This window comes from Geothermobacter ehrlichii (assembly GCF_008124615.1).
GTDB classification, from domain to species: Bacteria; Desulfobacterota; Desulfuromonadia; order Desulfuromonadales; family Geothermobacteraceae; genus Geothermobacter; species Geothermobacter ehrlichii.
In genome coordinates, this window is sequence record NZ_VNIB01000016.1 from 1 (window position 1) to 57,671 (window position 57,671).

General features: G+C 62.2%; 49 protein-coding genes, 2 pseudogenes and 1 riboswitch (1 of these 52 running past the window's edge). Of the genes and pseudogenes, 22 read left to right on the forward strand and 29 right to left on the reverse strand.

The genetic code is table 11. From position 1 onward, the window contains the following. Nucleotides 1-623 (reverse strand): annotated as a pseudogene (locus tag EDC39_RS13605) (electron transporter); the annotation flags it as partial. A gap of 254 nt (nucleotides 624-877) precedes the next feature. Here EDC39_RS13605 and EDC39_RS13610 point away from each other — a divergent pair. Further along, nucleotides 878-1,309, forward strand: coding sequence for a helix-turn-helix domain-containing protein (locus EDC39_RS13610; RefSeq protein WP_246140261.1), 432 nt, complete (start codon nucleotides 878-880; stop codon nucleotides 1,307-1,309). A gap of 2 nt (nucleotides 1,310-1,311) precedes the next feature. Next, complete coding sequence (locus tag EDC39_RS13615; protein ID WP_246140262.1) at nucleotides 1,312-1,716, forward strand: acyl-CoA thioesterase; 405 nt, start codon at nucleotides 1,312-1,314, stop codon at nucleotides 1,714-1,716. A 45-nt stretch (nucleotides 1,717-1,761) separates the two neighbouring features. Here EDC39_RS13615 and EDC39_RS13620 read toward each other — a convergent pair whose 3' ends face one another. The 9 genes from EDC39_RS13620 to fdnG form a co-directional block, all read right to left on the reverse strand. After that, complete coding sequence (locus tag EDC39_RS13620) at nucleotides 1,762-2,958, reverse strand: molybdopterin molybdotransferase MoeA (protein WP_148896946.1); 1,197 nt, start codon at nucleotides 2,956-2,958, stop codon at nucleotides 1,762-1,764. After that, nucleotides 2,925-3,656, reverse strand: a complete 732-nt coding sequence (locus EDC39_RS13625) for an ATP-binding cassette domain-containing protein (protein ID WP_148896947.1) — start codon at nucleotides 3,654-3,656, stop codon at nucleotides 2,925-2,927. Before EDC39_RS13625 ends, EDC39_RS13620 begins: the two co-directional genes overlap by 34 nt. Before the next feature lie 3 nt (nucleotides 3,657-3,659). Beyond that, nucleotides 3,660-4,346, reverse strand: coding sequence for an ABC transporter permease (locus EDC39_RS13630; protein WP_148896948.1), 687 nt, complete (start codon nucleotides 4,344-4,346; stop codon nucleotides 3,660-3,662). Nucleotides 4,347-4,358: 12 nt separating this feature from the next. After that, on the reverse strand, nucleotides 4,359-5,156 hold the full coding sequence (locus tag EDC39_RS13635; RefSeq protein WP_148896949.1) for a substrate-binding domain-containing protein: 798 nt from the start codon (nucleotides 5,154-5,156) through the stop codon (nucleotides 4,359-4,361). Nucleotides 5,157-5,253: 97 nt separating this feature from the next. After that, a riboswitch (molybdenum cofactor riboswitch) is annotated at nucleotides 5,254-5,376 on the reverse strand. A 307-nt stretch (nucleotides 5,377-5,683) separates the two neighbouring features. After that, on the reverse strand, nucleotides 5,684-6,316 hold the full coding sequence (gene mobA, locus EDC39_RS13640; protein ID WP_148896950.1) for a molybdenum cofactor guanylyltransferase: 633 nt from the start codon (nucleotides 6,314-6,316) through the stop codon (nucleotides 5,684-5,686). Nucleotides 6,317-6,328: 12 nt separating this feature from the next. After that, entirely contained in the window at nucleotides 6,329-7,183 is an 855-nt protein-coding gene (locus tag EDC39_RS13645) for a formate dehydrogenase accessory protein FdhE (protein ID WP_187426812.1), read from the reverse strand. A gap of 85 nt (nucleotides 7,184-7,268) precedes the next feature. Further along, nucleotides 7,269-7,883, reverse strand: coding sequence for a formate dehydrogenase subunit gamma (locus tag EDC39_RS13650; RefSeq protein WP_148896952.1), 615 nt, complete (start codon nucleotides 7,881-7,883; stop codon nucleotides 7,269-7,271). 3 nt (nucleotides 7,884-7,886) lie between these two features. Next, complete coding sequence (locus tag EDC39_RS13655) at nucleotides 7,887-8,657, reverse strand: 4Fe-4S dicluster domain-containing protein (protein WP_148896953.1); 771 nt, start codon at nucleotides 8,655-8,657, stop codon at nucleotides 7,887-7,889. Between the two features lie 13 nt (nucleotides 8,658-8,670). Next, nucleotides 8,671-11,721, reverse strand: coding sequence for a formate dehydrogenase-N subunit alpha (gene fdnG / locus EDC39_RS13660; RefSeq protein WP_148896954.1), 3,051 nt, complete (start codon nucleotides 11,719-11,721; stop codon nucleotides 8,671-8,673). 307 nt (nucleotides 11,722-12,028) lie between these two features. Here fdnG and EDC39_RS13665 point away from each other — a divergent pair, with 307 nt between their 5' ends. The 9 genes from EDC39_RS13665 to EDC39_RS13705 all read left to right on the forward strand — a co-directional run bounded on the left by EDC39_RS13665 (nucleotide 12,029) and on the right by EDC39_RS13705 (nucleotide 23,105). After that, nucleotides 12,029-13,396, forward strand: a complete 1,368-nt coding sequence (locus EDC39_RS13665) for a sigma-54-dependent transcriptional regulator (protein ID WP_148897002.1) — start codon at nucleotides 12,029-12,031, stop codon at nucleotides 13,394-13,396. Further along, nucleotides 13,393-14,607 carry an ABC transporter substrate-binding protein gene (locus tag EDC39_RS13670; protein WP_246140263.1) on the forward strand — a complete coding sequence of 405 codons (1,215 nt, stop codon included), beginning with the start codon at nucleotides 13,393-13,395 and terminating at the stop codon, nucleotides 14,605-14,607. The genes EDC39_RS13665 and EDC39_RS13670 overlap by 4 nt, the downstream gene beginning before the upstream one ends. Continuing rightward, a complete protein-coding gene (locus tag EDC39_RS13675) occupies nucleotides 14,604-16,967 on the forward strand; it encodes a two-component system sensor histidine kinase NtrB (protein ID WP_148896955.1) in 2,364 nt (787 codons plus the stop codon). Before EDC39_RS13670 ends, EDC39_RS13675 begins: the two co-directional genes overlap by 4 nt. Before the next feature lie 186 nt (nucleotides 16,968-17,153). Next, nucleotides 17,154-18,002, forward strand: a complete 849-nt coding sequence (locus EDC39_RS13680; protein WP_148896956.1) for an STAS domain-containing protein — start codon at nucleotides 17,154-17,156, stop codon at nucleotides 18,000-18,002. Between the two features lie 3 nt (nucleotides 18,003-18,005). Continuing rightward, nucleotides 18,006-18,416, forward strand: a complete 411-nt coding sequence (locus tag EDC39_RS13685; protein ID WP_148896957.1) for an STAS domain-containing protein — start codon at nucleotides 18,006-18,008, stop codon at nucleotides 18,414-18,416. After that, a complete protein-coding gene (locus EDC39_RS13690) occupies nucleotides 18,394-18,795 on the forward strand; it encodes an anti-sigma regulatory factor (protein WP_148896958.1) in 402 nt (133 codons plus the stop codon). The genes EDC39_RS13685 and EDC39_RS13690 overlap by 23 nt, the downstream gene beginning before the upstream one ends. Nucleotide 18,796: 1 nt before the next feature. Continuing rightward, the gene (locus EDC39_RS13695) at nucleotides 18,797-19,822 is read left to right on the forward strand and encodes an ATP-binding SpoIIE family protein phosphatase (protein ID WP_148896959.1); all 1,026 of its coding nucleotides are present in this window, start codon (nucleotides 18,797-18,799) and stop codon (nucleotides 19,820-19,822) included. Further along, nucleotides 19,804-21,165, forward strand: coding sequence for an ATP-binding protein (locus EDC39_RS13700; RefSeq protein WP_148896960.1), 1,362 nt, complete (start codon nucleotides 19,804-19,806; stop codon nucleotides 21,163-21,165). The genes EDC39_RS13695 and EDC39_RS13700 overlap by 19 nt, the downstream gene beginning before the upstream one ends. A gap of 5 nt (nucleotides 21,166-21,170) precedes the next feature. Further along, nucleotides 21,171-23,105: an ATP-binding response regulator gene (locus EDC39_RS13705; RefSeq protein ID WP_187426813.1), complete on the forward strand. Its 1,935-nt coding sequence runs from the start codon at nucleotides 21,171-21,173 to the stop codon at nucleotides 23,103-23,105. A 216-nt stretch (nucleotides 23,106-23,321) separates the two neighbouring features. On the opposite strand, the gene EDC39_RS13710 is transcribed toward EDC39_RS13705, so the two are convergent. The 12 genes and pseudogenes from EDC39_RS13710 to EDC39_RS13765 form a co-directional block, all read right to left on the reverse strand. After that, entirely contained in the window at nucleotides 23,322-24,497 is a 1,176-nt protein-coding gene (locus EDC39_RS13710; RefSeq protein WP_148896962.1) for an ATP-binding protein, read from the reverse strand. Nucleotides 24,498-24,508: 11 nt separating this feature from the next. After that, nucleotides 24,509-25,330 carry an MBL fold metallo-hydrolase gene (locus EDC39_RS13715; protein WP_148896963.1) on the reverse strand — a complete coding sequence of 274 codons (822 nt, stop codon included), beginning with the start codon at nucleotides 25,328-25,330 and terminating at the stop codon, nucleotides 24,509-24,511. Between the two features lie 12 nt (nucleotides 25,331-25,342). After that, nucleotides 25,343-25,525 (reverse strand): hypothetical protein, encoded by a 183-nt coding sequence (locus EDC39_RS13720; protein WP_148896964.1) that lies wholly within the window; start codon nucleotides 25,523-25,525, stop codon nucleotides 25,343-25,345. A gap of 193 nt (nucleotides 25,526-25,718) precedes the next feature. Next, a complete protein-coding gene (locus EDC39_RS13725) occupies nucleotides 25,719-26,270 on the reverse strand; it encodes a chalcone isomerase family protein (protein WP_148896965.1) in 552 nt (183 codons plus the stop codon). A 16-nt stretch (nucleotides 26,271-26,286) separates the two neighbouring features. Continuing rightward, the gene (locus tag EDC39_RS13730; protein ID WP_222862890.1) at nucleotides 26,287-26,652 is read right to left on the reverse strand and encodes a hotdog family protein; all 366 of its coding nucleotides are present in this window, start codon (nucleotides 26,650-26,652) and stop codon (nucleotides 26,287-26,289) included. A gap of 20 nt (nucleotides 26,653-26,672) precedes the next feature. Further along, nucleotides 26,673-27,194, reverse strand: a complete 522-nt coding sequence (locus EDC39_RS13735; RefSeq protein WP_148896966.1) for a DUF4442 domain-containing protein — start codon at nucleotides 27,192-27,194, stop codon at nucleotides 26,673-26,675. Further along, a complete protein-coding gene (locus tag EDC39_RS13740; protein ID WP_148896967.1) occupies nucleotides 27,191-29,185 on the reverse strand; it encodes an oxidoreductase in 1,995 nt (664 codons plus the stop codon). The genes EDC39_RS13735 and EDC39_RS13740 overlap by 4 nt, the downstream gene beginning before the upstream one ends. A gap of 23 nt (nucleotides 29,186-29,208) precedes the next feature. Then, entirely contained in the window at nucleotides 29,209-30,156 is a 948-nt protein-coding gene (locus EDC39_RS13745) for an MBL fold metallo-hydrolase (protein WP_148896968.1), read from the reverse strand. A 183-nt stretch (nucleotides 30,157-30,339) separates the two neighbouring features. After that, nucleotides 30,340-32,118, reverse strand: a complete 1,779-nt coding sequence (locus EDC39_RS13750; protein WP_148897004.1) for an acyl-CoA dehydrogenase family protein — start codon at nucleotides 32,116-32,118, stop codon at nucleotides 30,340-30,342. 171 nt (nucleotides 32,119-32,289) lie between these two features. Then, on the reverse strand, nucleotides 32,290-33,462 hold the full coding sequence (locus tag EDC39_RS13755) for a thiolase family protein (RefSeq protein WP_148896969.1): 1,173 nt from the start codon (nucleotides 33,460-33,462) through the stop codon (nucleotides 32,290-32,292). 151 nt (nucleotides 33,463-33,613) lie between these two features. Continuing rightward, nucleotides 33,614-36,025 (reverse strand): annotated as a pseudogene (locus EDC39_RS13760) (3-hydroxyacyl-CoA dehydrogenase/enoyl-CoA hydratase family protein); the annotation flags it as partial. Continuing rightward, a complete protein-coding gene (locus tag EDC39_RS13765; RefSeq protein WP_148896971.1) occupies nucleotides 36,001-37,863 on the reverse strand; it encodes an AMP-dependent synthetase/ligase in 1,863 nt (620 codons plus the stop codon). The gene EDC39_RS13765 and the pseudogene EDC39_RS13760, both read right to left, overlap by 25 nt. A 381-nt stretch (nucleotides 37,864-38,244) precedes the next feature. Between EDC39_RS13765 and hemL the strand changes: the two genes are divergently transcribed. The 6 genes from hemL (at nucleotide 38,245) to EDC39_RS13795 (ending at nucleotide 42,773) form a co-directional block, all read left to right on the forward strand. Continuing rightward, entirely contained in the window at nucleotides 38,245-39,528 is a 1,284-nt protein-coding gene (gene hemL / locus EDC39_RS13770; RefSeq protein WP_148896972.1) for a glutamate-1-semialdehyde 2,1-aminomutase, read from the forward strand. Between the two features lie 125 nt (nucleotides 39,529-39,653). Further along, complete coding sequence (locus EDC39_RS13775) at nucleotides 39,654-39,914, forward strand: AtpZ/AtpI family protein (protein ID WP_148896973.1); 261 nt, start codon at nucleotides 39,654-39,656, stop codon at nucleotides 39,912-39,914. Nucleotides 39,915-39,933: 19 nt separating this feature from the next. Beyond that, nucleotides 39,934-40,266, forward strand: a complete 333-nt coding sequence (locus EDC39_RS13780; RefSeq protein ID WP_187426814.1) for an ATP synthase subunit I — start codon at nucleotides 39,934-39,936, stop codon at nucleotides 40,264-40,266. A 20-nt stretch (nucleotides 40,267-40,286) separates the two neighbouring features. Beyond that, complete coding sequence (gene atpB, locus EDC39_RS13785; RefSeq protein ID WP_148896975.1) at nucleotides 40,287-40,961, forward strand: F0F1 ATP synthase subunit A; 675 nt, start codon at nucleotides 40,287-40,289, stop codon at nucleotides 40,959-40,961. A gap of 73 nt (nucleotides 40,962-41,034) precedes the next feature. Then, nucleotides 41,035-41,307 carry an ATP synthase F0 subunit C gene (gene atpE, locus EDC39_RS13790; RefSeq protein ID WP_148896976.1) on the forward strand — a complete coding sequence of 91 codons (273 nt, stop codon included), beginning with the start codon at nucleotides 41,035-41,037 and terminating at the stop codon, nucleotides 41,305-41,307. 305 nt (nucleotides 41,308-41,612) lie between these two features. Further along, nucleotides 41,613-42,773 (forward strand): NapC/NirT family cytochrome c, encoded by a 1,161-nt coding sequence (locus tag EDC39_RS13795; protein ID WP_148896977.1) that lies wholly within the window; start codon nucleotides 41,613-41,615, stop codon nucleotides 42,771-42,773. Nucleotides 42,774-42,848: 75 nt separating this feature from the next. Here EDC39_RS13795 and EDC39_RS13800 read toward each other — a convergent pair whose 3' ends face one another. Then, entirely contained in the window at nucleotides 42,849-44,660 is a 1,812-nt protein-coding gene (locus tag EDC39_RS13800; protein WP_187426815.1) for a hypothetical protein, read from the reverse strand. Between the two features lie 428 nt (nucleotides 44,661-45,088). Here EDC39_RS13800 and EDC39_RS13805 point away from each other — a divergent pair, with 428 nt between their 5' ends. Genes EDC39_RS13805 through nrfD form a run of 3 tightly spaced genes read left to right on the forward strand, consistent with a single transcriptional unit; the run spans nucleotide 45,089 to nucleotide 47,636 of the window. Beyond that, the gene (locus EDC39_RS13805; protein ID WP_148896979.1) at nucleotides 45,089-45,559 is read left to right on the forward strand and encodes a cytochrome c3 family protein; all 471 of its coding nucleotides are present in this window, start codon (nucleotides 45,089-45,091) and stop codon (nucleotides 45,557-45,559) included. Nucleotides 45,560-45,561: 2 nt separating this feature from the next. Further along, nucleotides 45,562-46,335, forward strand: coding sequence for a 4Fe-4S dicluster domain-containing protein (locus EDC39_RS13810; protein WP_148896980.1), 774 nt, complete (start codon nucleotides 45,562-45,564; stop codon nucleotides 46,333-46,335). 26 nt (nucleotides 46,336-46,361) lie between these two features. After that, nucleotides 46,362-47,636 (forward strand): NrfD/PsrC family molybdoenzyme membrane anchor subunit, encoded by a 1,275-nt coding sequence (nrfD, locus tag EDC39_RS13815; protein WP_148897005.1) that lies wholly within the window; start codon nucleotides 46,362-46,364, stop codon nucleotides 47,634-47,636. Nucleotides 47,637-47,835: 199 nt separating this feature from the next. Here nrfD and EDC39_RS13820 read toward each other — a convergent pair whose 3' ends face one another. From EDC39_RS13820 to EDC39_RS13845, 6 genes are all read right to left on the reverse strand, one after another. Next, entirely contained in the window at nucleotides 47,836-50,247 is a 2,412-nt protein-coding gene (locus EDC39_RS13820) for a mechanosensitive ion channel family protein (RefSeq protein WP_148896981.1), read from the reverse strand. Nucleotides 50,248-50,291: 44 nt separating this feature from the next. After that, nucleotides 50,292-51,524, reverse strand: coding sequence for a Na+/H+ antiporter NhaA (gene nhaA, locus EDC39_RS13825; RefSeq protein WP_148896982.1), 1,233 nt, complete (start codon nucleotides 51,522-51,524; stop codon nucleotides 50,292-50,294). A gap of 58 nt (nucleotides 51,525-51,582) precedes the next feature. Beyond that, nucleotides 51,583-52,050, reverse strand: a complete 468-nt coding sequence (locus tag EDC39_RS13830; protein ID WP_148896983.1) for an outer membrane lipoprotein — start codon at nucleotides 52,048-52,050, stop codon at nucleotides 51,583-51,585. Nucleotides 52,051-52,125: 75 nt separating this feature from the next. After that, entirely contained in the window at nucleotides 52,126-52,662 is a 537-nt protein-coding gene (locus EDC39_RS13835; protein WP_148896984.1) for a DUF4136 domain-containing protein, read from the reverse strand. A 19-nt stretch (nucleotides 52,663-52,681) separates the two neighbouring features. Beyond that, nucleotides 52,682-55,087, reverse strand: coding sequence for a glycoside hydrolase family 65 protein (locus EDC39_RS13840; RefSeq protein WP_148896985.1), 2,406 nt, complete (start codon nucleotides 55,085-55,087; stop codon nucleotides 52,682-52,684). Nucleotides 55,088-55,090: 3 nt separating this feature from the next. Next, on the reverse strand, nucleotides 55,091-55,873 hold the full coding sequence (locus EDC39_RS13845; protein ID WP_148896986.1) for an HAD family hydrolase: 783 nt from the start codon (nucleotides 55,871-55,873) through the stop codon (nucleotides 55,091-55,093). Between the two features lie 229 nt (nucleotides 55,874-56,102). Here EDC39_RS13845 and EDC39_RS13850 point away from each other — a divergent pair, with 229 nt between their 5' ends. Together EDC39_RS13850 and EDC39_RS13855 are read left to right on the forward strand one after the other, a co-directional pair. After that, nucleotides 56,103-56,951: an N-formylglutamate amidohydrolase gene (locus EDC39_RS13850; RefSeq protein ID WP_148896987.1), complete on the forward strand. Its 849-nt coding sequence runs from the start codon at nucleotides 56,103-56,105 to the stop codon at nucleotides 56,949-56,951. Further along, nucleotides 56,948-57,671 carry the 5' end (the start) of a cyclic nucleotide-binding domain-containing protein gene (locus EDC39_RS13855; protein ID WP_148896988.1) on the forward strand. The gene runs 2,987 nt beyond the window's last position, so the window shows 724 of its 3,711 coding nt (coding positions 1-724); it begins with the start codon at nucleotides 56,948-56,950; its stop codon lies off the right edge, out of view. Before EDC39_RS13850 ends, EDC39_RS13855 begins: the two co-directional genes overlap by 4 nt.

Genomic DNA, 57,671 nt, shown 5'->3' on the forward strand with positions numbered 1-57,671 from the left:
GACTCTTCCATGCCGGCGAAAAGCTGGGCGCACAGCAGACCGGCCGGCGACCACCAGGAGAGGGAGGTGCCGAGCTCGGTGGCGGCCATGCGCGCTCCTTCGAGCAGAAAGCCGGTCACGAAAATCAGCAGCAAAAGGATCAGCATCAGGGCGTTGTCGGCGACGGTGGGCAGATCCTTGGGCCGTACGAGATAACGTCGCACCGCCAGCCCGACCAGCATGACCAGGCCGACCAGTCCGGCCAGGTCGAGCACGACGGAAAAGAGCAGATAGAACCCGCCCTTGAGAAAGCGGACGCCGAACAACGGCTGCAGAATGTCGGCCTGCAGAAAGACCAGGGTGGTACCGATGGTCAGCAGCACGAATCCGAAGAAGAAGAGACCATGGGCCGTCCCCGCTCCCTTGACGCGCAGCACCCGGGCCTGCAGGAAGACATCGCGCAGCACGCCGGCAAACCGCTCTTCGCGCCGGTCGAACCGGTCGAGGGGCTGGCCGAGGCGGTAGGTGGCCAGCCGCTTGCGGATACCCCAGACCAGCACGCCGATGGCCGCCGCCACCAGCAGATACATGGGGATCAGTACCGAATGACCGACATTCCAGTAGATCTCACGGGTCAGTTCCATCAGCTCCATCCTTTCCGGGTTTTTACCCCTGCCGACCGCCGTCTCCACAACGCCCGGCAAAGGGCGAAAGGCGGCCGCCCATCCGGACGCAACCGGTTCGGGGGCACAGTATCATCATGTTTACGTAAAGGTCAAGCAGAAATATAACATCTTTTTACCCTTCCCGGCACAGGCGCAAAACCCTGTATTTATCCGGCCATTTCAGACGTTTTGCATTGACAACCGAGGGGCGCATCTGTTAACAGAAGTGCCAAATGTTACGTAAAGGTCATTCCGGCATGGACAAGATCACCTATCCCGTACAGATCGGCGAGCTGGCCAAGAGGCTCGGCATCACCACCCGCACCATCCGCTATTATGAAGAGATCGGCCTGATGGGTTCGACCGAGCGGCTGGGCGGCGGCACCCGCACCTACCAGAAAGAAGACGTACTGCGGCTCAAGTTCATCCTCAAGCTGAAGGAGCTCGGCATCACCCTGCGGGAGATGCAGGAGCTGGCCGACAACTTCGACACCAGCAACCGAGACTTCACCAAGATCACTCCCCGGCTGCTGGAGATCCTCGACCATCATATCGGCAAAGTCGACCAGAAAATCGCCAACCTCTCCTCCCTGCGCCAGGAGATCGTCGCCTACCGCCAGCGCATTCTCGACATTCTCAACGGCGATGCCCAGCCGGAGCAATGACCATGTCGCAGCTGAGCACCGAAATCGAAATCCGCTTCTCCGATCTCGACGCCTACGGGCACGTCAACAACGCCACCTTCTTCACCTACCTGGAAACGGCGCGGGTCAAGTTCTTCCGCGACCGTTTCGCCGAACTGATGCGCAGCGGCATCCTCTTTCTGGTCGCCGAAGCGACCTGCCGCTACCTGCAGCCAATCGGACTGGACGACCGGGTGCTGATCGACGTCTGGGCGGACAAGGTCGGACGCCGCAGCTTCACCCTCGGCTACCGGATGCACGACGGCAACGACAAGGTCTTCGCCAGAGCCGGCACGGTCATGGTCTGCTTCGACCAGAAGGCCGGCACGCCCACCGCCCTGCCGGACGACTTCCGCAACGCGCTGACGGCCCTGACTCCGCAGGACTGAACCTCCGGCAATCCCGGCGGCCCCTCCCTTTCGCCTTGCCGAGAATCAGATCTCATGCACCGGCACCTGCTCTCCCGCCTCGAACGCGCCGCGTTCGGCGGGCAGGATGGCGATGCCGTTGGCGCGCAGCAGGGTGCTGGTGATGCCGGTGTTCTGGTCGCCGGAACTCTCCGCCAGCAGCCGATCCCCTTCCTGCCGCAGCACGACCCGCAGCAGCAGGGTGCGCCCCGGCTTCTTTACCACCGGCCCGGCCAGGGTGGCATGCCGCATCGGCCGCATCGGCTGCGCATCTCCCTGCATGCGCCGCAGGGCCGGACGCACGAACTCCTCGAAGGTGAGCAGCGCCGAAACCGGGTTACCCGGCAGGGAAAAGACCGGCTTGCCGTCGCGCAAACCGAAGGCGGTCGGGCGTCCCGGCTTGACGTCGATCTTCCAGAACAGCTGACGCACCCCCAGCTCCTCGAGCACCACCCGCACCAGGTCCCGGTCGCCGGCGGAAACCCCGGCCGAGCTGATCAGCACATCGGCCTCCAGCCCCTCGGCCAGCCTCCGCCGCAAACTGTCACGATCGTCGGCAGCGATGCCGAGCAGCAGCGGCTCGCCACCGGCCTGCTGTACGGCTGCGGCCAGAGCCAGCCCGTTGCTGTTGACGATTTGCCCCGGACCGGGCACGGTTCCCGGCTCAACCAGCTCGTCGCCGGTGGAGACGATCGCCACCCGCGGCCGCCGGTGAACACGGACCCCGGTCAGACCCAGAGAGGCGAGAAGGTTGATTTCGGCCGGCCGCAGACAGGTGCCGGCGTGCAGCACCTCGCTGTCGGCCCGGATGTCCTCACCGCGCAGGCGGATATGGTCCCCGACTTGGGGCGGCTCGAGAATGCGCACCCGCTCCGGGGCGACCATTTCGGTCGCCTCGTAGGGGACCACGGCGTCGCAGCCGGCCGGAGTCGGCGCCCCGGTGAGAATCCGGACGGCGGTTCCCGGCCGGACCTCGACCCCGACGCCGCTGGCGCCGGCGGCAATGGTGGCAACAACCGGCAGTTCGGCGCCAGCCACGGCGTCGGCACAGCGAACGGCGAACCCGTCCATCGCCGAATTGTCCCACATCGGCAAATCCCAGGGGGCGCAAACCGGCTCGGCAAGAATACGCCCGACCGCTTCGGCAAGAGAAACCTGTTCGACCGGCAACGGCCGGACATTGTCGAGAATCAGCTCCCGTGCGCTTTCAAAGGAACGTGGCATCTTTTCTGCTCCGTTTCTGATTTCCTGGACAGAGCCGGAAACGGCCTGTCGACCTGGTGAAGAATTCCGCCGTCCATGACCAGGTGGCGCGCATCGAGCCGGCGCGGCGATTCCCGATCGTGACTGGAAAGAACCACCGTCACCCCCTCGGCGAGCAGCCGGGCGACCAGCCCCTCGAACAACGGCAACACCTCGGCATCGAGACTGGCAGTCGCCTCGTCGAGCAGCAGCAGCTTCGGCTCAAGAACCAGCGCCCGCGCCAGTGCCACCCGCTGGGCTTCGCCGCCGGAAAGGCTGTCGGTCCGCCGCTCCTCGAACCCCACCAGATCCACGGCCGCCAGCGCCCCGGTGACAAGCTGCCGCAGCCGACGGCCCCTAATTCCCCTGAGCCGCAGGCCGAACGCCAGGTTGTGGCCGACCGTGCCGGCGAAAAGAAACGGGGTCTGTTCCACCAGGGTGATCTGGCGGCGCAGCTGCTGGCGATCCCTTTCGCTGGCGACCAGTCGGCCCTGAAAACGGATCTCGCCCCGATCCGGAGTCAGCAGCTGAGCCAGCAGCCGCAACAGGGTGCTCTTGCCGGCGCCGTTGGGTCCGGTCAGCAGGTAGAGTCTTCCGCGCTGCAGCTCGAGCCGGTCGACACGCAGGATAAAATTCTCCCGGCTGAAGAGAAGGTCGCGGATCTCGACGAGCTGTTCCATCGCTCACCTCTGCTGCATCGTGTTGAGAAACAGGTTGACCACCAGGGCCACGCTCAGCAGCAGCAGTCCCAGGGCCAGGCCGAAAGCGAATTCTCCCTTGCTGGTCTCCAGGGCGATGGCGGTGGTCATGGTGCGGGTATAGCCGCGGATGTTGCCGCCCAGCATCATCGCCACGCCGACCTCGGCAACAACCCGGCCGAACCCGGCAACAACGGCCGCCATCACGCCGAAACGCACCTCCAGCAGCAGCTGCCAGACGCCGCGCAGCCGGCTCGCGCCCAGGGTCAGGGCGGTGGGTAGAATACGCGGATCGGCTCCGGCCACCGCCGACAGGGTGTAATTGGCCACGATCGGCGTCGCCAGGACCGTCTGCCCCATGATCATCGCCCAGGGGGTGAAGAGCAGCCCGAAGTCGCCCAGCGGTCCCTGGCGGCTCAGCAGCCCGAAGAGCAGCAGCCCGACCACCACCGTCGGCAGCGCCATCAGGGTGTTCAGCAGGGTCAGCACGGCCCGCCGGCCGGGAAAACGGCCCAGACCGACCGCCGCGCCGATCGGCACTCCCAAGGCCGTCGAGACCAGGGTGGCGACCAGGGACGTCGACAGCGACACCCTGACGGCGCCCAGAACCTCCCGGTCAAGCTGGACGATCAGACCGAAGGCGGTTCCCAGCGATTCGGACAGATAACCCAAGGGCGACTCCCGTCAGTCGGCGACGTAAAAGAGCTGTTCGCCGTTGCGCCGGTAGCCGGTGATCAGCTTCCGACCCTCGGCCGAGGTCAGAAAATCCATGAATTTCCGCGCCAGCTCGACCTTGACGTGCGGATGTCGGGCCGGGTTGACCATGATGACACCATAGGGATTGAACAGGCGCCGGTCCCCCTCGACCAGAACCGCAAGCTCGATCTTGCCCCGGTAGGCAAGGAAGGTGCCACGGTCGCTGAGCGTGTAGCCCTGCCGCTCATCGGCCATGGTGAGCACCTCACCCATGCCGCGACCGGCCTCCAGGTACCAGTCGCCCCTCGGCACGACACCGGCGGCCTGCCAGAGCTGCTTCTCCCGGGTATGGGTGCCGGAATCGTCGCCGCGCGAGACGAAGGTCGCCTTCGCCCGGGCGATCCGGCGCATGGCCATTGCGGCATCCGCGAGTCCGGCGATGCCGGCCGGATCGTCCTTCGGCCCGAGAATGACGAAATCGTTGTACATCACGTCGCGCCGGTCGACGCCGTAACCGGCGGCGACGAACTTGTCTTCCTTGCTGCGGGCATGCACCAGGACCACGTCGACATCCCCGGTCTCGCCAAGCTTGAGGGCCTTGCCGGTGCCGACGGCGATGACGTCGACCCGGCAGTTGTTGGCCTGCTCGAACGGTGGCAGCAAAACGGCCAGCAGACCGGAATTCTCGGTCGAAGTGGTGGTCGCCAGACGCAGATGCTCGACGGCAAAGGCGGGCACGGCCAGAAAAACAATCAGAAGCAGCATGGTCTGCAGCCAGATTTTCATCCCATCTCTCCTTTCGGCGGGTCGTGGCTTCAGGCATTCAGGCAGTAAAAAGACCCCAATCCGCATGGAAAGAGGCCCTCTTCCGCCGCGCCCAAAAGTCGCGCCGGCCAGCTCTCCTTTCCAAACGTGGGAGGCACGGCCGTTTCCCGCCGTACCCATTGGCCGTCCACCCTGGGGCCACAGACCCTTTAGGTGAAACGGCTCGGAGATTCACTTGGTTCTGTTTTCCGGGTCGGTGGCGTCCACCTTCATGACCGAACGAACCTCAGCCCCCAGTAAAACAGTATTTTGTTACCATAATAGCCTGTAGTTTTTCATTTTGCACCCTTTTTTCGTCACCCAGGTAGATATGGATTTCCATCGCTCCTCCGGTCCGCCATACCGAAGCTCCTGTCTGCCATCCCTCGCGACAGATGCTGCCCAGCCCTTCCGGGCTTTATCTTTCATGTGTGTTTGAAAAGGGAACAAGAAAGGAAGGAATCCGGGCCTGTCGCCCCTGAACCTGAATCAGGCTGAAGAAAAAAACCTCACTGGCCCACCATGCCGTCGTTGCCGGCAAGCACGGTCCGGCGCAGGGCAAAATAGTCCTGTGGCGTATTGACGTTGAGAAAGGAGAGCCCCTCCGGGTCATGGCGCCGCCAGACCGCGGGCGACATTTCCGCCACCCTGACCGCCGGAAAGAAATCGACGATGCGACGGCCGCCTTTTCGCAGAATCCTTTCCATGGCCGGCAGGCAGGCCTTGCGATAGCAGGCGTGCAGCGGCTCCAGTCCTGAAGCTGTTCGTGGAACGTGAACATCCCACCGGTTCGTCCGGCAGATATGGCGAATCAGTTCCGGCCGCAGAAAGGGCATGTCGCAGGCAACGACGAAAATCTGCGGGCTGCGGGCATGACGCAGACCGGCGTGAATTCCCGCCAGCGCCCCCCGGCCCCGGTAGACGTCAGGCACCTTGCGGCACGCAATGTCGGCATAGAGTTCGGGCGCATTGGTGACGATCAGGACCTCATCGAAAAGCTCCGCCATCAGCCGGAAGATGCGTTCGATGAAACGTTCGCCGTCCAGCGGCAGCAGTGACTTGTCGCTCCCCATGCGCCGGCTCTCGCCACCGGCCAGGACAATCCCGGTTGTCGCGGGAACGATGTCGCTCACGGCCATCATGCCGCACCTCCTTCAGCAACCCGTTGTTTCCTTCTTGCCGCGACTGAATCCTTCCCTGGCAGCCAGCACATCGAGCTGCAGCGTGGCGGCATCCTCGACTTCCAGTGGCAGCCCCTCACCCCTCTGGCGGCTGTCGACCACCTTCAGGTAACCGCTGCAGCTGCGACAGACATCGACCCTGCAGCCGGGCTCGCCGTCGACGGTGAAATAGGCGAGCGTCTCGTGGTCGGTGTTGCCGCAATGAATGCAGGTCAAACGATGAAACGACCACTGATGGCCGCAGAGACTGCATTGCAGCAGTTTTTTCCCTTCCTCGCCGCGCAGCTCGGCAATGGCCGGCAGACCGCCGCAAAACGGGCAATAGCCGTGCTCCCAGTCAGCGACAACCGCTTCCGCCAGCCCGGCCTGGCGGCACCGTTCCAGGGCGGCCCCCAGGGCAGTGGTCAGGCAGTACTCGAGCAGGGCCGGCGATACTCCGGCGTCCTCTGCAGCACGTGTGACCGGCTTGCGGTCCCGGTCGAAGGCCGCGCGCAACAGAACCGGCAGATTCAGCTTTTCGGCCTGCAGGGCGCCCTGCAGGACCTGCAGTTCGTCCCGTCCCTGTTCGCCGTGCTCGCACATCACCTGGAGCAGGGAGGCAAAAAAGGTTCGTGCCGTTTCGGCATCGATCTGCAGCATTTCGCCACGGAGCAGCGGAAAGCCCTGCCGCTGGCGCGGGGCGGCCGGTTCGGCATCGACCTCGACACGCAGAAAGGAATCCGCCTCTGAGAACAACCGGTAGAGACAGGAATAATACCGGCAGATATCGGCCAGTGCCGGTTTGCCGGCAGCCAGTTCTTCAAGCCGTCGAAGACGTTTTTCTAGCATCTGAATCTCCTGGGACCTGGCGTTCACCCCGATTCGAATCATGCGGGGCCGCCACGACCGCCCGCGAGCCGTGGCGGCAGTTTTTTCACCGGTTTCCGGCTACCTTCTGAAACCACTTGCTGGCGTGTTTCCTTGCCCAGGCCTTGCGCACCTGACCGTAGAGCATCCCTTCGAGCGTGCCGGGATTGCCGATGGTGGCGAGATAGACATGAACGATCATGCCGACCATCCAGAGAACAAAGAAGAGCCCGTGCAGCATCAGCGAGAACTGCGTCAGTTCCCGGCCGAATGCCGTCGGTTCCCAGATGACGTAGCCGGTTATTCCCATGACCAGAGCCGCAACGAAGGAAAAGATGCCGAACAGCTTCTGGCCGGCGTTGAATTTGCCTTGGGGAATGTCCTCATGCCTGCGGGAGAGGTAGCCTCCCATCTTGACGATCCAGCGCCGGTCGTCGGCATCGAAACGGCAGAGCTCACCCATATGACGCAGAAAGAGCAGCACCGAACAGACCAGGAAAACCACTCCCGCGATCTTGTGCGCCATAATTCCCTGTTGCGGTCCGCCAAACAGGCCAAAATAGCCAAAGAAGGTGTGAGCAAAGAGTCCAAGTCCCGAAAGCACCAGCAGAATGAAGGAAACGGCCAGCGTCCAGTGGACGATGCGGTCAAAGGCATCAAAACGGTCAACGTAGTTTGACATGATTCATTCACCTCCCTTGTGCTGCTGCTCATCCGGTGCATCGATCTTCTTCGGCCCGACGGTGACATAGTGCAGGGCGGCGGCGCCAAGGGCGCCCCAGAAACCGAGGATGCCGAGTGGTTTGACGACGTCCTTCCAGAAGAAGATCGACGCCGGAATGGCCGGATTCTTCGGCAGCCGGTAGGTTCCCGGCTCGTCATCGAGGACATAGAGCACCCCGAGTCCGCCGAGATCTTTCTCGCCGTAGAGTTTTTTGCCGGCGGCCCTGGCTTCGGCGATCAGCTGATCCCGGTCTCCGAACTGCAGGGTCTTGGTGGGACAGGCCTTGACGCAAGCCGGCAACAATCCGTTCTGCACCCGGTCGCTGCAGCCATGACACTTGGTCACCTTCCGTCTCGCATCGTAACGCGGCACATCGAAGGGACAGCCGTTGACGCAATAGTGGCACTCGATGCACTTGTCCCGATTGTAGGCGACCAGGCCCTCCCTGGTGTGATAGAGGGCGCCGGCAGAAGGACAGACCTTGACGCAGCCGGCATCGGCGCAGTGCAGGCAGCGCCGGTTGATGAACAGCCAGCGCAGATCTTCTCCCCTGTCCTGTTCGATGAAGTGAATCTGGTTGTAGAGCATCGGCGTCAGATCCGGCGGATTCTCATAGCTTCCCCGGTTGACCGTGGAATCGGCCTCGAGCTTGTTCCACTGCTTGCAGGCGACCTGGCAGCTGCGGCAGGCGGTGCAACGGGTGGTATCGACCAAAAAGGCTTTTCTTTTCATGATGTCCTCCCCCCTAGCCCAGCTTCTCGACGTTGACCATGAACGCCTTGGTTTCCGGGATCATGGTATTGGCGTCGCCGATCGTCGGCGTCAGCAGGTTGGCGCTGTCGCCTGCATTCGGCGTGCTCCAGCCGAAGCACCAGGGCAGACCGACCTGGTGGATGGTCTTCCCCCGGATCCTGAAGGGACGGAACCGCCTGGTGACGATGGCGATCGCCTCGACGCTGCCCCGCCCCGAGCTGACCCTGACCTTTTCACCATCTCCTATACCGCGTTCCCTGGCCAGCTCCGGACTCAATTCGACGAACAGCTGCGGTTGCATCTCCAGCAGCCAGGGGGTATTGCGGGACATGACCCCGGTCTGCCAGTGCTCGGTGACCCGGTAGGTGGTGGCAACGAAGGGATAGCGCTTGTCGGAAGTGTAAAAGACGTCTTCCGGCAGCCTGTCCTTCCCCTCGTGAAACAGTTTCATGGCCGGATTGTTCCTGGTACCGGACAGAGGGTTCGCTTCGATCGGACTCTCCAGCGGTTCATAGTGTTCGGGGAAGGGACCCTCCTTCATCTTGGCGCCGAAAATCGAGGCCACACCGTCCGGCAGCATGATGAATGACTTCTTCGAACCGGGCTGAGAGAGCGGTTTCCAGCCGCCATCGGGAACATCTCCCTCCCACCGGGTACCGGTCCACCAGATGACCGGCCGCTTTCTGTCCCACGGCACCCCGTCAGCATTGACCGAAGCCCGGTTGTAGAGAATACGCCGGTTGACCGGCCAGCACCAGGCCCACTCGGGGTAGAGGCCGATGCCACTCGGATCCCTGTGGCTGCGCCGGGCCATGTTGTTGCCGTTGCCGTTGTAGCTCTGGCAGTAGAGCCAGTTGCCCGACGAGGTGGAGCCGTCATCCTGCAGATAGGCGAAGGAGGGTACCAGGTCTCCCTTCTTGAAGGATTTGCCCTTGACCACCTTGTCGCGGAGGAAGTAGCCGTTGATCTCCCTGGCCACGGCATGGATGTCGATCTTGCGCACCCGGCCGTCCGGCATCCTGAAACCGTAATTCCAGCTCAGTTTCAGGATCGGGTCGGGAAAAGCGCCTCCTTCGGCGGCATAGCGCTGCCGGACCCGGAAATAGAGTTCGTTCATTATCTCCGAATCGTGACGGCTGTCGCCAAGGGGCTCCACCGCCTGGTAGCGCCATTGCGCCCAGCGACCCGAGTTGGTAACGCTGCCTTCCTTTTCGAACGACGCGGCAACCGGCAGGAAGAAGACCTCGGTGTCGATCCTGGCCGGGTCCATGCCCGGCCCCTTCCAGAAGGAGGCGGTCTCGTTGTCGAACAGGTTGACCACCACCATCCAGTCGAGCCTGGCCAGCGCCCGGCGCACCTTGTTGGCATTACTGCCAGAACAGGCCGGATTCTGCCCCCAGGCGAAAAAGCCCTTGATCTGACCGCGAATCATCCGGTCGAAAAGCATCAGCCAGGAGGCGTTCTGGCCGTCGTCCAGCTTCGGCAGCAGCTGGTAGCCGAACTCGTCCGCCGCCGTCAGGCTGGTATCGAAATGCGCCCGCAGCAGCGAGGTGATGTACTTGCCGCGGTTGCCCCACCAGTTGGCGCTTTGCGGATCGCCGGTGGTCGGCGTCGTTTTGGCGATGTAGGTGGCCAGGTCCTTCAGGCTCGCCTTCGGCGTCGGCAGGTATCCGGGAAGGATGTGAAACAGCAGGCAGTGGTCGGTCGACCCCTGCACGTTCGATTCGCCACGCAGGGCGTTGACCCCGCCGCCGGCGACACCGATATTGCCGAGCAGCAGCTGGATGATGGCCATGGTGCGGATGTTCTGGGTACCGACGGTGTGCTGGGTCCAGCCCATGGCGTACATGATGGTCGCCGCCCGTCCCGGCCTGCCGGTGGAGCCGTAGATCCTGTAGATCTGTTCGAGTTTTTTCACCGGGGTGCCGGTGATGTCGGAAACGACCTCGAGGGTGTAGCGCGAGAAATGCTTCTTCAGCAACTGGAAGACACAGTTCGGGTCCTCCATCTCCGGGTCGGTTCGGGGCACGCCGTTCTCGTCACGCTGGAAACCCCAGGTCGACTTGTCGTAGCTGCGGGTCTCGGCATTGTAACCGGAGAACAGGCCGTCCAGCTCCCCGGGCATCCTGAAACGCGGATCGACCAGGAAGGTCGCGTTGGTGTGCAGCCGCAGGTACTCCCGGTGATACAGCCCGTTTTCCAGGATGTAATTGATCATGCCGCCGAGAAAGGCGATGTCGGTGCCGCTGCGCAACGGCGCGTAGACATCGGCCCGGGCGCTGGTGCGGGTGAAGCGCGGATCGACGCTCAGAAGCTTGGCGCCGCGTTCCCTGGCCTCGAGAACGTAACGGAAGGAAATCGGATGATTTTCTGCAGCATTCGAGCCCATCACCAGGATGACATCCGAGTTGCGGATATCGATCCAGTGATTGGTCATGGCACCGCGACCGAACGAGGTTGCCAGACTGGCAACCGTGGCGGAGTGTCATATTCGAGCCTGGTGTTCGATGTAGACCAGTCCCCAGCTGCGCAGCAGCTTCTGCAGCAGATAACATTCCTCGTTGTCGAGGGCGGCACTGCCGACCGAGGCGATGGCGTCGGTACGGTTGACCACCTGCCCCCTGGTGTTTTTCTCCATGAAAGTCGCATCCCGGGTCGCCTTGATGCGGTCGGCGATCTGGTCGAGCGCCCAGTCCCAGGAAACCACTTTCCACTCCTTCGCTCCCCGGGCGCGGTACATCGGCACCGTGATGCGCTTCTCGTTGTGACGCAGCTGATAGATCGAAGCCCCCTTGCTGCACAGGGTACCGCGGTTGATCGGGTGATCGGGATCACCCTCGATGTTGATCACCTCGCCCCCACGGGCATGAACGATCAGGCCGCAGCCGACCGCGCAATAGGGACAGATGGTCGTCGTTTCCCTGGCATACTGGATCGCCAGGGGACGGGCTTCGGCTTCCGCCGCCTTCAGACCTACACCGAGCACCGAGCCGGCTATCGCTCCGCCTGAAAACTTCAGAAAGCTTCGTCTGTTCAGTTGCATGATCATTGACCTCCTCTACGCTGGACACATGCCCCGGAATCCGGCTCTCCGGAACCGGTCGGGACCAGGTTCAAAAACAATTACGGCAAAAAGCATGCAGAACTGACGAAGCGCAATTTATATACCAGTGTTTTTCTTCTGGCCGTGGTTTTCATCAATATCGGCAAGTTAGACCTCATTTCGTCAACATGGCGAAATTTAACGCCCCTTCTGAGGTTGTATATATTTTACCAATGCGGTACCGTTGATGGGTAAAAAGTATACAGGCACAAATCTCTTCCTCCCCTTTAAAACAATGGACCGAAACATGCACGGACGGATCTATATCTGCGACGACGAAGTCGGCATGCTGCGCTATCTGAAAAAGATGCTGGCGGGCTGGGGCGCCGAGGTAAAGACCTTTGAATGCCCGCTGACCATGCTCCAAGCGTTGCGGGGAAACGGCCCGGCCGCCGATCTGCTGCTGCTGGACATCAGGATGGCAGAAATGGACGGGCTGGAAACACTGCGCCAGGTTCGCAGCCTCCTTCCGGAGCTGCCGGTCATCATGATGACCGGACACGGCAGCATCGAGTCGGCGGTCGAGGCGATGAAACTCGGCGCCCAGAACTACCTGACCAAACCCTTTCCCCAGGAACAGCTGCGCGCCGTCATCGAACAGTCACTGCAGCGCAGGAAACTGCTGGAAGAAAACCGCAACCTGAAACAGAAGCTGAACCGGGAATCGGGACAGCAGGAAGTCGTTTTCAAAAGTGCCCTCTTCGCCGAAATCTACGATCTCGCCATGCGGGTCACCGGTGTCGATTCCCCGCTGCTGATCCTGGGGGAAAGCGGCTGCGGCAAGGAACTCGTCGCCAGGGACGTCCATCGGCACAGTCCGCGCAGCAACGCTCCCTTTCTCGCCATCAACTGCGCCGCCCTGACCGAACCCCTGCTCGAAAGCCAGCTCTTCGGCCATGTCAGGGGGGCCTTTACCGGCGCGCTGCAAAATCGGCAGGGTCTGCTGGCCGCGGCCGAGGGAGGCACCCTGTTTCTCGACGAAATAGGCGAACTGAGTCCGGCACTGCAAGCCAAGCTGCTGAGGGTACTGCAGCAGGGAGAGTATCTGCCGGTCGGCTCCACCCGACCCAGACACGCCGATGTCCGCTTCATGGCCGCCACCAACAGAAACCTGGAGGAGGAAGTCGCGGCCGGGCGTTTCCGTGAAGATCTCTATTACCGGCTCAACGTCATCACCCTCGAACTGCCTCCCCTGAGACGTCGCCCGGAAGACATACCTCCCCTGGTCGAACACTTTCTCGCCAAGGTCGCCGAACGGCTGGGGCAACCGCGCAAACGGGCCGACAGGGAGTTTCTCACCTGCCTGCACCGCTACGGCTGGCCCGGCAACGTCCGGGAGCTGGAAAACGTCATCGAACGCAGCGTCGTCCTGGCGCGCGGCGACACCCTGACTCCCGACCTGTTGCCGGCGAAAATCAGACACGCAGAGGTGCCTCCGGAAGCGCCCTTCCTCGAATCCTACACCCTGCGCGACGCTGAAAAACTCCAGATCAGCCGGGCGCTGGACAAGACCGGCTGGAACAAGAGCCGCGCCGCCGAACTGCTCGGCATCACCCGCAAGACCCTCGACAAGAAAATTCGCGACTTTCAGCTCGCCCCGGAGAAACCCCGTTGACAAGGAGGCAATTCGTTACAGGACTGCTGCTGGGTGGACTGCTGTTTGCCCGTCCGCTTTTGGCGGCGCCCCCCCAGGGAACGGCTGACGAGATCCTGCTCGGCATGTCCACCGTCCTGAGCGGGCCGGCCGCCGAACTCGGTGTGGAAATGCGACGCGGCGTTCTGGCCGGACTGGAACGGGCCAACCGCAACGGCGGCATTGACGGCCGGCGCCTCCGCCTGATCAGCATGGACGACGGTTATGAACCCGAGCGAACCGCCCCCAACATGCACAAATTGCTGGAGCAGGACAGGGTGCTGGCGATCATCGGCAACGTCGGCACCCCGACGGCTATTGCGGCGCTGCCCCTGATTCGAAAAAACCAGACGCTCTTTTTTGCTCCCTTCTCCGGCGCCGGCGTTCTGCGCCACACCCCTCCCGAGCGTTTCGTCATCAACCTGCGGGCCAGTTACGCCGAAGAAATCGATGCCATGGTCCAGGCCCTGGTCGAAAAAGGCGGTGTGCCCCCCGCCAGGATCGCCTTCTTCACCCAGCGCGACGGTTACGGCGATGCCGGCTATGTCGGCGGCTTCGCGTCTCTGCGCCGCTACGGACTGAAAGACGATCAGCAGGTGCTGCACGTCCGTTACCGTCGCAACACCCTGGCAGTCGAGAACGCTCTGGCCGATCTGCTGTTGGCCGAGCCGTCGCCTCGCGCCGTCATCCTCGTCGGCACCTACGCTCCCTGCGCCAAGTTCATCCGCCTCGCCCGCCAGGCGGGACTCGACGCCCTGTTTCTCAACGTTTCCTTCGTCGGCAGTGCCGCCCTGGCCCGCGAACTCGGCGAGGCCGGAAATGGCGTGGTCATAACCCAGGTCGTTCCCCATCCGCAGCAAAGCGCCCTCCCGCTGGTACAGGCCTATCGCGAAGACATCAGGAAAATCGAAGGAGCGTCTCCCAGCTTCGTCAGCCTGGAAGGTTACGCAGCCGCCCGGATTCTAGTGGCCGGACTGAAAAAGGCCGACCGTCCCCTGACCCGCTCTTCGGTCATCGACGGACTTGAACGACTCGGCCGCTTCGACATCGGACTGGGCATCCCCCTGCACATCAGCCCGACCGAACACCAGGCCAGTCACCGCGTATGGCCGACCCGGCTTGAAAACGGACGCATCGTCCCCGCCAGCTGGGAAGAGATCCTTCGCGACCTGCCCACGGAACGCCGACCATGAAACCTCTCAAACCGGGAAGAAAAATCATTCTGCTGGTCTGGGTGCTGGTCATGATCGGCCTGTTCGTCGGCGTCGTCACCAACGGACTGATCGGCTGGACCCTGCACGACCTCAACCAGGAGCGGTTGCGCCTGGTCGCCCAGGAGCGACGGCTGACCCGCGGCGCGGAACAGCTCCGGCGCCTCAGCCGCCAGGCACAGTCGGCCCTGGGAAGCCTTCTTCAGCTCGACCTCGGTCCCATCACCGTTCCCTTTCCGGACCGAGAGCTCGAACAGCTGCGCCAGGAGCTGGAAAAAACCTCCGGCGTTCCCGACATCGGCAAGGTCAACAACGAACTCGGCCAGCAGATCCACAGCCTGCGCCGCATCTGGCAACAGGCCGTTGCCTGGCGTGCCGACTACCGGCCGGTCTACCTCGACAGTCACGAGCGAAAAAGCCTGCGACAGGTCCGGCACCTGCTGCAGAAGCTGCGGGCCGACCTGGAAATCTTCGAGGGACGGCAACGCCTAGCCGAAGCCCGCAAGATCAGACGCTGGCGACAGGCCGACCCTGCAACAGCCGACCTCATCTCGAGAGAACTGCTCGGCTCCGGCAGCCAGACCTGGCGGCGCAGCCTTGATGCCGTCAATACCGAGCTGGTCGACCTGTCCCGCATGATCGAGATTCTGGCCGGTGAAGACCGGCTGGACCAGCTTGTCGACCTCAAGGACAACCAGCTCAAACCGAGCCTGGAACGACTCGACCGGGAACTTCGCCGGCTCCGTTCCATCGGCCTGACCGGCACCGGAGAACTGCCGGCCGACCCGGTCGACAGGATCAACGAGGCACTCTTCGGCAGGGGCTACACCATCTACCGGGAATACCAGACCATTCTCCCCGGCAAGGGTGGTCTCTACCAGCTGGTTTCCCGCCAGCTCGACCTTATGCAACAACGGGAACAGATCCAGCGGGAAGCAACCCGCGAGCTGCAGCGGCTGGAGTCACTCTACCCTCCCCTCGCCAGCCTGACCCAGAAGCGCAACCAGGAACTGGCCCGCCAGGCGGAACACAGCCTGGCCAACGGGGCCCTCAACCTGTTCATGCTCAGCCTGCTGACTCTGGGCGGCTTTCTCGGCCTCGGTTTCCTGATCGTCCGCATGACAAAGGACCAGATCGCTGCCATGACCAGCCTGCGCCGCCAGAACGAGCTGATCCTCACATCGGCTGGCGAGGGTGTTCTCGGAGTCAACAGCGAAGGACGGATCGTTTTCATCAACCCGTCGGCAGAACGCATGCTCGGGTGGAACAACCAGCGCCTGACGGGCCGTCACTACAGTGAAATCCTGCCCGGAAAATCCGGAAGGCAGGCAGCCGACCCGATCCGGAACACCCTGAAAAAGGGCGACAGCTACCGCGGTGACGAGACCGTCTTCCGTCGCCGGGACGACAGTCGCGTGCCGGTGGCCTGTGCCGTAACACCGATGCTCGACGAGAACCGGCAGATCGAGGGCGCCGTCATCACCTTCATGGACATCAGCGACCGCAAGGCCGCCGAACAGACCCTGCGCCGCTACTACGACCGCCTAGCCGAACAGGAGAAGGCTCTGGCGGAACTGAACCGGGATCTGGAACGGAAGGTGGTGGAACGAACCCTGGAACTTGAGGAGAAGAGCCGCCAGCTGATTGCGGCCAAGGAGGAGCTGGCCCACGCTGAAAAACTCGCCGCCATCGGTTCTCTCGCCGCCGGGGTCGCCCACGAGATCAACAATCCGACGGCCATCATTCGCGGCAATGTCGAAATCCTGCGGGCCCGGCTGTCGGGCGACAGGGAAACCCTGGACGAAACAGGAGAAATCCTCAGGCAGGTGGAAAGGATATCCCTCATCACAGGAAACCTGCTGGCCTTCGCCCGCAAACAGAATCTTGCGCTCAGCAACTTCGACCTTCCCTCCCTGCTTGCGGAGATCCTGGACCAGGTCAGCCACCAGGTCCCGACAGAAAACATCGACCTGCAGCTCTCTCCCGCCCCGGACCTTCCCCCCTGCCGGGGCGACAGGGAACGCCTGCGCCAGGTCTTCACCAACATCATCGTCAACGGCCTCCAGGCCATGCCCGGCGGCGGCCGCCTGACCATCACCTGCGAACATGACCACCGGGAAACACGGGTGCGGATCCTCGACACCGGGCCCGGCATCCCCGCCGAGATCCGGAAACAGATTTTCCATCCCTTCTTTACCACCAAGACCGATGGCACCGGTCTCGGGCTGTCCGTCTCCTACGGCATCGTCCAGGCCCACGGCGGCAGGATTGTCCTGCAAAGCGAACCGGGCCGGGGCAGCTGCTTTACCGTCAGTCTCCCCCGGCCAATCCGGGACAGCTGATCAGCCGGGCAACCCGTTTCACAACCGCTTCAGCAAATACTGACTTTGATCATCTCCGGCTTGATTTTTCAGTGTTTGGCATTAATTTTAGATTATTGTTTCGTCCCGTCATACCAGGAATGTCTGCCACAATCGCGGGACGGTCACTTGCCCTGCCGTATTTGAACTTATGAACAGGAGGTGTCCATGGCTGCATTGAAACGTCTGGCGTCACTGGTTCAGAAGCACAGAGGCCAGCTCATCAATGACTGGATCGCCCTGCAACAGGACGCCATCGCCAACCAGAAACATCTGATTTCGCAAAGCGACCTGCAACGCGACGCCGAAGATTTCTTCAACGTCTTCGAAGCCGATCTGGCCGCCGGAGAAGACGTCCCGTCCCTCGGCCAGACGCTCCTCTTTCTTGAGCGTCTGACCAACGACCGCATCGAGCGCGGCTTCTCCGCCGAGCAGATCACCGCCTCCATCTTTACCCTGAAAAAACCTCTGTTCAGGCTGCTGTCCGAACACCTGGAAGGCAGCCCCGCCGACATTCTCGACCTGATCCAGGCCAGCTCCGACCTTCTCGATCGGCTCGGCATGCACGCCGTCACCCGGCTGGTCGACATCAAGGAAAAGCTCATTCGTCAGCAACAGGCTGAAATGATGGAGCTTTCCACCCCGACAGTCAAAATCTGGGACGGCATCCTTGCCCTGCCTCTCATCGGCACCCTCGACAGCGCCCGCACCCAGAGCATCATGGAATCGTTGCTCGACATGATTGTCGCCACCTCCTCCACGGTGGCCATCCTCGACATCACCGGCGTGCCCACCGTCGATACCATGGTGGCCCAGCACATTCTCAAGACCGTCGCCGCGGCGCGCCTGATGGGAGCCGAATGCCTGATCAGCGGCATCCGACCGCAGATTGCCCAGACCATGGTCCATCTCGGAGTCGGCTTCCAGGACGTGACCACCAAGGCTACCCTGGCCGAAGCCCTTGCCCATGCCTTTGCCCTGCGCGGGCTGACCGTCCGCAAGCGCGAGCTGGAGTGAGGCATGGAAAAAATCCCCATCCTCAAGGTCGGCAACTGTCTGCTGGTCAGCATCCAGATCGACATGGCCGACCAGGTGGCCCTCGACCTTCAGGACGAGCTGAGCAGGCGCATTGTCGAAACCGGCGCCAGGGGGGTGCTGATCGACATCTCCTGCCTCGACGTGGTCGATTCCTTCATCGGCCGGGTTCTGGGAGAGATCGCCGCCACCGCCCGGCTGCTCGACGCGGTCACCGTCGTCGTCGGCATGCAGGCAGCCGTGGCGATCACCCTGGTGGAATTGGGCCTGCGGCTCGAAGGCGTTCTCACCGCTCTCAACGTCGAGATGGGCATGGACCTGCTGCAGAAACAGCTGGCCAACGTTCCGGGCCTCGAGCGAAAGACGCTGGGTCATGACCGGCCGCAAGACGATTGAACTGCGACAGGAAGCGGACCTGGTCCTGTTGCGCAAGACCTGCCGGGAAATGCTGATTCAGCTCGGCTTCCGCCTGGTCGCCCAAACCAAACTGGTGACCGCCGCCAGTGAACTGGGACGCAATGTGCTGATGCACGGCGGTGGCGGCCAGGTCCATCTCGACGTGCTGGAACGTTCCGGACGCCGGGGACTGAAGATGGAATTTGTCGATCAGGGTCCGGGCATCGCCGATATCAAGCAGGCCATGACCGACGGCTACACCACCGCGGGTGGCCTCGGCTTCGGTCTCGGCGCCGCCCGGCGACTGGCCAACGAGTTCATCATTCAGTCAATGCCCGGCCAGGGAACCCGTGTCACCATCATCGGCTGGACGGTTTGACATGCGCGACCAGATACTCTGCGACATTCGCCACGACGCCGACGTCGGCGAGCTGCGCCGCCGGGCGACGGCCTTCTGTCGGGCGGCCGGTTTCGACGAGGAATCTCTGGGACGGGTGGCGATCGTCTGCACCGAACTGGGAAGCAACATCGTCCGTCATGCTGGCAGCGGCGGGCAGGTGATCCTGCGGCAAATCGCCGAAGCGGCCATCCCCGGCATCGAAATTGTCGCCCTCGACCACGGCACCGGCATGAGCAATGTCGAACGCAGCCTGCAGGACGGATATTCCACCGCCGGCACCTGCGGCAACGGTCTCGGCGCGGTGCAACGGCTGTCCGACCTGTTCGACATCGATGCCCGGCCCTGTCGCGGCACCGCCGTCATCTGCCGCATCTGGAGCCGGCCGCGGCCAAATCAGGCAGTCTCCCCTTTTGCAACCGGCGCCTTCCGGCTGCCGGCCAGCAACGAGACGGTCTGTGGTGACATCTGGGTCATCGACCAGGGGAACGGGCGGCTCTGCAGCCTTCTCTGCGACGGTCTCGGCCACGGCGCCCGGGCCCTCGAGGCGGCGGAAACGGCGGCCGCCGCCTTCCTGCAGGCCCGGGACGAGCCGGTCGTCAGCCGGCTCGAACGTATTCACGAAGCCCTGCGACCGACCCGTGGCGGGGCGGTCGCCCTGATCGAGATCGATCCCGACCGCAACCGGCTGATACATGTCGGTCTCGGCAACATCGCCGTCCGCTACCGGCACCGGGGGCAGTGGCATCATCTGCTCTCCCGGCAGGGCATCGCCGGCCACATCCTCGCCGACCTGCGCCCCTGCGAAACCGCTTTCGAGGCCGGCGACCTGCTGATCATGCACAGCGACGGCCTGACGTCCCGTTGGGATCCGGCCGCCACGCCCGACCTGTTCGAACGGCATCCCCTGCTGACGGCGGCCGTCCTCTGCCGCGATTACCGCCGCGGCGCCGACGATGTCGCGGTTCTGGTGATCAGACGGAGCGAGCCATGCAGCAACACATTCTGACCCTGCGTATCGCCTACGAACAGGATGTGGTTCTGGCCCGACAGCGGGCGGTGGTCATCGCCGACGGCCTCGGATTCGACCGCCAGGACACCTCACGCATCGCCACGGCGGTGTCGGAATTGGCCCGCAACGCCTTCCGCCATGCCGGCGGCGGCAGCGTCCGCTTCGCCGCCGACCACCGCCATCTGCTGATCGAAGTCAACGACCAGGGGCCCGGCTTCAGCCGTTCGCCAGATGCACCACCTCCCCCAGCCGGCAATCCTCAAAGTAGAGGCCGGGGGCTGACAGGCGTCCGCCGCATCATGGACCTCTTCGAACTGACGACCGGCCGTGACGGAACCCGCATACTGGTCGGCAAGGCCCTGCCGGCCGGACAAAACGCTCCTGCACCCGGTCTCATCCAGGACCTGGTCCGCCGCCTGTGCCAGCAGCATCCGCAAAGCCCCTACGAAGAAATCCAGCGCCAGAACCAGGAACTTCTGACTGCGATGGCCAGCCTGCGGCAAAAACAGCAGGAGCTGGAGCAACTCAACCGCGAGCTGACCGACACCAACCGCGGCATTGTCGCCCTGAGCCGGGAGCTGGAAGAGAAGGCCGATCATCTGCAACAGGTCAACCGGCTGCAAGCCCAGTTCATCTCACACCTCAGCCATGAATTCCGCACCCCGCTCAACGCCATACTCGGCTTGGCGCAGCTGCTGCTCGACGGCGCCGACGGAGAACTGAACCATGAGCAGCGCAAACAGCTTGGCTACATCCATCTCGCCGCGAAAAACCTGGCCGATATGGTCAATGACCTGCTCGATCTGGCCCGGATCGAAGCCGGAAAAATGACGCTGCGGGTTACGCCCTGCAGTGCCGGGCAGCTGCTCAGCACCCTGCGCGGCATGCTCAAGCCGACTCTGAACGAAAAGCAGCGGCAGGTGGAATTGGTGGTGGAAGATGTCAGCGACGACTTTCCGCTGCTGGAAACGGACGGGGGCAAACTGGCGCAGATTCTGCGCAACCTGGTCTCCAACGCCCTCAAATTCACCGAACGAGGTGAAGTCAGAGTCAGGGCCACCTACGACCGGTGGTTGGACCAGGTCAGCTTTCAAGTTGTCGACACCGGTATCGGCATCGCGCTTGAGGACCGGGAACGGATTTTCGAAGAATACACCCAGATTGACCACCGGTTGCAAGAGCAGGTCAAGGGGACCGGCCTCGGGCTGCCGCTGTCACGCAAGCTCGCCCGCGCCCTCGGCGGCGATCTCACCGTTGAAAGCACTCCCGGCCGGGGCTCCTGCTTCACCCTGCACATTCCCCGACGGCTGCAGAAACTTTCCGACAGGGAGGCGCCATGACCTCAATGACTTCAACAGGCGCAAAACCAGCAAGGATTCTGCTGGTCGACGACAATGAATTCGGCCGCTACACCACCGCCAGACAATTGCAGCAGGGCGGTTATATCGTCGAAGAGGCAACCACCGGTCAGCAGGCCCTGGAACGTGCCATGAACGAGGAATTCGATCTTGTCGTCCTCGACGTCAAGCTTCCCGACATGGATGGACGATGGGTCTGCCAACAGCTGAAGAACCATCCACGAACCGCCGAATTGCCGGTGGTGCACTTGAGCGCCGCCGCCGTTGACGATCATGACCGGGTGAAAGGACTGGAGCTCGGGGCCGATGCCTATCTGGCCCAGCCGGTCGAACCGGCGGTGCTGCGGGCGACCATCCAGGCCCTGCTCAGAACAAAAGTTGCCATGCGCAAGGCCCGGGAGAACGAGGAGCGCTACCGCACCCTGTCGAACGAATTCCGCCAACTGCTCGACGCCCTGCCCGACATGCTCTGTTCCATCTCTCAGGAGTTTGTCATTTCCTGGGTCAACGGCGAAGTCGAAAAGCGGATGGACCTTGCCGCCGAACAACTGGTCGGCCGTCGTTGTTACCAGGTCTTTCCCGAGTGTAGCGCCGCCCACAACAAGTGCCCGGGACGAAAGACAATGCAGACCGGCCAGGAAGCGATGGAAATCCTTTCCGACAACCAGGGACGCATCTGGGAGCTGCGCTGCTTTCCAACCCGGGACGCCACTGGGAAGCTGACCGGAGTGATCGAAATGCGCCGTGACATCACCGAACAGCGGCTGCTGGAAGAACGGTTGCGTCAGACGGAAAAGCTGGAGGCGGTCGGCAAGCTTGCCGGTGGCGTCGCGCACGATTTCAACAACCTGCTCAGCGTCATCCTCTCCCTTTCCCAGCTCTGCTGCCAGCGGCTGGAGGCGGATCATCCGCTGATGCCGATCATGAAACAAATTCTGTTGGCGGCGGAACGTTCGGCGGAGATCACCCAGCAACTGCTCACCTTCGCCCGCCGCCATATCACCCGGCCGAAGCTGTTCGACCTGAACCAGAGGGTGGACAAGTCCCTGCTCATGCTCCGCCGGCTGGTCCGCGAAGACATCGAGCTGCGGTTCAGCCGCGACAGGAGCCTGCCACTTCTGCGCTTCGATCCCGCCCAGCTCGACCAGATTCTGCTCAACCTGGTTATCAACGCCCGTGACGCCATCCAGGAGAAGATGGCGCCGGGTTATCACGGCGTTATCGAGGTCGGCACGGCCTTTCGTCGGCAGGAGACCGACGGCGAGGACACCTCCGGCTGGCTGCTGCTGTCGGTGCGCGACAATGGCATTGGCATGGACGAAGCCACCCGCAAGAAGATTTTCGATCCTTTCTTCACCACCAAGGAAGGCGGCCGCGGCTCGGGACTGGGACTGGCGACGGTCTACGGCATCGTCCGGCAAAACCGGGGAAGCATCGAGGTCGAGAGCGAACCGGGTCGGGGAAGCTGCTTCACCATCTGTCTGCCTGCCGTTTCCCACGAAGCCGACAGTCCCCTGCAGGATCATCCGGCGCCCGAAGATCTGCGCGGCAACGAAACCCTGCTGGTGGTCGACGACGAGCTGCAGGTTCTGACCGCCGCACGGCTGCTGCTGGAAGAGGCGGGCTATCGGGTTCTGACCGCCAATTCGCCTGCGGAGGCGGAAATCCTGGCTGCCGGAAACAGGGAGCTCTCACTACTGTTGACCGATGTGGTCATGCCGAAAATGACCGGCCCGGAACTGGCCGGTCGGCTGGTGGCCGATCATCCCGGGCTGAAGGTGATCCTGATGTCCGGTTACGCCGACCAGGAAGTTTTCGAGCAGATGGCCGTCGCCTACGACGAACTGCTGCTCAAACCCTTTACCCGCGAACGCCTGCTGCGCCAAATCCGCGCCGTTCTCGACCAGCCGCGAATGCGCTGAGGCCTGCGCCGTCCGAAAGATGTTTCCGGCTGCGACCGCTGTAAGAAATCGGCCCGACCTGAAGGTTAATGTTGCTGTCGGGCCAGGTCGTCCCAGACAACGTCCAGCGCGTGAGGTCGACTGGAACCAGTTGCGGGCCAAACCGTTCATCCGGGAGCGCTTGCTGCACAAGGTGCGCCTCGGTCTCGATGCCACCGAGTCCGGAAACGCTGCAGACTATCGGCCCGGCAGAATCTTCTTCACCTTCCGCTTCACCCCGTCGATGACATAGGGCGTCAGACGCTTCTTCTCCTTCAGAATCCGTTTCATCAGGTCGCGCTTCTTCTCCGGAATCTCCGGGGCCGCCACCGGCACCATGCCCAGCGCCCCGTGCGGGCAGGCCGGGACACAGGCGCCGCAGCCAAGACAGGCGGCGGTATCGATCGCAAGTTGGCGCGGCCTTGCCTCCCCAGCGTCGACAAGCTCGAGGGCGGCCACATTGCAGACCCGAACGCAGAGTCCGCAGCCGACGCACTTTGCAGTATCGACCGCCACCAGCAGCCCGGTCTTGCCGACCCCCTCGGTATAGCCCGCCTGGACCCCGGCCAGCAGTTCGCAGCAGCACCGGCAGCAATTGCAGATGAAACTCGGCTTGTGGCGGATGTTATCGGTGATATGGGTCAGGTTGTGTGCCCGCGCCCGGTCGATGACCGCCAGCAGTTCGTCGACGCTCTTCTCCTCGGCAAAGCCGCGCCGCACCATGAAGCGGGCGGCATTGCCGAGAGAGATGCAGATCCCCTTCACCGGCGCCCCCTTGGCACAGCTCTGGCCGAGATGCTCCTTCTTGTGCCGGCAGTAGCACATTCCCACTGCGCCATAGCCGGCCTGGCGGATGATCTGTCGCGCCCCGTCGTAGCTGGTCACGGCGGAGCTGACCGGCACGACCTCCTCGTAAGCGAGGGAGCGGGTCAGAGGCGTCCTGCTGCCGAAGAACTCCCTGGCCTGGCCGTTCTGCGGGTCGGCATAAAGATAGTCGCTCATCAGCTTCGCCAGCTCGGCCAGCGGCAGGTCGGCGCGCTGTTTCATGAAGCTGAATTCGAAAAAGCCGATCAGGCCGGGCAACAGCAGGTAGTAGGTCGTCCCCTGGTGCGGCATATCGAGCACCAGTCCCTTGTCGGCCATGCGGTCCAGGACCTGCTCGAGGTGGTCGGCCGGACAACCGGTGCGCTGCACCAGTTCCTCCAGGGTCGCCTCGTGCAGGGGAAACCGGCTGGCGACAAAGGCTTCTTCCTCACTGAAGAGAATCGCCAGAATCCGGCGCAGTTTCTCGTTGTCAACCAGACCGATGGGATACTTGTTGAGCCGGTCGATGAGTGGAACGATGCTGTCCTTGCTGGTGGTATGATGGCCCATGGAACATCCTTTCAGAGAAAATCGCTCTGGTCGACGCACTGCAGGCAGGCCCTGACCAGGTTGCCCTTGGTGAACTGAAAGCCGGTCACCAGGCTGACCACATCTTCCCGGCCGAGCAGACGGCGGGTGATCGCCTTCGCCGGCACTCCCTGACGGGACAGCTCCCGCACCTTGGCACAGAGCTCCTCCAGATACGCGAGCTTGGCCGCCAGGGCCCTTTTGCCATCGGTGATGACGCCCCGGTGGCCACAGAAGATGGTCTGGAAGTCGTAACGGAGAACCTTTTTCAGACTTTGCAACAGCAAAGCCAGATCCTCGTCCCGGCGCAGATACCGGGTCTTTTCGGCGATGAACAGATCACCGCTGAACAACCATCCGCGTTCCGGCTCCAGGTAGCAAACCAGGTCGGCGGCGTGTCCCTGTGCGGCAAGCACCTGCAGACGATAGCCTCCCTCCAGCTCGATGCTGTCGGGAACGGTTTCGGCCTGCAACCGTTTCGGACGACCGAAAAGCAGATGCTGGTAGGGGTACATCCGCCATCCGCTGGCAAGGGGGCGCAGTGCCAGGGCGGGGGCCAGCACCCTGGCCCCGGTCATCTTCTGAATGCGCGCGGCATTTCCACTATGATCCTCATGATGGTGGGTGAGCAGCAGGTGCGTCAGGGGCCGTTCCCGGACGAACCGGCGCACCTGGCGCCAACGGTTGGCACAACCACTGTCGATCAGGGCCGTACCGAACCGGTAACAGATGGCGGCCGTATTGACCCCTCGATCGAAACGTCCGGCCCGCAAGCCCTCGACCTCCCCGCAATGGATGCGCTGAACAATCCCCATGGCGTCAATCGCTCATCCGGAAACCGCCCTGGAGGCCGACTGCCGCCAGACCGCGTCGAAGATTGCGCCGTCATGCCGGAACAGGCAGCTATCATCAGCTGGCGGACCGAAGTGCGGCACCTCGTGTAGCAGACCGACGCAGCGTTCCTCCGCTACGGCGTCCTTCATCCGGTTCATCGGGGCATACAGGAACATGGCAGCCTCCAGGCAGTGAAGACAGGACGATAGTGTTGCACTATCCGTCGCCGAGGAACTCTCCAATTCAGGTTAAAAAAAATGGGGGGCCGTCCTGGCCCCCCGCATAACAGGGAGAGTCACGTACCGGCAACTCGGAGAGAGAGTCTCCCGGGACGGTACCTGGTTGAACCTTTCATTGTTTCGCCGCCGGCTATCCGCCCAGCATCCCTTCCTTCAAATCTTCGTCGGCCGGCTTTTGGCCAAGGTAGATCAGCAGTACGCCGCGAGCCAATTCCGGTGAGTGAAGTTCCCCCAGCTTGCGGCCGTTGTGGCTGGCGCTCACGGTGCCGTCGGCAGCGATGAGCAGATCGACCCGATCACCTTCGACAAAATCGGCGTCGAACCAGTGCAAAAAGGTCTTGGCCGGAACACTGTCCATCAACGCCGGACTGTTCTTGGCGAAACCTTCGGCGAAGGCATCAACGATCTTTTCCTTTTTGACCTTGCTGTAGAGAAAGTCCATCCGGATCAACTTGGCGCCGGGGGCGGCAAGCACCTCCTCGGCCGTGCGCACCGGCTGTGCTGTGTAGAGAGAACCGACATAGATTTTGAAAAAGAATTTCTTGCGGATACCGTAGCCGTTGAGCTTCAGTGTTTCACCGGCCACCTGAACCTGTGGCGTCAATTTGACCCCGGCGACCTCCACGGCCATAGCCGGCAGTCCCCAAAGCAGCAGCATCAAGAACACGACCAGTCTTTTCATTCTCTCCTCCCGGCCCTCACGGGCTCTTTGCGACGGACATAAAGCGTCTTATGTATCCGGGCGACCACCTCGCCCGCTTCATCGGTGACAGCAACCGTAAATTCCGGCCGGCAAGGGCGGCCATCCTCCGTCGCCGTCCGGATGGCAGCCACCTGCTGTTCGCTGAGGCGTATTCCCGACCCAGCTTCTGCATCAACACCAGAACGAAATGCGGATCGACCATGGCGTAGAGACTGCCGCCAAAATGGACGCCCATGGCATTACGATTGTACCAGCGCAGGCGCATCCGCACATCGAGCTCCAGCCAGTCGGCGCTGACGCGCTCGACCTTGACCCCGGCCCCCAGGCAGGGTCCATAGAGATTGAGTCCCAGTCTGAGCAACCAGGGGGGGCAGCCTCATCTCACGCAACCCCGGTACGCACCTTGTCCCAGGGCTTGATCTGCCAGGTCACCTGGGCGACGGCAACCAGGTTGCCCTGTTGGTCGTGGACCTCCGTCGCCAGGGTCGTCAGCACCCGGTCACTGGTGGCCAGGGGTTTGAGCACCCTCTCCTTCAACTCCGCGTCACTGAGTCGCGAGGTGGCGACAATGGCTCCCTTTGCCTGATAACGGTAATCGATCTCCAGCTTCGCCATGATCAGCCGGTAGCGACTCGGATTGAGCCGGGAGAGAAAGAGCAGCCCGGACGAGAATTCGGCCACCGTGGCGATACAGCAGGCATGGATGCCGCGAAGATGATTATGATTGCGTCGCCGGTAGGGGGCCGCGGTCTGGACCTGGTCCTGATCGATGGCAAGGACACGGATCCCATGCGGCCGGTTGAAGGGAATCAGCCGGCCAAGCAACAGGTTGAGAAGCCAGAGACGAAATTTGGAACGCCGCGCCCCTTCCAGCAGGGCCGGCAAGCGAGCGAATCCTTTCATGTCACCTCCCGTCCGGCCCGGTAACCCTGATGAACGGCATCGAAGACCATGGCCGGTCTGCGGGCGTCGCCGATCACCTGGCAAGGAATATCGAGCTCCTCACAGGCGGCCTGCAATGGGTTTTCGGCACGGGTGCCGGTGGCGAGAACCACAGTGTCGGCCGGCAACAGCTCCTGCTCCGCCTCACCGGCAAGAACGACCCCTTCCGGAGTGATCGCCTCGACCCTGACGCCGGTGCGACAGGCGACACCGTAACGATCGAGATCCTGCAGCATGGTCCAGCGGGTGGTCTTGCCGAAATTGCGGCCCAGCTTGTCGAGCATCTCGACGATGGTCACCTGCTTGCAGCCGGTCGTCGCCAGCCGGTAGAGCTCTTCCGGCTCTTCCGCCCGGTGAACGAGAAGAAACCTGAGAGTTTCCGCCGGCAGGGTCCCCTGCTCGGCCAACAGCAGCGCCGATTCGATGCCGACCGCGCCGCCGCCCACGATGACGACGCGCCGCCCCGTTTCCGCCTTGCCGCGCAGCAGATCCCAGGCCTGAACCACGTGCGGCAGATCACTGCCGGGAATGGGCGGTGCCTGCGGCTCACCGCCGGTGGCCAGAATCACCTGGTCCGGGCGCTGCTGCCGCAGCAGCTCGGCGTCGACCCGCCGCTCGAGCACCACCTCCACGCCGACCTCGACCACCTGGCGGGCCAGATCGCGCGCCAGCAGGACGAATTCCTCCCGGCCGGGAGGCGCCCCGGCCAGTTCGAGCTGGCCGCCAAGACGGGGGCCGGCCTCCATCAGCGTCACCCGGTGCCCCTGACGGGCGGCGGCGATCGCCGCCGTCATGCCACCGGCTCCGCCGCCGACCACCAGCACCCGGCGCGGCTCGGCCGGCGCCGGGACCTCCTCCAGCTCGTGGCCGGCCCGCGGATTGCACAGACACTCGACATGCTGAAAGCGGAACAGGGCGTCGAAGCAACCCTGGCCGCAGGCGACACAGTGGACGATCTCCCCTTCCCGTCCTGCCGCGGCCTTGTCCGGCAGCTGCGGATCGGCGATCAGCGCCCGCCCCATGGCGACAGCATCACACCAGTCTTCGGCAATCAGGCGGCGGGCATCGGCCGGATCGTTGATCCGGTGTCCGGCGATCACCGGCACCTCGACCCGTTGCCGGATGCCGCGCGCCAGGTAGGCGAAGGCGCCGCGCGGCACCTTGGTCACGATCTGCGGCATCTGCGCCTCGTGCCAGCCGACATTGACGCTCAGCGCGTCGGCGCCGGCGGCGACCAGGGCCTGGGCGAATTCCTGCATCAGTTCCCGACCGATGCCTCCGGGCATGAAATCATTGCCGTTGAGCCGAACGATCAGCGGCAGCCCGCTGGCCTGCTTGACCTGCCTGACCACCTCGACACCGAAACGCATCCGGTTCTGGCGGGACCCGCCCCAGCCGTCCTCGCGCCGGTTGGTCAGCGGCGAAAGGAAGGAGCTGATGATGTAACCGGTACCGGCCAGCACCTCGACGGCGTCGAATCCGGCCTCGGCCACCCGCCTGGCGGCCTCGGCAAACGCCTGGATCAGTCCTTCGATCTCGTCCTCGCTCAAGGCGCGCGGCGTCTCGCCGGTCAGCCGTGACGGCACCGGTGACGGCGCCACCGGCTGCCTGCCGCCGGTCAGCATGGAATGATTGTAGCGGCCGGCGTGATTGATCTGGATGGCCGCCCGGGCGCCGCCGTCGCGGATGGTTTCGGCCAGACGCCGCAGTCCCGGAATGAAGGCATCGTCGTGAGCGCCGATATGACCGGGATGGGCGGCCAGCTCGTCGATGCTGGCGTAGCCGCAGCTGATCAGGCCGGCCCCGCCTTTGGCCCGCTCGGCATAGAACGCCAGCAGCCGGTCGCTCACCCGGTAGTCTTCGGCCATGTTCAGATGCATGGCCGGCATGATGATGCGGTTCTTCAGCTGCAAAGAGCCGATGGTCAGTGGTTGAAAAAGAGGATCGTTCATAACGTCTCAATCCTTCGCAGGCGTCAGATCACCCGCGCGAACGCCTCCGCCAGCGGTTCGAACAGGCCGATCTTGCGCAGCGCCTGCTGCAGCCGCCGGGGTTCACGCAGAAAATCCTGCATGAACGCTACTTCAGATGCCTTGAGATAGAGATGAAAGGGATGCTGCGCCTGCTCGGCGAAAAGTCCCAGCACGATCGAAGCGAGATTGCCGTCGCCGAGAAGATGCTCGCGGATCCGTTCCGTCCGCTCCAGCAGCTTGCCGACGTAGAAGAGGATCACCCCCTCGACGCTCTCCACCGTCCGGCGATGGCCGGGGCAGATCCGGCGACCGCGCAGGGTGCCCATCCGCTCCAGGGAAGCGCAATAGGCCCGGTAATTGTTGAAGCGCTCGCCCGTCTCCAGATCGATGTCGAACAGGGGTGACTGGAAAATCCCCTCGAGCAGCACGTCCCCGGTCACCGCCCAGCCATCGCCGACATAGACCAGGTCGGACTGCGAATGCCCCGGACAGGGAACGACCTCGAACCCGAGCCGCGCCGGCAGATCCGACTCTTCGATGACACGGGCATCGGCAGGAAATTCCGGAAAGACCGAGCCGTCCTTCATGATCAGGCGGTAGTTCTCGATAAAGTCCCGGGAAAAACCATGGGCGTAGAGCAGTTCGGCGATCCCGGCCAGGCGCTCCTGGTGCCTGGCCATTTTCAGCGCATCCCGGTAGGGAACATGGACAATCGCCCCGTACTCCCGCTCCAGCCAGGCCGCCAGACCGTAATGGTCGATGTGGCAATGGGTGCAGACCACGTGACGCAGCCGCTTCAGGTCAAGCCGCTGCCGCAGAAGTTCCTTCGCAACCTCCGTCGGCGGCCCGGTGTCGAACAGGACCAGCTCGCCGTTCAGCTCGATGCTGTAGCAGTGCACCTCGCCCACCGGGTAGGGCGTGTCAAAGGTATGCTGGATGATGGTGGACATTGAGTTACTGCCGTCTCCAGAAGTCAGGAGTCAAAAAAGCAACGCGATTAAGCAAACCGGTAGGCCGTTGAGGTTGGGGCAGCTCCAAGGATCGCGCAGATCCGAGGGGCTGGACGTAGTCAGCTACGCCTCGCCCCTCGGATCAAGCATAATGCGGGAGATGCCCCCATACCGACGACCGGCTTAAAACAGATACTTCTCGTCCTCGATCGCCCCCTGCGCCAGCTCCCGCTTCGCCTGCAGCAGACCGCTGGCGTCATAGCGGGTGAAGCGACGCACGCCGGACAGGAGCATGGTCAGGGTGTCGCCCTCCTCGAGATAGAAGGCGCCCCGACGGGCGGCGCTGGCGGCCACCTCGGTGGCGTTGAAACAGAAGACCTTGACTGCTGCTGCGAGCAGCCGGCGCTTGCGCTCGGTCGCTTCGGGACCGACCTTTTCCGCCCGCAGAATGGCGCTTTCGATGGCGAAGATCTGGATCGCCAGGTCGGCGGCAGCCAACAGGATCTCCTGCTCGTCGACCAGCTTGTTCATGTACTTCTGTACGCCGCTGCCGGCCAGAATCAGGAACAGGGTCTTGAGATTGGCCAGCAGCTGCTTCTCGGCGGCGAAAGGCACCGACTCGTCGAGCTCTTCGAAGCTGGGGGTCATCAGCGACTCGAAGGCCTTCATCGCCTCGGCCTGCAGCGGCAGCTCGCCCTTCATCGCCTTGCGCAGGATCATGCCCGGAATCAGCAGCCGGTTGATCTCGTTGGTGCCCTCGAAGATGCGGTTGATGCGCTCGTCGCGGTAGTAGCGCTCGGCCGGATAATCGGCGACAAAACCGTAACCACCGTGAATCTGCACCACCTCGTCGACGGTGCGCGCCAGCACCTCGGAACAGAAGACCTTGGAAATGGCGCATTCGGTAGCGTACTCCTCGATCGCCTTCTGGTATTCCTCGTAGTAGTTGTCGATCCCCTTCTCGATGGAGGCCAGCTTGGTGTCGAGCAGACCGGCCAGCCGGTAGACCAGGGATTCGGAGGCATAGATGTCGGCGGTCAGGTTGGCAATCTTCTCCTGGATGGCACCGAAGGAACTGATCTGCTTGCCGAACTGCTTGCGCTCGTTGGCGTACTTGACCCCTTCGACCAGGGCCATCTTGGCGGCGCCGGTGACCCCGGCCGCCAGCTTGAAGCGGCCGACGTTGAGGACGTTGAAGGCGATCTTGTGCCCCTTGCCGATCTCGCCGAGTACGTTTTCGACCGGCACCTTGCAGTTGTCGAGAATGATCTGGGTGGTCGACGAGCCCTTGATGCCGAGTTTCTTCTCCTCGGCACCGACCACCAGACCCTCGAAATCACGCTCGACCAGAAAGGCGGTGAAGTGCTCCTTGTCGATCTTGGCGAACACGGTGTAGAGCTGGGCGAAACCGCCGTTGGTGATGAACTGCTTGGTGCCGTTGAGGATGTAGTACTTGCCGTCCTCGGAGAGGGTGGCGGTCGCCTGGGCGCCGAGAGCGTCGGAGCCGGAACCCGGCTCGGTCAGGCAGTAAGCGGCGCACCATTCGCCGGAGATGATCTTCTCCAGGTATTTCTGCTTCTGCTCCTCGGTGCCGTAGTAGATCAGCGGCAGAGTGCCGATGCCGGTATGGGCGGCGAAGGCGACGGAGAAGGAACCGGCCGGCGCGATCTTCTCCCCGACCAGCATGCTGGTCGCCTTGTCCAGTTCCAGCCCGCCGTATTCCTCGGGCGCGTCCATCATCAGCAGGCCGAGTTCGCCTGCCTTGGCCATCGCTTCGACCACCAGATCGAAGTTGCCCGCCTCGATCTCCTCGAAGTTGGGCAGAATTTCGTTGGTGACGAACTGTTCCGTCGTCTCGCCGATCTGCCGCTGCTCGTCGGTGAATTCCTCCGGGATGAAGATATCCTCGCAGCTGCTCTCGGCAATGAGATATTCGCCGCCCTTGAGTATTTTTCGCTCCATTTTCATCCTCGTTTCTCCTGATCCTGCGTTTTGTATGATCCGTCAATTCTGAAAATCGTTTGCCACCCGCTCGCACTGCTCGCTCAAGACACCAAGTTCGCCAAGTAAGCCCAAATAAAATCAATGATTTTCTTGGCGCCCTTGGTGCCTTGGTGCCTTGGTGGCTAAGCCTTACAGCTTCTCAAAAATCCCTGCGCCGCCCATGCCGCCGCCGATGCACATGGAGACCATGCCGTAGCGACCGCCGCGGCGGCCGAGCTCGTTGAGCAGGGTGGCGGTCAGCTTGGCGCCGGTGCAGCCGAGGGGATGGCCGAGAGCGATGGCGCCACCGTTGACATTGATCCGCTCCGGATCGAGATCGAGCTTGCGGATCACCGCCAGCGACTGGGCGGCGAAGGCCTCGTTCAGCTCGATCAGATCGATGTCCCGCTGCTGCAGGCCGGCCATCTCCAGCGCGGCGGGAATCGCCTCGACCGGGCCGATGCCCATGATCTCGGGCGGTACGCCGCGCACGGCAAAGGCAACGAAGCGGGCTACGGGGTCCTTGCCGAGCTCCTTGAGGAAACGCTCGGAAACGACCAGCGCCGCCGCCGCGCCGTCGGTCATCTGCGAAGCGTTGCCGGCGGTCACCGTTCCGTCCTGGCGAAAGACCGGCTTCAGCTTCGCCAGCCCTTCCAGGGTGGTGTCCTGGCGGACGCCGTCGTCGATGGTCACCGTTTCGAGCTGCTTCTGCACCTTGTTGCCGACCACGGCGACCTGTTCAACCGCGACCGGGATGATCTCGCCTTCGAAACGCCCCTCGGCAATGGCCGCCGCCGCCTTCTGGTGGCTGGCCAGGGCAAAGGCGTCCTGGTCCTCGCGGCTGATGCCGTACTGCTGTGCCACCAGCTCGGCGGTGATGCCCATGCTGGCGTAGGTTTCCGGCCAGTCACTGACCAGGCCCGGGTTGGCACTGTACTTGTTGCCGCCCATGGGAATCATGGTCATCGATTCGGCGCCGCCGGCGACGATGCAGTCGGCGAAACCTGCCATGATCCGCTCGGCGGCCATGGCGATGCTCTGCAGGCCGGACGAGCAGAACCTGTTGATGGTCATGCCGGGAACCGTATAGGGCAGTCCGGCGCGACTGGCGGCCACCTTGGCCATGTTCATCCCCTGCTCGCCTTCGGGAAAGGCGCAGCCGAGAATGACATCGTCGATCTTTTCCGGATCGACGCCGGTCTTTTCGATCAGCCCGCGAATCGCCGCCGCCCCCAGATCATCCGGGCGCATGTCCTTGAATTTTCCCTTTTTCGCCCGGCAACCGGGAGTCCGGTACGCTGCCAGAATGTATGCCGTGTTCATGGTTTCCTCCGTCAGGATTAACTCTTTGATTCTGTTTCAACGCAAAGTCGCCGGGGGTGGAGAGTCTGCAAAGAAACCCTTAGCGTGCCCCATGCTTTGTGATGTTCTCTGCGCCCTCTTTTATCTCTGCGTCTCTCCGTTAAGAAATGCTCTAGTTCCGCAACGGCTTGCCCTTCTTCAGCATGTGCTGAATCCGCTCGGCGGTCTTCTTCTGGCCGCAGAGCCTGAGGAACGCCTCGCGCTCGAGCTTGAGCAGGTATTCTTCGCTGATCGGGGTGCCGGCGGGAACGTCGCCGCCGCAGATCACCTCGGCAATCACTCCGCCGAGATGTTCCTCGTATTCGGTGATGAAACCGCCCTGACGCATGTTCCACAGCTGGCTCTTGATGCTCGCCGCCAGAGAACGGCCCGGCGCCGGCAGCTTTTCGACCGGCCTCTGCGGACGGTAATTGACGGCGAGAGCCAGGGCTTTCTGCTTGGCGTCGGCGATCAGCCGGCTCTTGTCCATGGTCACCGAGTCGCCGCGGCGCAGGTAGTTCATGCCGAACAGCTCCATGGCGCCCATGGAAACCTTGGCCATGCCGATCTGCTGGAAGTGCTTGAACAGGAAGGGCGACACGTCGGCACCGTTGTTTCGGGCCAGTTCAACGGCGCGCAGGCACATCTCCTTGGTGCCGCCGCCGGCCGGCAGCAGACCGACGCCGATCTCCACCAGCCCCATGTAGGTTTCGGCATGGGCGACCACCGCGTCGGCATGCAGGGTGTACTCGGCGCCGCCGCCGAGGGTCATGCCGAAGGGAGCGACCACCGTCGGCACCTTGGCGTACTTGAGAGCCATGGTCGCCTTCTGGAACTGGCGCACCATCAGGTCGATATCCTCGAACGCCCCCTCGGCGATCGCCACCGCCAGCAGCATCAGGTTGGCGCCGACCGAGAAGTTGGGGCCTTCGTTGCCGACCACCAGGGCGACGCCCTCGCGCTCGGCGCGCCTGACCGCCTTCTGGGTCAGGGAGAGGATGTCGCCGCTGATGCTGTTCATCTTGGAATGGAATTCGAGACAGAAGACCCCGTCGCCGAGATCAAGCAGGGAAGCACCGGCGTTCTTTTCCACCAGGCCGCCGCTGCGCCGGAGGACCTCGATGTCGACCTGGCCCGCCGGCACGTCGAGCACCTTGTAGGAACGGCTGGCGAAATCGAAATATTCGCGCTGTCCCCGCTCGTTGAAGCGATAGAAGGCCTCGATTCCTTCCAGGGCCTCGGGGACGGCGACGCCATCCTTCTTCGCCCGCTCGACAAAGGCCGGCACGCCGATGGCGTCGAGCATCTCGAAGGGGCCGAGCTCCCAGTTGAAGCCCCACTTCATGGCGTTGTCGACATTGACCACGTCATCGGCAATCTCGGGAATGCGGTTGACGGTGTAGATCAGGGTATCGCGCAGGGTCCGCCAGGCGTATTCGGCTCCCTTGTCGCTGCCGTTCACCACTTCGCGCACCCGCCGTGCCGGATCGTCCACCTGCTTGACCGCCTCGATGGAGGGAAACTTCGGCTTTTCCGCCGGCCTGTACTCGCCGGTGCGCCAGTCATAGGCCAGAATGACCCGCTTGCCGTTTTCATCTTTGGTCTTCTTGTAGAAACCGCCCTTGGTCTTGTTGCCGAGCAGCTTCTTTTCGATCATCTGCTGCATGAACTCGGGAACCTTGAAGACCTCGCGCTCCTCGTCGTTCGGCAGCAACTCGAAGGAATTGTTGCCGACATGCACCAGGGTGTCATTTCCGACCAGATCGGCGGTACGGAAGGCCGCCGACTTGGGACGGGCGGTGGCCGGGCCGGCGACAGCATCGACTTCCTCGATGCTCATGTCCATCTCCATCATGTGCCGGATACCCTTGTAGATGGCATAGACGCCGATCCGGTTGGCGATGAAGTTGGGCGTGTCCTTGGCGCTGACGATCCCCTTGCCGAGCCGACGGGAGAGGAACTCGGCCATCTCGGCGACGATTTGCGGGTCGGCCTCGTTGCAGCCGACCACCTCAAGCAGCCGCATGTAGCGCGGCGGATTGAAGAAATGGGTGACCATGAACCGCCGGCGCAGCTCGGGCGGCAGGGCCTCGGCCATGGCATTGATCGACAGACCGGAGGTGTTGCTGGAAAGGATGGCGTCCTCCTTGATGTAAGGGGTGATCCTTTCCAGCAGCTGCAGCTTGATCGGCAAATGTTCGATGATCACCTCGACCACCCAGTCGCAATCCCGCAACCGGTCCAGGTGATCCTCGAAATTGCCCGGCCGGATCAGCGTGGCGTACTCCTTGAGATAGAGGGGGGCCGGCTTCATCTTCTTCAGCCCTTCCAGGGCCGCGACGGCGATGCGATTGCGCACCTTCGCGTCCTCGAGCGTCAGTCCCGCGGCCTTTTCCTTTTCGTCCAGTTCGCGCGGTACAATGTCGAGGAGTTCGACTTCCAGGCCGGCATTGGCCAGGTGGGCGGCAATGGTCGCCCCCATCACTCCGGCACCGAGTACGGCAACCCGATTGATCTGCCTCATTGTCTGTCTCCTTGCTGGTTCTTGGAATTGGCGGACTGCCCGTTCTGATCGTAAAGGGCCTCGATCCGCTCCCGGTATTTTTCGTATATCACCTTCCGCTTCAATTTCAGGGTGGGGGTGAGCTCGCCCCCCTCCACCGAAAAGTCACGCGGCAGCAGCACGAACTTCTTGATCGTCTCGTAGGACGGCAGCTTGGCATTGAGCTGGGCGATGCGCTCGGCGAACACCGCCCGCACCTTTTCGTTGGCGACCAGCTCCTCGACATCGAAATAGTCGAGATTCTTCTGATGGCCGAGCTCGATCAGGCGCTCCATGTTCGGCGTAATCAGCGCCACCAGGTAGGGCTTGCGGTCACCGTAGACAAAGGCCTGGGAAATGTACTTGTCGAGCTTCAGTTCGTTTTCGAGCGGCTGCGGAGCGATGTTCTTGCCGCCGGCGGTGACGATCAGTTCCTTCTTGCGGTCGACGATGTAGACATAGCCCTCTTCGTCGATGCGGGCGATATCGCCGGTATGGAGCCAGCCATCCTTCATCGCTTCGGCGGTCGCCTGCTCGTTCCTGTAGTAGCCCTTCATCAGCTGCGGCCCCCGTACCAGCAACTCCCCGTCCTCGGCCAGCTTGACCTCGGTCAGATCGAGCGGCCGGCCGACCGAACCGAAGCGGATCTGGTCGAGACTGTTCAGGGTGATGGCGGGACTGGTTTCGGTCAGCCCGTAGCCCTCGAAGGTCGGAATGCCGATGATCCACATGAACTCGTTGATCGTCTTGTCGAGAGGAGCGCCACCGGAGATGAAAAACCTCATGTTGCCACCGAATTTCTGGCGGATCTTGGAGAAGATCAGACGGTCGTAGAAGCGGTACCGCGCCCGCAGCAGGCCGGCCGGCCGGCGCTCCACGTAGCGCCGGTAGACATATTCGCGCCCCACCTCGATCGCCCGGTGAAACAGCTGTCTCTTCGGCGGCGACATCAGATGAACATTTTCGTAAATGCGCGAATAGATCTTCTCGAACAGCCGCGGCACACTGACCATCGCGGTCGGCTTGACCTCCACCATGTTCTCGACCACCTTGTCGATGCTTTCGGCAAAGACGATGCGGCTGCCGCTCATCAGGGCGGCGTAATAGCCCGCCGTCCGTTCCAGCACATGGCTCAGGGGCAGAAAGCTGAGAAAGGTCTCCTGCTTGTCCCGCCCCTGCAACCGGTCAAGGCCGAGCCAGGCATCGACCAGAAAGTTGCCATGGGTGAGCATCACCCCCTTGGGCGCCCCCGTCGTCCCCGAGGTGTAGATCAGCGTCAGCAGATCATCCCGCCCGATCCGGTCGATTTCCGCCTCCAGCTCGGCCTGTTCTTCGGCGCTGATCGGATGGGAAATTTCCGAGAGCTGATACAGATGAAAGACCGGCAGACTCCGGTCGCCGATGAACCGCTCGAAGGCAATGACCATCTCCAGCTGCGGCAACCGCTCCCTGACCGCCATCAGCTTTTCGTACTGCAGGCGGGTCGAGACAAAGACGATGCGCGCCCCGGAATGCTCGAGCACATAGGCGACCTGCTCCGGCGTGTTGGTCGCGTAGATCGGCACCGAAATCGCCCGCGCCGTCAGAATGCCGAGATCGGCGATGATCCAGCCCACCCTGTTTTCCGAGAGGATCGCCACCTTGTCTCCCGGCCCGACGCCCAGCTTGCGCAGGCCGCGGGCGGCCATGAGAACCCGCTGGTAGAACTGGCCGTAGGTGAGCGACTGCCAGCGCCCATCCTTCTTGTAGGTGGTGGCAAGGCGGTCCCTGAATTCCCCGGCGCCCCAACGCAGCATTCCGGGCACCGAGACATACGGCATGGCGGCAACTTCTTTTTTCATCGCAAGCTCCATGACCCTCTTCTTTTACCTTCCCTTTACGTTCACGTCAAGCAGAAAAATAAAACATCTTTTGCCGGCCGCCGGCGACCACCGTTTGCGTTGGACCATTCTGTGGCCATTTCCCATTGGATCCCCGCTTCGACGACCGGAACTTCCCGTTCAAAAGGGCTTATATCGGACCTTAACGTTCAGGTCAACTTAAAACAGAACATTTTTTTATAAATCTTTCGAACACCGTATACATCCGGGTCGCCACCGAGCATCTCCTACAGTCTACCAGCTTTGACCGTCCCTGCTCGCTTGACACCCCCGCCCCCCTGTGTTAAGCAGTCCTCGAACCCGTCTTTCTCCCTGAAATCAGGCACTTTGAAAGGAACGGCCATGAACCAGAAAACATCGTCCAGCCTCTTCTCCCGGGCCCGCCAGGTCATACCCGGTGGCGTCAACAGCCCGGTCAGGGCCTTCAAGTCGGTCGGCCGCGACCCCCTGTTCATCACACGAGCCGAAGGCTCGCGCATCTACGATGCCGACGGCAATTGCTATATAGATTATGTCGGCTCCTGGGGACCGATGATCCTCGGCCACTGCCACCCCAAGGTGGTGGAGGCGATCCAGCAGGCCGCCGCCAACGGCGCCTCCTTCGGCGCCCCGACGGAAAAAGAGATCATCCTGGCGGAAATGGTGCGCGAAGCCTATCCGAACATGGAGAAGGTCCGCATGGTCTCGTCCGGGACCGAGGCGACCATGAGCGCCATCCGTCTCGCCCGCGGCTATACCGGTCGCGACAAGATTCTCAAGTTCGACGGCTGCTACCACGGACATGCCGATTCCCTGCTGGTCAAGGCCGGATCCGGCGCGGCAACCTTCGGCGTGCCGACCTCGCCGGGTGTTCCCGCCGATTTCGCCAGACACACCCTGACGGCGACCTACAACGACCTCGACGAGGTCCGGAACCTGGTCAACACCAACAAGGCAGAGATCGCCTGCATCATTCTCGAACCGATCGCCGGCAACATGGGCTGCGTCGCGCCGAAGCCGGGCTTCCTCGAAGGCTTGCGCCAACTCTGCGACGACGAGGGCATCGTCCTGATCATTGACGAGGTGATGACCGGCTTCCGCGTCGCCTACGGTGGCGCCCAGGAGCGGTACGGCGTCCGCGGCGACCTCTGCTGCCTCGGCAAGATCATCGGCGGCGGCCTGCCCGTCGGCGCCTTCGGCGGCAAAAAGGAGATCATGGATCATCTGTCGCCGGAAGGCGGCGTCTACCAGGCCGGCACCCTGTCGGGCAACCCACTCGCCATGAGCGCCGGCATCACCACCCTGCAGCTGCTCAAGGAAGAGGGCTTCTACGACCGGATCGAGGAAAAGAGCACCTACCTCGAGCAGGGACTGAAGGCCGCCGCCGAAAAAGCGTCCTTCCCCACCTGCCTGCAGCGGGTCGGCGGCATGTTCTGCACCTACTTCCAGGAAGGCCCCGTCTGGTCCTTCACCGATGCCGCCAAAAGCGATACGGAACTTTTCGCCCGCTTCTTCCGGGCCATGCTCGACGAAGGCATCAACCTCGCCCCCTCGCAGTTCGAAGCCGGCTTCATGAGCATCGCCCACAGCAAGGACGACCTGGACGCCACCATCGCCGCCGCGGAAAAGGTATTCGCCCGGCTCTGATTCCAGCCGCACAACGCCGCCCGTTCGCGCGAACGGGCGGCGCCGATGAAAAGAATTGACACCCCCTGGGCCCTGTGCTAATAAAGACAGGCTTTAACCCGATTGTATGCTGTATACAATTCGCCATGGGTGAGGACCGACGCCAACTTATCAGATCTCTGGGTTTTTTGTCCGGCGTCGGCATCTCGCTCGTGGCGGCCTGCATGATCGGGCTGGCGATCGGCTACTACCTCGACCGGTGGCTGCAGACATCGCCGTGGATGACGCTCGTCTGGCTGGGAATCGGCATCGTTGCCGGTTTTCGCAACGTTTTCATCCTCACCCAGCGGGAGTTGCGTCGCCAGAAGAAAAGCGAAAACGATGACCAACGGCACCAGGACCCCTGATGAGGAGCTGTTGCGCCGGATGGCCAGACGCAACTGGCTCATTCTCGGCGCGCTGGTGCTGCTCAGCCTGCCATGGCAATCGCTCCGCATCAGCCTCGGGGTGGCCGCCGGCGGGCTGGTTGCCATCTGCGGTCATCACTGGCGCCACCGGGCGCTGCGACGCATGCTCGACTTTCCGGGGCAGGCGTCGATAGGCGGATTCCAGTTCGGCTACATGGTTCGCCTGGCCAGTCTCGGCGCCGCCATCTACCTGCTGCTGACGCGGCTGCATCTGCATCCGCTGGCGCTGGCTGCGGGGCTGATGACGGTTCTGATCAACGTCGTGACAACAACCTTGCAACGCCTTAAATAGACGGAGGAGCCTTCGGTACCATGACTCATCCCTTTTTGATTTTTGGATGGCTCAAAGAGCAGCTTCACCTTCATGTCGGTGAGCACGTTCTCTACACTTGGCTGGTCATGCTGATTCTGCTGGTCCTGGCCCTGGCGGCCGGACGAAGCATCAAGCGGGTTCCCGGCAGCCTGCAGAACCTGATGGAAGTCGTGGTCGAGGGCATTTCCAACCTCGCCGAAGAGACCATGGGCCCCAAGGGCAAGCCGTACTTCCCCCTGGTCGCCACCCTGGCCCTGTTCATCCTGGTCAGCAACCTGATCGCACTGATTCCCGGTTTTGCGCCTCCGACCGCCAACCTCAACACCAACGCCGCCCTGGCGCTGACCGTCTTCGCCATGACTCACATCGTCGGCCTCAAGGAGCACGGCATCAAATACTTGAAGCACTTCATGGGCCCCATCTGGTGGCTCGCCCCCCTGATCTTCATCATTGAGATCGTTGGTCACCTGGCCCGGCCCCTCAGCCTGTCGCTGCGTCTTTTCGGCAACATGTACGGCCATGAAATCGTGCTGATGATCTTCCTCGGCCTGGTGCCGTTCCTGCTGCCGGTGCCGATGATGCTGATGGGGGTTCTGGTCGCCTTCATCCAGACCTTCGTCTTCACCCTGCTGGCGATGATCTACATTGCCGGCGCGATCGAGGAAGCACACTAGACAAAACGGGAAACCGTTCGGCCCTAACGGATCTAGGGACAATAAAAACCATTTACGAGAAGGAGTAGGAACAATGGAATTTTTCGCATGGTGCATGTTGGCTGCCGGCATCGGCATGGGTCTCGGTTCTTTCGGCACCGGTATCGGTCAGGGTCTGGCCATCAAGAGCGCCGTTGAAGGCGTTGCCCGCAACCCCGGCGCTTCCGGTAAAATCCTGACCACCATGATGATCGGTCTGGCCATGATCGAGTCCCTGGCCATCTACGTCTTCGTCGTTGCCATGATCATCCTCTTCGCCAATCCCTTCACCGAGCAGGTTCTGCAGCTGGCTGGCGCCGCTCACTGATTCGAACCGGCCAAAACAGCAACGGGGGGATGTGCATCAGGCACATCCCCCCGTTTTTTCGTCGGGCCGGTGCACCACATCCCCGTCACCCGTCTCGATCTGCTGCGTCTGCGAACCAGTCCGACGACGCCGCATTCAGCCGGCACCTAGCGTTTTACCGTTGCATTTCCGTTGCATTTTTTTATTGCATGAAAATTCCAAATCGTGTAGCTTCTGTTCGTTTTGAAAGTGTATACTGTATACTTCATGAAAACGAGCGGGCATTTCGCACTGCATAACAAATCACGAGCAAAAGGATCAGATTCATGGCCAGTCTGAAAAACTTTTTTGCCTGGTGCAAGCGGCACTACCTGCTTGTCACGTTCCTCGGAGTCCTTTTCATCGTTGTCTTCGGATTCGTCAACATCCAGATTCTCCACATGACCTCCGAACCGGAGTTCTGCCACATGTGTCATCCTGCCCAGGGCTTCGGCCCCCTGGCCGAAGTCGACTCCTGGGAGCACTCGGCCCATGGCGAAGCCGGGGTTTCCTGTCTCGACTGCCACGGTCGACCCGGTGTTGTCGGCTACATCAAGGCAAAACTGGGGGGACTGAAAGACACCTACATGCAGCTGACCATCTCCAAGGAAGAGAAGCTCAAGATCCTGCAGAACCCCAAGGAAGATCTGGTTCCCGACCAGCAGTGCCTCTTCTGCCACTCGGATGAGGGGAACCAGAGCTACCGCAAGAAGGTCAGACTGATGAAGATCGTCCGCATGCGTCTGCTGGACGATGTCAAGAATCCCGAATTCCGCATGCACAAGGGCCTGCCCGACATCCTGACCGACACCTTCGTCGGCGGCACCCATTTCGACCACGCCATGCACCGCGAGGCCTTCGACTTCAAGTGCCGTGACTGCCATTTCGGTCTGGTCCACAACCCGTCGACCAAGACCGACCGCATGAACATGTGTGTGGCCTGCCACAAGGAGAACGAAGACAGCGAAGCGCCACAGGTAGCCGAATGCCAGCGCTGCCACGAGGCCCAGTACGACATGAACAAGGGTATCGGCGCCAAGGATGTGGCCGGCGAGCCCGGCCTGATGTGGGGTAACGGCATCGGTTGCCAGGACTGCCACACTGGCGTCGCCAAGGGCGTCTACCGGCCCACCAGCGAAACCTGCAGCAACTGTCACGACGAGTCCTACAAGGAGATCTTCAACGACTGGGCCTCGGAAACCAAGGCCGAGATCGCCGACCTGCGCGAGCTGCGCATCACCGTCGAGGACGCCCTCAAGGACGCCGACAAGAAGAAGCGTGACACCAAGGCGCATTGGGAACGCTACGAAAAAGCCCTCTACAACTTCCGCCTGGTGCGCAACGACGGCACCAACGGGGTGCACAACCACGACTACGCCCAGGCCATTCTCGCCTCGGTCAAGAAGGACTTCAACGCCATCCTCAACGCCCTCGAACAGTCCTGGTAAGGACAGAGGCCTTGCTTGATCACAGAAACGAAAAAGGCGCCGCAACGCGGCGCCTTTTTCGTTTCTTCTCTTTTCTCAGCCCTGACGTTCCATCTCTCCATCGCCCGGAACATCTTTATCGACACCCTCGGCGTCGAGCTTCTGCCAGCGGGTCAGAACCACAGACTCGACCGATGCCACCAGGCCGAAGGAAAAGACACTGAGCACCAGCGGCACCCCCCTGGTGCTGAGCAGGTCGATCATGAACACCTTGAATGCCGCCAGCAGGGTCACCAGGATGGCGACGTTTTTCAGCTCACGGCTGTTACGCTTCCAGGCCAGGACCATGAGGACGGCGATGGCGCTGTTGATCAGCACCGACTGCAGGCAGACAAAAGTCTCGAACTGGTTGCCGTGGATCTGGTGCAGCCCCCAGTAGAGCAGGCCGCGCGCCTGGAAGAAACCGGCCGACAGTCCGGACAGAAGGACCAGGGCGGCGCTGCGATCCGTGGGATCCAGCCGGCCGAAGACCCTGCCGATGCGCAAGGGCGGAAACTTCCGCGACCAGGAATAGTGATAGAGACCGCCAATGGCCACCAGCCCGGTTCCGGCCAGGGTGACCAGCAGATTCTTGCCGTCCGGATGCTGGTTCAGGGCCACGACCAAGCTGACACCCGAGGTGATCTGCAGCAGGTAGGAGACCCAGCGCACCCCGGAATTGTGCCACCTGACGCTCATGCGGGCCAGCCAGACCGCCACTCCGGAAAAGACGGCGGCGGCCGTCACCAGATTGCCGGTGGCCAGGGGCAGACAGAGAACCAGCAGCAGACTGCCCGCCATACTCAGGGTCGTTCCGCCCGGGGTGTACTTGATGCGGCGCTGGGCCAGCATGTGAATAAGAAAATAACAGAGCAGCGCGGCCAGGGTCCCGGTAACGCCGAGACCGAAGAAGCTCGAACCACCCCGCTCCAGAACATAATGTGACGACCAGACGACCCAGATCACCGTCAGGCTCGGCACCAGGTTGTCAAACACCGTGATAGGCCCTTCGCCGGTACGCCAAAGGCTGAAGAAAGAACTGAAGATGAAACCGAGACCGAAGATGCCGACCAGAGGGAAGAACCAGTTTTCGGCCAGCGGCTCCGGCGGCACCTGGTCGGCGAACAGATACATTCCGAGCCGCATGGCCCAGACCTGGGCGATCATCACCGTCAGCCCGAAAACGAACCAGCGCAGCCAGGACGATTTCTTCATCCGCGAAGCGTGGAACGCCAGCACATTGGCCAGCAGCAGCAGCGGCGCCAGGTAGGAGAAGAGCGGTGTGGGATAGTCGATGGCGGCTCCCGCCAGGCACATGCCGAGGGTGCCGATGATCACCGGCCCGGGCTTCTGGAACCGCTGGCTCTGGGCGGCCAGCGTCGCCCCCATCATCATGAGAATGAAATAGGCAGGAACCGGCGTCAGGGTCTTGAAATGCGCCTGGGTCTCGACAACGATCAACGACAACAGAAAGGCGCCGGCGCCGGTAAAGACCGGGGCCTTGTCGTTGCCACGGCCATAGAGGAACCAGCCGATCAGGATCAGCAACGCGGCATAACTGACGCCGAAAAGGGTACCAACCTGCTGGTTGATCAGGTGATTGTCGGTCGCCGTCCGCAGGGCCAGGGCCATGACCATAATGAAAGAGATTGTTGCCACCCGCGGCAGAAAGGACTCCTTGCCGATCCAGCCCAGCAGGCCGGAAGCGACCTTCTGCCGGCCCTCTTCTTCCTCGGCCCTGGCGTGCAGCGCCTTGAGCGCATCGGCATCCAGACCGCTTTCAAACAGCGCCAGGCGTTTCTGGACAGCTTCCAGCTGCTGCTCGAGACGCGCGACCCGCGTCTCGAGGCTCTGCTCACATTCTTTCATTCCAGCCTCCCTTCCTCCTGCGGGAATGATATCTGGATACGGCAATCGGATACTGCCGCCGGAGGCCCTGCGCAGGACATGGCGGCAACATCCCATGATGCGCATCCGGAAAGAACAAAGGCACCACAACCGGCGGCAAGTCTCGGTTTTCGGCCAGCACCGGCAGCGCCACCATCAACGAGAGATTCAGAATTTTGGTACAATTATGCCAAAAAACACTCCATAAAACTATAACGGTTTTTTATTTAATTGCCAGCCATTTTTCATATTGTGAGCACCTGCTCATTTTATCAAATCCGTGACAATTCGCAAGAAACCGCAATTGCCTTTTATAACAAAGCCTTTATCCCATTTTCCTGTTGACAGGGATTGGGCACAGTGCTAAAGGTAACAGTGTTTTATTATCAACTCTGACAGGGGGTACCGACGTGAAAGGACATGTTTGGCGACCACTCTACGTGGTCATAGGCATCGTGGTCTTGCTCTTGCTGTTCCGGTTCTTCTACGTTCCTGACGACTTCGGCATTCAGGATCAGGGCTTCACCTTCGGTTTCCATCGACTTTCCAACGAGCAGGAATGGAAGGACTTTCCCGCCAAGTACAAGGGAACCGAATACTGTAACGAGTGCCATGACGACAAGGTCGCCAGCATTTCGTCCTCCCAGCACGAGATGATTCCCTGCGAGGACTGCCACGGACCGGCCCGCAACCATCCTGAAGATCCGGAAAAACTGGTGGTCAACCGCAGCCGCGAGCTCTGCATTCGCTGCCACAGCAAACTCTTTATGCCCTCCAGCGGCCGTAATGACATTCCCGGCATCGACCCGAACACTCACAACACGGGGATGGAATGCAGTGAGTGCCACAACCCGCACAACCCGAGCCTGGAGGATATGTAACCATGAAGAGACGTGATTTTCTGAAAAACACGGCGGTCTTCATTACCGGGGCCTCGGTTTCACTGTCGGCCCTGGAGCTGGTCGACCCCAAGGAGGTGCTCGCTTCCCGGCCTGACCTGCGCTGGGGATTTCTGGTCGATACCTACAAGTGCGTCGGCTGCGGGATGTGCGTCAAGGCCTGCAAGCTGGAAAACGACATCCCCTACGACGCCAACGTCACCCGTACCTGGGTCGAGCGCTACGTGATCATGAAAAGCGGCGAGGTGGTCAAGGATTCACCCAAGGGCGCCCGCGACGGGTTCACCAGCAAGCTGGTCGACCAGGGCGAGTCGGGCCCCCGGCTGTTGCGCGACAAGGAGATCGCCCAGGGCTTCTTCGTCCCCAAACTGTGCAACCACTGTACCCTGCCCGCCTGCGTGCAGGTCTGCCCGGTCGGTGCCACCTACTCGACCGCCGACGGCGTCGTGCTGGTCGATCGCAAATGGTGCATCGGCTGCGGCTACTGCATCATGGGCTGCCCCTACGGCGTTCGCTTCTTCCACCCGGTGGTCCATACCGCCGACAAGTGCACTTTCTGCTACCACCGCATAACCAAGGGCGGCAACACCGCCTGCGCCCAGGCCTGCCCCTTCGGCGCCCGCCGCATCGGCAACCTGCGCGACCCGAACGACCCGGTGGCCAAGGAGGTCCTCAACGGCCGGGTCGGCATACTGCGTGACGAATACGGAACCAAACCCAACGTCTATTACATTGGACTGAACAAGGAGGTGCACTAGTCATGGTTGAGCAGGTTGCCCATATGATGGTTCATGGTGAGGCCTGGACGATCAAGGACCTCTTTGTTCTCCCCAACGAATACGTCTACTGGTCGATTCAGATCGTCCTCTACCCCTACATGACCGGTCTGGTTGCCGGTGCCTTCGTCCTCTCCTCGCTGTATCACGTCTTCGGCGTGGAGAAACTCAAGGAGATCGCCAGGTTCGCCCTGGTTTTCTCCTTCGCCCTGCTGCCGGTGGCGATGATGCCGTTGATGCTGCACCTGCAGCAGCCGTTACGGGGCATCCACGTCATGATGACCCCGCACTTTACCTCGGCCATCTCCGCCTTCGGCATCGTCTTCCTGACCTACGGATGCATCGTCGCCTCCGAGATCTGGTTCGTCTACCGCAAGTTCATCGTCGAGAGCATCGAGCGGCTGGAAAAGAAGCAGCGGCGCGGCATCGAGAGCCTGATGCTGATGATCTACAAGGTCATCTCTCTCGGCGCCCGCGACATCAGCCCGGAAGCGCTGGAAGCCGACCACAAGGCGATCAAGTTCCTGGCCGGCCTCGGCATTCCGGTCGCCTGCTTCCTGCACGGCTACGCCGGCTTCATCTTCGGCTCGGTCAAGGCCAACGCCCTCTGGATGACCCCGCTGATGCCGGTCATCTTCATCATGTCGGCCGTCGTCTCCGGCATCGCCCTCTGCATCCTCTGCTACGCCATCTTCATGTGGCTGCGGCGCTGGGCCCTGAAGCGGGGCAAGACCTTCTTCATTCCGGAGCAGGTCGCCGGCACCATGGAGATCTCCGATGCTCAGCTGCGGGACGTCCAGACCTACGAAACCCGCATGACCTCCAAGTACCTGCTGATCTTCATGACCCTGGCCATCACCCTGGAGCTGCTCGACATCATCTTCCGCGGCTACACGGCGGTCAAATCCTGGGACATCCTGCGCCAGGTGATCTACGAGCACGATTTCGTCAAGATCTTCATTCTCCAGTACGGCATCGGCAACGCCCTGCCCTTCCTGATGCTGCTCCTGCCGGGGCTGACCACCAGGCGGGCCTGTCTCGCCAGCATCCTGGTCCTGTTCGGCGTGCTGATGATGCGCTGGAACGTCGTCATCGGCGGCCAGGCCTTCTCGCTGTCGTTCGCCGGCTTCATGCACTATCAGCTGCCGATCATCCCGTACAGCCTGGAGACCTTCAAGGAAGGGCTGGGAGGCGCCCTGATGGTCGCCGTCACCCCGTTCGTCATCTTCTATTTCCTCAACATGATCTTCCCGGCCTTCTACTCCGAAGAAGAAGCCCACTGAAGAGCCGGCACCTGACCACAATAAAAAACCCCGCCCTCCGGCGGGGTTTTTTATTGGAAGACTGACCAGCCTGGCGACATACAGTGATTTGGGGACAAGGCCGCCGACTGACGAGGCATGAGGATTTTGAACCGTAAGTCGAATGCCGGGGAATGGGATGATCCGCAAACGGCCTTTTGCAGTTGCCGGACGCGGCGCGTCAGTCGCGGAGCGGGACGTCCGGCCGCAGCGCATCGACCAAGCCACCATCGACCGAACGCAGGTGCAGATCACGCTGCGGAAAGGGAATCTCGACGCCGGACTCGCGGAAGCGGGTATCGATCTGCTGCAAAATTTCGCTGCGAATGCGGAAGCGCGACGCGATATCACGAACGAAAACCCGGATTTCAAAGTCGAGGGAACTCTCCCCGAAGGCGATAAACAGAATGCTCGGCGGCGGATCGGTCACCGTGTCGGGGTGCTCAGTGGCGACCTCGGTCAAAATCTTCATCACCAGCGGCACATCGCTGCCATAGGCCACACCAATCGGCACCACCAGCCGGGCGACCCGGGAAGAGAGGGTCCAGTTGGTCACCTTTTCGGAAATCAGCTGGGAATTGGGAACGATGATCTCCGCATGGTCGATGGTCTCCACCACCGTCGAGCGCAGACCGATCTTCTTGATGTCTCCCCACTCGTTGTTGACGACGATGAAGTCACCGACCTTGATCGGCCGCTCGAAGAGCAGGATCAGGCCGGAAAGAAAGTTGTTGACCATGTCCTGCAGGCCGAAACCGATGCCGACGCCCAGGGCGCCGAGAACCACCACGAAGTTCTGCAGGCTCATGCCAAGACTGCTCAGGGCAAAGAGGAAACCGATCAGCACCACGCCGTAGTGCATCAGCTTCTTGACCGCGTCCCGCACACCGCGATCGACTCCCCTGGGAGCGAAAACCTGGATTTCGGATAGCGCCTGCAACAACCAGGAGATCTGCAGCGAAAGATAAAGCGAGAGGGTCGCCAGCAGCACCATGCGGAAGGAGATTTCGGCCGTGCCCAGGGTGACGTTCAGTTCGGCAAAAAAGTCGTACGCCTCGCCGATCGATCCGAACACCCGCCAGACAGGGAGGAGGTAGAGCAGACTGTAGCAGGCCACCGCCAGCCGCAGCAGGCGTTCGAGCCGGATCGCCAGTTCCCCCGCGAACTCCCGGAAGAAGGGTTTGCGGGCCTTTTCCATCCGCCCGAGCAAAAAGGCGATTCCTCCCTTGCCGATGCGCAGGGCCATGGTGGCGAAAAGGAACACCATACCGGTTTCGAAGGTCGCCTGCAGCAACCAGAAGGAAAAGTTCATGTAACCGCTGACCTGGCTGAGCAGCGAAACGCAAAGAACGACAAGGGCCGTCCACAGCAGGACACGAAAGAACCGCCCTCCGCCTTCCTTTCGGGCGATGCGGGAGACCCTGACCTGCCAGACCAGCAGGGGGATGGCCAGCAACGCCAGAAAAGCGATGTAGATCCGGTAGAGAGGCTGCGGCAGGGCCATGAAGCGAAAGGCCGTGGTCAACAGCAGCATCAGCGCCGCCAGCATCAGCACCCGTGCCTGGCGCCGGTTCTCCAGCAGCGAGGCGGCCAGGCGAGTGGCGGACAGCACCCCCCAGCCGAGGAAGGCGAAGCGGACCAGGGGCGGCGGCGCCGGAAAGAGGGGCGCAAAGACAACCACGGCCACAAAACCACCCGCCGACCAAGGATGCCGAAGAAAGAAGATCCATTCCCTGGTCTGCAGAAAATGGCTGCGATAGGTGCGGATGAGAATGCCGCTGGCCAGCAGGGTGAGGAACATCAACCCGAACCGCCAGGCATTCTCTTTCAGATACTGCCGGTCGACGGCCAGCGCATTTGTCAGTCCGGTGCGAACGGCGGCGAACAGTTCCGGCTTGAGCTGAACGTAGAAATCGGGACTGACGAAAGAGGGAGCGTTCTTGCGGAAGGTCGCCTTGCGCAGTTTTTCCAGCGCCAGGGAGAACCTGTCGAGATCCTTGCCGACCGCCTTCTGCCTGGCGACCACCTTTTCCTGCAAGGCCAGAATGGCGGCCGAAACCTTCTGCAGGCCAGCATCGAAACGAGTCAGTTCTCCGGCAACCTGGCGGAAAGTCTTGTCGGGCACCTTCTCCTTCTGCCGTTTCAGCTCCGCCCGCCACTCTTTCCAGAAAGCGATTTCGGTGCTGATCTTCTGCCGGAGCTCCTCCACCGCCTGTTGGCGCCCGGTCAGCTCCTGCTGCAGCGCTGCCAGCTCCCGGTCCCGCAGCCGGTATTCGTTGTTGACCTGCAACAGCCGGTCGACATACCAGTCCTGCGGATCGCCCATGGCCGCCACCTTCTGCCGCAGCTCTTCGATGGCCGCCTCGCTTCGGGCCAACTGCTCGGCCAGTCCTTCCAGCTCGGTCAGCGACCGCACCCTGGCGTCGGCCTGTCGCAGCAGCTCAACAACCTGGGCCTGACGGGCGCCCAGCTCGCTGATGCCCGGAAAAGCCGGTTCAGAATGCTCGGCGGTGGCCGGTTCGGCAGCCAACAAAGAGCCGGGCAGCCAGACGGTCACCAGCAGCAGAAACAGGATTACACGCTTCAGGATCATGCCTTCTTTACGTATTGTGGGCCAATCGGCCGTTCATCGGCGGCTCACGCCGCCTGGTCGGAAGCCACCGGCGCCTGAACTTCAGTCCCGCCGGCGGCGGGAATCTTTCCGGCGCTCAACAGGATGCAGCAGCCGAGCAGGCCGGCAATGAGCGAGCCGCTCAGTATGCCGAGTCGGTGGCTGAGCAGGTAGTCTTCGGCGTTGCCGCCGACATGTTCGAAGGCCAGCCCGCCGATGAACAGACTCATGGTGAAACCGATGCCGCAGAGGGCAGCCACGCCGAGCAGATGACGCTTTGTCACCCCCTCGGGGAACCGGGCCAGTCCGGCCCTGATGGCAAAAATTGAGCTGCCGTAAACCCCCACCAGCTTGCCGGCCACCAGCCCGACCATGATGCCAAGCGGCACCGAGTGGAACAGATCGCCCAGCCCCATGCCCGCCAGGGGGATGCCGGCGTTGGCAAAAGCGAAAACCGGCAGAATCAGAAAGTTGACCCAGGGATGCAGGTCGTGCTCCAGCTTGCCCGCGGGAGAGTGATTTCCATCCCGGCGGCTTTTCAGCGGCATGGCAAAGGCCAGCACCACTCCGGCCAGGGTGGCATGCACCCCCGATTTGAGAACGAAAATCCACAAAAAGACCCCGACGGTGATGTACGCCGCCATCCGCTCGACATGAAACCGGTTGAGCAGAAAAAGAACCAGCAGGCAGGCAGCAGACATCACCAGCATGCCGACGGACAAATCCCCGGAATAGAAGAAGGCGATAATGACGATCGCCCCCACATCATCCATGATCGCCAGGGCAAGCAGAAAAACCTTCAGCGACGACGGCACCCGGTCACCGAGCAGGGCCAGGACACCGAGAGCGAAGGCGATGTCGGTGGCGGCCGGAATCGCCCAGCCGTTGAGCGCCGAGACATCGCCGACATTGATCAGCACGTAGCAGAGGGCCGGAACCACCATGCCGCCCAGAGCGGCGATGCCGGGCAGGGCAATCTGAGCCCGACTGGAAAGCTGGCCGACCATGACTTCGCGCTTGACCTTGAGACCGATCAGCAGAAAAAAGACCGCCATCAGGCCGTCGTTGATCCACAACAACAGCTGCTTGGCGATGTGGAAATGCCGGCCAAGACGCACCTCGAAGGGAGTGGCCAGGATGTAGTCGTACAGCGTCTGCAACGGACTGTTGGCGAACATCATCGCCAACGCCGTCGCCAGCATCAAAAGGATGCCGACAGACGATTCCTTTTGCAGAAACTCATTAAGCCTGGAAGGCATGAAAAGACTCCGAACCGGCAGGACGGGGACAGCCCCGCTGTCCACGGGGCCAAGAAGATTACTGGCGTATCCGGGTCGTGCCCCGGGCGTCCTTGATCACCCGTACCCGGTCGCCGACCCTGTAGACATCGTCCGCCTCCTGAACGACAACGATGATCTCTCCATTGTCGAGTTCGACTTCGAGTTCGATGCCGGGAACGGTAGTCGCCTTCTTCTCGGCAATGGAGCCGGCCACCGCGCCGGCGATGGCACCACCGACCACCGCCAGACTGCGACCGGAGCCGGACCCGACCGAACTGCCGAGCACGCCGCCAAGGGCGCCGCCGGCAAGGGTACCGGCCCCGGATTGCGTTCCTTCGATGGTTACCGGCTCGGCACGCAGAACGGTACCGTAATAGACCGAATGGCTGATGCGCGTCTGATCGCGCGAATAGACCTTGCCGGAGGTGCTCGGCGCACAACCGACCAAAATCAGCGCCAGGACAATACCGAGCGCTACGGGCGTTATCGCAAGGGTTTTATTCATCATCTTTCCCCTTTTTCCTTTCTTGCATCCAGCTGCCTGCTTCCAGCATAACAGCTCTGTCCGCAAACAGCAGGATCAGCGCCCCGGCGGAAACGCCCCCAGCAGGGTTCGGATCACGCCCGTCAGCTTGCGCATAGCGTCCCGCCGATCCTCGACCGGCTCCCGGCCGGTCGCCGTCCAGACTGTCTTCCTAGTCCTGCCGTCGAGCATGAAAAGACTCAACACCGCCACGCGTGACGAACGACGCAACCAGCTTCCGGCATCATTCTTCTCCCACGCGATCTGAGAGCTGTAGCCGGTGGCCCCCGGCGTGTCGGCGACACGCCGGAAGATGTTGCCGCGATAATGAACCAGCAGATCGGGATTGTTCTGTACCAGCTTCAACCCACGAGCCTCAAGCTCTGCCGCGACCGTACGTCGCACCAGTCTTTCAACCGGATCTTCCCCTACCAGCCGGTCGACCAGCATCGGATGGCCATCATCCCACATCCAGGTTTTGAAGCGGGAAAAATCGGTGGTCGGACTGTAGTTGTGCTGATAGTGCGGCTGGGTACTGCAGCCAGCGGGCAACCAGCAGACCGCCAGAATCAGAAACATAAACAATGATCGCATGTAACCCCCCTTGCTCTGTTCAGCGTCCACCGGTGGCCCGCTCCTTGTCCAAACAGTCCTCCATGCCGATGGGCAAGCGCACCGGCTGCCCCGGAATCAGGGTCACGGCCTGACTGCAGTGGCGGATATCGAGGGAGCGGCCATCCCGCAGCAGGTAGATAACCTCTTCGTGGTCCATCTCGACGGTCAGTTGCTGCCCCCGGACCTGCAGATGAAAACGCAACCGCCGGATCGCCGGCGGCAGATGGGGACGGAAGGTGATCTCGCCCTGCTCGTCCCGCATGCCGGCAAAACCGTAGACCATTACCATCCAGGTGCCCCCCATGGAGGCGATGTGGCACCCGTCCCGCACATTGCCGCCGACATCGGCCAGGTCCATCAAAATGGCGTAGCGGGCGTAATGCAGGGCCTTTTCCATGTCGCCGATCTCGGCAGCGACAATGCTCTGAATGCAGGCCGAAAGCGATGAATCACCCGTGGTCAGAGGATCGTAATAGGTGAAATTGCGGCGTTTTTCCTCCGGGGAGAATTCACTGCCGAGCAGAAACATGGCCAGCACGATGTCGGCCTGCTTGATCACCTGATGGCGATAGATGACCAGCGGGTGATGATAGAGCAGCAGCGGAAATTTGTCCTTGGGCGTACTGGCGAGATCCCAGATCTCGCGATCGAGAAAGTTGTCGTCCTGGGGGTGAATCCCCGTCTCCTCGTCGTAAGGGATGTACATCTTCGCCGCCGCTTCCGCCCAGTCGGCGATCTCTTCGTCGCGCAGGCCGGTGCGATGAACCAGCGTCGCGTAATAGTCCGGCGCCTCCTGCCGCATGTGGGTGACCGTCTCGGCGGCATAGAGCAGATTGAGACGCGCCATCAGGTTGGTGTAGGTGTTGTTGTTGACCACGGTGGTGTATTCGTCCGGCCCGGTGACGCCGTGGATGCAGAACTGCCCGTTCAGCCGCGGGTTGAAAAAGCCCAGGTCATACCAGAGCCGGGCGGTTTCGACCAGGATTTCCGCCCCTTCGTTGTAGAGCAGGGAGATATCGCCGGACGCCTCGACATACTTTTTCAGGGCATAGACGATATCGGCATTGATGTGGTACTGGGCCGTGCCGGCGGCGTAATAGGCCGAGGCCTCCTCGCCGTTGATCGTCCGCCAGGGGAAGAGCGCGCCCTTCTGGTTGACCTCACGCGCCCGCTGCCGCGCCCTGTCGAGCATCGAGTGCCGGAACTTGAGCAGGTTGCGCGCCACCCGTGGCGCCGTGTAGGTCAAAAAGGGGAGGACGTAGATCTCCGTGTCCCAGAAATAGTGCCCCTCGTAGGTCTGGCCGGTCAGCCCCTTGGCAGGAATCCCCGTCCCCTCGGCCCGGGCCGAGGCCTGCAAAATCTGGAACAGATTCCAGCGCAGGGCCTGTTGCAGTTCTCCCGGCGGCCGGTGGTGCAGAGCCGGATCGCCCTCGACCTCGACATCGCTGCGCGACCAGAAATCGTCCAGAAAGCTGCGCTGTCCCTTGAGCAGGCTGTCAAAGCCGTCGCGCATCGACCGGTCGAGGGTCCGCTCGGCCCGCTCGCACAGCTCCTCACAGGGGGCGCTGCGCGAACTGTGATAGGTGATGAACTTGAACAGCTGAATAGGCTGTCCCGGACGGGCGTCGACACAGAAGACCACCTTGCTCCCTTCGTCGAAGCGTTCGGCCTTCGCTTCGTACTGACAGTCGGTGATCAGCTGGTGGTCGACACCGCAGGCGATGGTCATGCCGCTGTTGGCCACCCGGTGCGCCAGCAGCAGCCGCCAGTCGCGATTTCGGTGCACCTGGGGGATCATCACCTGGTGCGAGAACCCCCGTGCCTGCCGCGGATCTTCTTCTCCCACCTGGTTGGTCTGGTTGCCCGATATCTTCGAGGAGATCACCACCGGAGCCTCGGCATTGAGTACCGTCACCTGATAGGAGATGGCCGCCACATGCCGATGCTGCAGTGAGACCAGTCGCCGGCTCTCGATCAGCACCCGCTTGCCGGAAGCGGTTTCCCAGAGGATCTCCCGGTCGAGGGTACCGGCACGCATGTCGAGTACCCGCTCGTAGAGCTGCAGACTGGCGGTCGGCAGGAAGAAGGGTTCGTCATCGACATAGAGCTTGATCTGCTTGGCGTCGGTGACATTGAGCATGGTCTGGCCGGTCTTGGCGAAACCGTAGGCCTTTTCGCCGTAGACGATCGGCCAGGTCTCGTGGAAGCCGTTGATGAAGGTGCCGTTCTGGAAGCAAGGACGCCCCTCTTCATAGTTGCCACGCATGCCGACATAGCCGTTGCCGATGGCGAACAGGGTCTCGGTCTGGGCGAGAAACGGCTCGTAATAGGCCGTCTCGATGATCTTCCACTCGTTGATCGGGTAGAGATGCTGGGGAGGGTTGAGGGTTTCGTGGCGGATCATCGGCTAAGCCTCCTGTTGCGACAGGGATTCCGGCAGCAGCTCGACCAAGTCACGAACCACGATATCGGCGCCGGCGGCGGCCAGCCGTTCGGCGTCGCCCTGCCGGTCGACGCCGATGACCAGACCGAAACCACCGTTGCGGCCGGCCTCGATGCCGGAAATGGCGTCCTCGACCACCACCGCCTCGGCCGGCGGCACCGACAGCAGCTCCGCCGCCTTCAGGTAGGTGTCGGGAGCCGGCTTGCCCGGCAGTCCGAGATCGCTGGCAACATGACCGTCGATACGCTGGTCGAACAGATCCTCGATCCCGGCGGCGCGCAGCACCGCCGGACAGTTCTTGCTGGCCGAAACGACAGCTGTCGCCAGCCCCTGTTGGCGCAGCCAGCGAACCAGCCGGATCGACCCCTCGAAGACGTCGACTCGTTCCGAGGCGAGAATCTCACCTACCATGGCGTCCTTGCGATTGCCCAGGCCGCAGACCGTTTCCCGTTCGGGGGAATCGTCCGGTGAGCCATCCGGCAATTCGATGCCGCGCGACGCCAGAAAGGAGCGCACGCCGTCGTAACGCAACCGGCCGTCGACATATTCATGGTAATCCCGCACCGAATCGAAGGGCTCGAAAGACATCTTCCGCTCGGCCGCCCACCGCTTCAGAAAAGAGTCGAACATCCGCTTCCAACAGATGGCGTGGATCTTGGCCGTTGCCGTCAGCACGCCATCGAGATCGAACAGCACCGCCCGGTAACGGCCCCAGTCGACCGGCAGGTTCGGGTTTCCTCCGTCCATATCTGCGCCTCCCGTAGTTTTCTGCATCGAATCAGTAAATTCAATGCCTTATCGAGCATATCAGACCTTGGCCGGGAGACAAGAGTCCGCCCCCCTTTCCGCGGCATTTTTTGTCGAAAGCCGTCAATTTCGCTACAGTCACGCCATCATCCCTGCTATGCTTTGAGCAGATTGAGGCCATGCGGCCCCCTGCGGGGGACAGAAGACGAGAGCGTCGAGCCACCAATCCATGTCCGAAGCCAAACAGACCGACAGACTTCTGCAGCAGATCCGGCAGGGACAGACCTTTTCCGACACTGACTACCGCGGCATCGCCCGAATCAGGGTCCGCCGCGACTTGCCGCTGGTCTGCGTCGCCCTGCACGACGGAAGCGCCTTCCCTTCCGATCTCGAACCGCTCTGCCGCCTGTCGCCGGCCGAACGCCTGTTCGAGGAAGACCCCCACACCGCCGGCCTGCTCGAAGGCATGCCCGTGCTTCTGGCCGGTCGGGAATCCCGCTATTTCTACGACCTGAACCGCTCGCCGGCAAAGGCCGTCGATCCCGTCGCCTTCGGCCGGAAAATCTGGCGCCAGGGAGCGCATCCCGATCCGGCGCGCGCCCAGGCCAGGCACCGCGCCTTCTACCGCCTGGCCGAAGTCCTGATCGACCGTCTGGTTCGGCGGCACGGACACTGCCTGGTCATCGACCTGCATGCCTACAACGCCTCGAAAATCGACCGCCCGACCCCGCTGTTCAATCTCGGCACGGCAGCCATCGACGAACGGCGCCACCGTCCCCTGCTCGACTTCCTTCTCCGCCGCCTGCAACAGATCGACCTGCCCGGTACAACAACCCGGGTGGCGGAAAACGATGTCTTTCAGGGGCGCGGCCATTTTGTCAACTGGCTCGGCCGTCGTTTTCCCGACGTTCTGCCCCTCTGTCTCGAAGTGAAGAAAATCTACTGCGATGAACACAGCGGCGTACTGAACCGAAACGTTTACGATGCCCTGGCCGTTCAGCTGCCGGCAGCCCTGCACGACCTCTATCGCCGCTACCGGCAACAGCACCGGAAGCGGCCGGGAGACAACGGGCCATGATGTCGTTGCTGCGCAGGCTGGCCATTCAGGACGACGAAGCCGCTCCTTTTGTCTGGAGCGCCCTTGTGCTCCTGCTGGTCAACATCGCCAGCTTCGTGCTCAACAATTATGCCGAAACCACCTTCCTCAAGCGGTTCGGGGTCGAGTACCTGCCCCAGATCACCGCCATCAACGCCATTGTCACCTTCGTTCTGCTCAATTTTTTCGGCGGCCGCCTGGGACGCGTCCGGGGCAACCGGCTCCTCTTCGGCACCCTGCTTTGCTATGCCCTGCTCTCCGCCGCCCTGCGCCTGGCCGTCAACTTTCAGTTCAGCCTCATCTACCCCCTGCTCTACATCCTGAAAACCCAGTACAACGTGCTGCTGGCCTTTCTGTTCTGGAACCTGGCCAGCGACCTTTTCAGTGCCCGCCAGGCCAAGCGTCTCTTTCCGCTGATTACCTCCGGCGGCATCTTCGGCGCCATTTGCGGCAGTCTGGCTACCCCCGTCCTCGTCAACTGGATGCCCACCGACCAACTCCTGCTGGTCTTTGCCCTGATGGCCGGGCTGGCCGCCGTCTGCGCGCTGCCCCTCGGACGGTTCGTTCCCGTCATGCTCTCCTCCCGGCAACGACAGGCACCGGTCAGTGACATATCCCTGCTGGGAGAGTTCCGCCAAGTCGGCCCGCTGCTGCGCAGCTCGACTCTGGCGAAAATCCTGCTCCTGCTCACCCTGCTGCCGA

Coding starts and splice junctions, on each gene's coding strand:
- EDC39_RS13685 (WP_148896957.1), top strand. CDS start 18,006: ATGGAAAAAATCCCCATCCTCAAGGTCGGCAACTGTCTGCTGGTCAGC.
- EDC39_RS13830 (WP_148896983.1), bottom strand. CDS start 52,050: ATGAATAAAACCCTTGCGATAACGCCCGTAGCGCTCGGTATTGTCCTG.
- EDC39_RS13665 (WP_148897002.1), top strand. CDS start 12,029: ATGCACGGACGGATCTATATCTGCGACGACGAAGTCGGCATGCTGCGC.
- EDC39_RS13740 (WP_148896967.1), bottom strand. CDS start 29,185: ATGAACGATCCTCTTTTTCAACCACTGACCATCGGCTCTTTGCAGCTG.
- EDC39_RS13735 (WP_148896966.1), bottom strand. CDS start 27,194: ATGAAAGGATTCGCTCGCTTGCCGGCCCTGCTGGAAGGGGCGCGGCGT.
- EDC39_RS13840 (WP_148896985.1), bottom strand. CDS start 55,087: ATGATCCGCCACGAAACCCTCAACCCTCCCCAGCATCTCTACCCGATC.
- EDC39_RS13720 (WP_148896964.1), bottom strand. CDS start 25,525: ATGTTCCTGTATGCCCCGATGAACCGGATGAAGGACGCCGTAGCGGAG.
- hemL (WP_148896972.1), top strand. CDS start 38,245: ATGAACCAGAAAACATCGTCCAGCCTCTTCTCCCGGGCCCGCCAGGTC.
- atpB (WP_148896975.1), top strand. CDS start 40,287: ATGACTCATCCCTTTTTGATTTTTGGATGGCTCAAAGAGCAGCTTCAC.
- EDC39_RS13750 (WP_148897004.1), bottom strand. CDS start 32,118: ATGGAGCGAAAAATACTCAAGGGCGGCGAATATCTCATTGCCGAGAGC.
- EDC39_RS13715 (WP_148896963.1), bottom strand. CDS start 25,330: ATGGGGATTGTTCAGCGCATCCATTGCGGGGAGGTCGAGGGCTTGCGG.
- EDC39_RS13625 (WP_148896947.1), bottom strand. CDS start 3,656: ATGGAACAGCTCGTCGAGATCCGCGACCTTCTCTTCAGCCGGGAGAAT.
- EDC39_RS13690 (WP_148896958.1), top strand. CDS start 18,394: ATGACCGGCCGCAAGACGATTGAACTGCGACAGGAAGCGGACCTGGTC.
- EDC39_RS13700 (WP_148896960.1), top strand. CDS start 19,804: ATGCAGCAACACATTCTGACCCTGCGTATCGCCTACGAACAGGATGTG.
- atpE (WP_148896976.1), top strand. CDS start 41,035: ATGGAATTTTTCGCATGGTGCATGTTGGCTGCCGGCATCGGCATGGGT.
- EDC39_RS13755 (WP_148896969.1), bottom strand. CDS start 33,462: ATGAACACGGCATACATTCTGGCAGCGTACCGGACTCCCGGTTGCCGG.
- EDC39_RS13705 (WP_187426813.1), top strand. CDS start 21,171: ATGACTTCAACAGGCGCAAAACCAGCAAGGATTCTGCTGGTCGACGAC.
- EDC39_RS13765 (WP_148896971.1), bottom strand. CDS start 37,863: ATGAAAAAAGAAGTTGCCGCCATGCCGTATGTCTCGGTGCCCGGAATG.
- EDC39_RS13650 (WP_148896952.1), bottom strand. CDS start 7,883: ATGTCAAACTACGTTGACCGTTTTGATGCCTTTGACCGCATCGTCCAC.
- EDC39_RS13745 (WP_148896968.1), bottom strand. CDS start 30,156: ATGTCCACCATCATCCAGCATACCTTTGACACGCCCTACCCGGTGGGC.
- EDC39_RS13820 (WP_148896981.1), bottom strand. CDS start 50,247: ATGATCCTGAAGCGTGTAATCCTGTTTCTGCTGCTGGTGACCGTCTGG.
- EDC39_RS13800 (WP_187426815.1), bottom strand. CDS start 44,660: ATGAAAGAATGTGAGCAGAGCCTCGAGACGCGGGTCGCGCGTCTCGAG.
- EDC39_RS13615 (WP_246140262.1), top strand. CDS start 1,312: ATGTCGCAGCTGAGCACCGAAATCGAAATCCGCTTCTCCGATCTCGAC.
- EDC39_RS13795 (WP_148896977.1), top strand. CDS start 41,613: ATGGCCAGTCTGAAAAACTTTTTTGCCTGGTGCAAGCGGCACTACCTG.
- EDC39_RS13675 (WP_148896955.1), top strand. CDS start 14,604: ATGAAACCTCTCAAACCGGGAAGAAAAATCATTCTGCTGGTCTGGGTG.
- EDC39_RS13810 (WP_148896980.1), top strand. CDS start 45,562: ATGAAGAGACGTGATTTTCTGAAAAACACGGCGGTCTTCATTACCGGG.
- EDC39_RS13655 (WP_148896953.1), bottom strand. CDS start 8,657: ATGAAAAGAAAAGCCTTTTTGGTCGATACCACCCGTTGCACCGCCTGC.
- EDC39_RS13780 (WP_187426814.1), top strand. CDS start 39,934: ATGGCCAGACGCAACTGGCTCATTCTCGGCGCGCTGGTGCTGCTCAGC.
- nhaA (WP_148896982.1), bottom strand. CDS start 51,524: ATGCCTTCCAGGCTTAATGAGTTTCTGCAAAAGGAATCGTCTGTCGGC.
- EDC39_RS13710 (WP_148896962.1), bottom strand. CDS start 24,497: ATGGGCCATCATACCACCAGCAAGGACAGCATCGTTCCACTCATCGAC.
- EDC39_RS13835 (WP_148896984.1), bottom strand. CDS start 52,662: ATGCGATCATTGTTTATGTTTCTGATTCTGGCGGTCTGCTGGTTGCCC.
- EDC39_RS13680 (WP_148896956.1), top strand. CDS start 17,154: ATGGCTGCATTGAAACGTCTGGCGTCACTGGTTCAGAAGCACAGAGGC.
- EDC39_RS13850 (WP_148896987.1), top strand. CDS start 56,103: ATGTCCGAAGCCAAACAGACCGACAGACTTCTGCAGCAGATCCGGCAG.
- EDC39_RS13845 (WP_148896986.1), bottom strand. CDS start 55,873: ATGGACGGAGGAAACCCGAACCTGCCGGTCGACTGGGGCCGTTACCGG.
- EDC39_RS13620 (WP_148896946.1), bottom strand. CDS start 2,958: ATGCCACGTTCCTTTGAAAGCGCACGGGAGCTGATTCTCGACAATGTC.
- EDC39_RS13775 (WP_148896973.1), top strand. CDS start 39,654: ATGGGTGAGGACCGACGCCAACTTATCAGATCTCTGGGTTTTTTGTCC.
- EDC39_RS13725 (WP_148896965.1), bottom strand. CDS start 26,270: ATGAAAAGACTGGTCGTGTTCTTGATGCTGCTGCTTTGGGGACTGCCG.
- mobA (WP_148896950.1), bottom strand. CDS start 6,316: ATGATGGCCGTGAGCGACATCGTTCCCGCGACAACCGGGATTGTCCTG.
- EDC39_RS13635 (WP_148896949.1), bottom strand. CDS start 5,156: ATGAAAATCTGGCTGCAGACCATGCTGCTTCTGATTGTTTTTCTGGCC.
- EDC39_RS13695 (WP_148896959.1), top strand. CDS start 18,797: ATGCGCGACCAGATACTCTGCGACATTCGCCACGACGCCGACGTCGGC.
- EDC39_RS13610 (WP_246140261.1), top strand. CDS start 878: ATGTTACGTAAAGGTCATTCCGGCATGGACAAGATCACCTATCCCGTA.
- nrfD (WP_148897005.1), top strand. CDS start 46,362: ATGGTTCATGGTGAGGCCTGGACGATCAAGGACCTCTTTGTTCTCCCC.
- EDC39_RS13645 (WP_187426812.1), bottom strand. CDS start 7,183: ATGCTAGAAAAACGTCTTCGACGGCTTGAAGAACTGGCTGCCGGCAAA.